Genomic DNA, 53,449 nt, shown 5'->3' with positions numbered 1-53,449 from the left:
CTTCACCGGCACGTGCGGCTTCGATGGTCGCATTCAGCGCCAGCAAGTTGGTCTGGCCGGCGATGGTGTTGATCAACTCGACGACGTCGCCGATGCGAGCGGCGGCCTTGGACAGCTCGCTGACACGCTCGGTGGTGGCGCGGGCCTGGCCGACGGCGTCGCCCGCCATCCGTGCGGACTCTTGCACCTGACGGCTGATCTCGCCCACGGAGGAGGCCATCTCTTCCGTCGCCGAAGCCACCGACTGCACGTTGGTCGAGGCCTCCTCCGACGCACTTGCGACCGTGGTCGCCAGCCGCTGCGAGCGGTCGGCGGTTCCGGTGAGGGTCGTCGCCGATGCCTCGAGCTGTGTCGAGGCCGACGACACGGTCTGGACGATCTCCCCGATCATGGCTTCGAATTCGCGGGTGATGTTGTCGACGCGGCGGCCGCGCTCGATCTTGGCTTCGGCATCCGCGGCCGCAGCTTCGTCTGCGGCCCTCTTGGCGATCAACGCTTCCTTGAAGATCTGGAGCACGTCGGCCATGGCACCGATCTCTGTGTTTTCGCCGCGGTGCGGGACTTCGGCGGAGAGATCGCCCTTGCCCAGCGCCTGCATCGGCTGGATGATCGAATTGATGCCGCTGGAGACGTCGCGGACGAGATAGAAGCTGAGCCCGAGGCCGATCAAGACAGCCGCGCCGAGAATGACTGAAACCAGCATAAAGGCGAAAGCGTAGCTGTCGGCGGCATCCTGAGCCGCCTGTTCGCCGCTCCTGGTATTGAGCTCGATGTCCTTGTTCAGGACCTCATCCGCCTGAAGTCCGATCTTGTTGACCGTCTTGGAGTTGAGCTCCTGCGCCTCGCGCGGGATCTTGCCCGCTTCCTTGCGCGACAAGGCCATCACCTCCTCGGTGCCCTTCTTGTACTCGTCCCAGAGCTTCGACCACTGGGTGTAGAGCGCCCGCTCTTCCGCGGAGCTGATCATGGCCTCGTACTTGCTGCGCGTCTTGGCGAGCGCCTCGGTCACGGTGGCGGCGGTTTTCTCCACCGCCAGCTTGTCGTCCAGAACTTCGGCCAACATGTGCTGACGCACCACGTTTCGATACGTGATCACTGCGGCGCGCAGGTCACCGATCACCCGGACGCTCGGCATCCAATTCGTCGAGATGTCAACGGTGTTGGCGTTCATCGACCGCATCTTCATGACGGCGAGCAGGCCCATTCCGGTCATCGCGATCAGCAGGAACGCCACGACACTGGTGATCTTGGCGCGGATGGAAAGCTTGGCAAGCATAATCGGATCTCGTTGTACTGGCGCGGGCGCGCGTCGGGAGCTCTAAGAATCAACCAAAAGGGAGCAGCGCCGACATCAGACAGCAGACCATCTGTGCAGATGTTAACTACGACTCCGTGCGAGTACGGAAGTCGAAAGAGATGAACAGGAACCTAAAAACGGTCTGCGCTCAGCGCATGAGCCTAAGCGCGGCGGCGAAGAAGTCGGGACCACCGAAATTTCCGGACTTCAACGCGAGCAGCATCCCGCCTGCCTCCGTGCCGACCGCCCGCAGTACCGGGACACCCGCCGCGATCTCCGCGCCAACAAGGAAGCCGGGGATACCAAGGCGGTCGACGACTGCGCCGGAGGTTTCACCGCCGGCCACGACCAGCCGCCGAACCCCTGATTTCACTAGATTTTCCGCGATGTCGGCCATCGCCTGCTCGATCGCGTGACCGGCAGCGTCGCGGCCGTGGCGAGCCTGCAGGGCGGCGACCTGATCTGGTGCCGAGCTCGATGCGATCAGTACCGGACCTTCAGCCAGTCGCGGTCTTGCCCAGTCCAGCGCGTGCTGCACTTCATCTGCTTGCGTGATGATACGGTCCGGATCGAGACGAAGCACCGGCATGATGCGTTCGGCGCTCGCGATCTGCTGAAGGGTCGCCTGCGAGCAGCTCCCGGCAAGGCATACCGCCGCTCCGCCGACCGGCGCGCCTGCATCGCTGGTCGCCGTGGCCTTGACCTTGCCGGTCGAGACCAGCGCCCGCGCGAGCCCGAGGCCGATCCCGGAGGCGCCGACCGACAGCCGATGGCCGGCGGCAACGAGACCGATGGTCTCGAGGTCGCGGTCGAACACGGCGTCGACGATTGCGGCACCGATACCCTGGCCCGCGAGCGCGGCAAGCCGCGCCCGCACCGCCTCCGCGCCGCGCGTGACAATGGCGAGATCGACGAGGCCGATCTGCGTCCTGCTCTGGCACGCCAGCACGCGCACCAGGTTTGAATCGTGCATCGGGTTGAGCGGATGGTCCTTCAGCGGGCTCTCGTTGAGCGGCACAGCGCCGACGAACAGATTGCCTTGGTAGACGGTGCGGCCGGTTTCCGGGAACGCCGGCGTCACCAGAACGACAGTTTCGCCGCAATCGGCGCGCAGGGCGTCCATCACCGGGCCGATATTGCCGGCGTCGGTGGAATCGAAGGTCGAGCAGATCTTGAACAAGACATGGCTGGCGCCGCGGCCGCGCAGCCATTTGTCCGCCGCGCGCGACCGCGAGACGGCAAGGCCGGCCTCGATCGAGCGGCTCTTCAGCGATATCACGACGGCATCGACCTCGGGCAACGCCAGATCGTCGGCGGGCACGCCGATGGTCTGCACGGTGCGCAGGCCCGCGCGCGTCAGCGTGTTGGCGAGATCGGAGGCCCCGGTGTAGTCGTCGGCGATGCAGCCCAACGCAAGTGTCACGGCTTCACTCCAGCGTAAGGCTTGAACCAGCCGAGCCCATCGGTGGTCTTGCCGCGCGGATTGTATTCGCAACCGACGAAGCCGGCATAGCCGAGACGGTCGAGCTCTTCGAACAGGAACGGATAGTTCAGCTCCTCGCCGTCGGGCTCATTGCGCGAGGGAATGCTGGCGATCTGGATGTGGCCGATGATCGGCATCATCTCGCGCAGCCGCATGGTGACGTCGCCATGAATGATCTGGCAGTGATAGATGTCGAACTGGAGCTTGAGGTTGGGAAGCCGCAATTCCTGGATGAGGTCGCGGGCGAAGCCGAAATCATTCAGGAAGTAGCCGGGCACGTTGCGTGCATTGATCGGCTCGATCACGATGTCGATGCCGTGCGGCGCGAAGAACTCGGCAGCCCATGCCACCGATTTATAGAACGCCTCGATTGCGACGCGTTCGCCGCGATTGGCAATGCCGGCCATCAGGTGCAGGCGCTTGACTCCGGTTGCCTTGGCATAAGGCAGCGCCGTCTCCAGGCTCGCCTTAAGGTCATTGAATCGCGAGGGCAGCGCCGCAAAGCCCTTCTCCCCGGCATTCCAGTCGCCCGGCGGCAGGTTGAACAGCGCCTGGGTCAGGCCGTTGCGCCTGAGGCGCTCGCCGACGACCTCGGCCGGATGCTCATAGGGAAATAGAAACTCGACGGCGGTGAAACCGGCTTGCGCAGCGGCGTCGAAGCGATCGAGGAACGGCAGCTCGGTGAACATCATCGAGAGATTGGCGGCAAAGCGGGGCATTGGATCCTCTCCTATTTGTCGCCGGGCAGCTTGACGCCGGTGACCCGCGCATACATCCGCGCCACGGAGGCGTCGTCGTCGCGGCCCATGCCGGCGGCTGATGTCATCAGAAACATCTGCAGCGCGGCGGCGGAGACCGGCACAGGGAATCGGGCGCTGCGTGCCATGTCCTGAATGATGCCGAGGTCCTTGACGAAGATCTCGACCGCGCTGCGCGGCGTGTAATCGCCGTCGAGCACGTGCGGCATGCGGTTCTCGAACATCCAGGAATTACCGGCCGATGCCGTGATCACCTCGTAGACCTTGCGGATGTCAAGGCCCTGCTTGGCGGCGAACGCCATCGCCTCGCTGGCAGCCGCGATGTGCACGCCGGCGAGCAATTGGTTGATCATCTTGAACGCGGCGCCTTGCCCGGCGGCATCGCCGAGCTCGTAGAGCTTGGCGGCCATGGCGTCGAGCGCGGGCCGCGCCTTGGCAAAGGCAGCGGGACTGCCGGAGGCGAGGATCGTCAGCTCGCCTTGCGCGGCGCGCTGCGCCCCGCCGGAGATCGGTGCATCCAGATAGTGCCGGCCGGTTGCCTCGAGCTGCTTGGCCAAGCGCCGCGCCACGTCGGGATCCATGGTAGCCGATGATACGAAGACGCTGTCCTTCGGCATGGTCTCGGCGGCCCCATCCTTGCCGAACAGGATGGTTTCGGTCTGCACGGCATTGACGACGACGCTGACGACGATGTCGGCCTCGCCGGCCGCTTCGGCAGGTGTCTTTGCCCCCGCGCCGCCATCCTTGACGAAGCGCGACACCGCCTCAGCAGAGACGTCGCAGCCGGTCACGGCATGGCCAGCGCGCTTAAGCGAGGTCGCCATGCCAAAGCCCATCGAGCCGAGCCCGACAACGGCGATGCGCTTGGTTTGTGGCGTGGAGGCGGACATGCAACTGACCCTTGCAAAACGTTTCCCGGATGGCCGCCCTTTGCGGCGGCTCGTCGCACCGATATCACGGCTTGGCCGCGCTGCCAAAGCGTGAGACAAGCGGGCATGACGGCCATAAGCAACGATACACGGCTGCGCGAAGATATATGCCGCTTCGGGCGGTCCCTGTTCGAGCGCGGCCTGACGCCCGGCTCGTCCGGCAATATCAGCGTCCGGCTGGACAGCGGCGGCTGGCTGGTGACGCCGACCAACGCCTCGCTCGGCTTTCTTGATCCCGCAAAGCTGTCGCGGCTGGACGATCAGGGCCGGCTGGTGTCGGGCGACGCGCCCACCAAGGAAGTTCCGCTGCACACCGCGCTCTACGACACGCGCGGAAGCGCCCAAGCGATCGTGCACCTGCACTCGACCCATTCGGTCGCGCTCTCGATGCTGCCCGAGATCAACCCGCGCGCCGCGCTGCCACCGATGACAGCCTACTACCTGATGAAATGCGGCGCCACCGCGCTCGTGCCCTATTATCGTCCGGGCGATCCCGCAGTCGCGGATGCGATCAAGGGACTGGCGGGAAAATATTCATCCGTGCTGCTCGCCAATCACGGCCCGGTCGTCGCCGGCGACACGCTGGAAGCGGCAGTGTTCGCGACGGAGGAGCTGGAGGAGACGGCGAAGCTGTACCTGCTGCTGCGCGGGATGGACCCGCGCTATCTGTCACCAGAGCAAGTGTCGGATCTGGTGAAGGTATTTGGGGTGGCGCTGCCGGAGCATGGGCACGGACACTGAGCGCGGGTCCGACCCTGGTCATTGCGAGCGCAGCGAAGCGATCCAGAGTCTTTCCCCGGAGGGCTCCCAGATCGCTTCGCTACGTTCGCAATGGCAGAGAATGGAAGGCTTGTGGCTACAGTCCCAGATACGCCTTCCTCACGTCGGGATTGCCCTTGATCTCGCTTGCTGCGCCCTGCATCAGCACGCGGCCGGTTTGCAGGATGTAGGCGCGATCGGCGATCTCCAGGCACTCGGCCATGCGCTGCTCGACGATCAGCACGGTCATGCCGGCGTCGCGGATGCGCTTCACCGCCTGGAAGATCTCGTCCACCAGCTTCGGCATGATGCCCTGCGAGGGCTCGTCGAGCATCAAGAGGCGCGGACGCGTCATCAGCGCGCGGCCGATCGCGAGCATCTGCTGCTCGCCACCGGAGAGCGTTTCGGCACGCTGCTCCAGGCGTTCGGACAGACGCGGAAACAGCGTGAAGACGAGATCGAGGGGCTCTTCGCGATTGGCCTCGCCACGATAGAGATAACTGCCGAGGCGAAGATTGTCGCGCACCGACAGCCGTGGAAACAGGCGGCGGTTTTCCGGCACATAGGCGATGCCGGCGGCGGTGACGTGGTGCTGCGCCATGCCGTCGATGCGCTTGCCGTCGAACGTCACCGTGCCCGAGCGCGGACGCTCGGCACCCGCGATGGATTTGAGCAGCGTCGACTTGCCCGCGCCGTTGGCGCCTGCGACGCAGACGATCTCGCCTTTCTCGACTTCGATCGAGACCGCGGAGATCGCCACCAGGCCCTGATAGGCCGTCGTGACTTCACGCACCGACAGCATGACGGTCTCCCAGATATGCCTTGATCACCTTGGGATCGCGGACGACGTCGGCGGGCTTGCCCTCGACCAGCACCTTGCCGAGGTCAAGCACGATGGCGCGGTCGACCAGGGGCATGACGATCTCCATGACATGCTCGACCATCAAGACGGTGATGCCGGCATCGCGCACCTTGCGCACAAGCGCGACACCGGTCTGCGCCTCCGTGGGCGTGAGCCCGGTGAGGACTTCGTCGAGCAGCAGCAGCTTCGGCCCGGTCGCGAGCGCACGGGCAACTTCGAGACGGCGCTTCTCGGCCGGCACGAGGTCGCTGGCGAGCACGTCGGCGCGCGCGGCAAGGCCGGTGAATTCCAGCACCTCGCGTGCCTTGCGGCGGGCCTCCTTCATCACCGTGTTGCGGACCAACGCTCCGACGATGACGTTGTCGATGACCGTCATCGTCTCGAAGCTCTTCACGACCTGGAAGGTCCGGCCGATGCCGCGCTGGCAGCGTTGGGCTGCCGGCAAGTTGGTGACATCCTCGCCGTCGAACCAGATCGAGCCTTGCGTCGGCGGCAGCACGCCGGCGATCAGATTGAACAGGGTCGACTTGCCGGCCCCGTTCGGGCCGATCAGGCCGACGATCTCGCCGCGGCCGACCGAGATCGAGACGTCGCTGTTGGCGACGAGGCCGCCGAACCGCTGCCAGACGCCGCGGGTCTCAAGGAGCGCGCTCATCGTACGGCTCCCGTCCTCTTCGGGCGTGAAAACAGGCTCAGCAGCCCGCGCGGCAGGGCCAACGAGATCAGAACGATCAGCGTGCCGTAGACGATGAGGTCGATACCGCGCCCCGAGCCGCCGAATTTGAAGCGGGTCAGCTCAGTCAGCGGAATCAGGATGGCTGCGCCGAGCACCGGCCCCCACAGGGTGCCGATGCCGCCGAGTACGGCGGGCAGCGCCATCAGCAGCGAGAACTGAAAGCCCATAACGCTCTCGGGATCGATATAGGAAACGAACTGTGCGTAGAAGCTGCCGCCGACGGCGACCAGGAAGGCCGAGACGGCGGCCGCACCCATCTTGGAATTGAACACGTCAACACCGAGGCTCTCGGCCGCCTCCGGGTTGTCCTTGACCGCGCGCCACCAAAATCCCCATTTGGAGTTTTCCAGCCACCAGGTCACGAACCAGGCGAGGCAGCACAGCGCCAACGCAAAATAGAAGTACGGCAGCTTGGTGCGCAGGAACTGGAATTTAAGCCAACTGTCGCCGCGGATCGGAATGGTGATACCCATCGCAGCACCAGCCCATTCCCAGTTGTGGAACAGAAGCAGGCCGATCTCGGCGATGACGATGGTGGCGATCACGAAGTAATGGCCACGCAAGCGGAAGAAGGGATAGCCGAGCCCCATCGCGATCAGAGCCGACACCACCCCGCCTGCCAGCATGCCGAACCAGGGCAGCACGCCGAACTTCGTGAACAGCAGCTCGGTGGTGTAGGCACCCAGACCGAAATACAGCGCATGGCCGAGCGAGATCTGCCCGCAATAGCCGGACAGAATGTTCCAGCTCTGCGACAGGCCCGCATACATCAGCGTCAGGATCAGGATGTTCTGGACGACGACGTCCTTCACGAACAATGGGGTCAGCGCCGCGATCAGGGCGAGCAGCGCCGCGATGATGAGGTCGCGGCGGCGCCGCGCTGTAAAATCCTTGTCCATCAGATCGATCCGAACAGGCCGCGCGGCCGGATGAAGACGACGAGCAGATAGACCGAGTAGATGCCGACCGACTTCAGCGACGGCGGCAGCACCAGCGCAGTGACAGCTTCGACGAGACCGACGATGATGCCGCCGGCGAAGGCCCCGAACACGCTGCCGAAGCCGCCGAGCGCCACTGTGACATAGGCGATCAGCGCGAACGACGCGCCGACATCGGGGTAAATGTAGAAGAACACGGCCATGATCGCTCCGGCGAGACCGACCAGCGCGGCGCCGAGGCCCCAGCCGAACGCGAACACCCGGTTCTTGTCGATGCCGACGAGCGCGACCGCGCCGGGATCTTCGCGGGTGGCTTCGATCGCGCGGCCGAAGTCCGTGCGGTGGATGAAGATATAAAGACCCGCGAACGCCGCAATCGAGACCAGCGCGCCGACCAGTTGCGGCTCCGGCAGGAAGATGCCGGCAATCGAGATGGTTTTGCCGCCGAGCCAGGATTGCGGAATGCTGCGATAGTCCGGCGTGAAGAAGTATTGCGCGAGGCCGCGCATGACGATGGCAAGGCCAAAGGTGGTGAAGATCTGCACCATGCCGGCGTTGGCCTTCGCCCGCATGGCGAAGCGTACGAGGAGCAGATAGACGACCGCTCCGAATATGAATAATGCCGCGGCGACCAGCGGCGCCGACAGCAAGGGATCGATCGCGAAGAACGCGAACAGGAAGAAGGACAGGTACATGGCGATCATCAGGAACTCGCCATGGGCGAAGTTCGTGACGTCCATCAGGCCGAAGATCAGCGCGAGGCCGACCGCGATCAATCCGTAGAGCAGGCCCATGAGCAGGCCGCTCGCGAGACTCTGAATAATGGCTTGGGCTGTCAAAGTCTGTCCCCCGTTCGAAACGTCAGCGTTTGCTCCGTCATTGCGAGCGAAGCGAAGCAATCCAGAACGCCTGCGGCGGCAATAGTCTGGATTGCTTCGTCGCTTGCGCTCCTCGCAATGACGAGGCTCGTGCGACGATCTCGATTTGCTCCGCTGCCCCCGCAGCGCTCACTTCATCGGCCAGATCGCCTCGGCGATCGCGGCCTGCGGCGGGAAGATGGTGACGAACTTGCCGCCGACATATTGCAGCAGCACCGGGTCGGCGTCGTTGTTCTGGCCCATCTCGTCGAACTTGACGCGCTTCCACGGCATGATGGTCTGGTCGCCGGGGATGTCGGTTGCCGCCAAGGCATCGCGGATCTTCTCGCCATCGATCGACTTGGCGCGGTTGATGGCGTCGGCGAGGATGATCAGGCCCATGAACTGTCGCGACGTAAGATCGTTGAAATCCTTGCCCGACTTCGCCTTGAACATGTCGTTGATCTTGCCGACCATCGGGCGCTTCTGCGCGAGGTCGAGCGAGAAGGTGCCGCGCGAGATCACGCCTTCGAGCTTGTCGCCGACGGCATCATAAAGAGCTTTCTCGGAGAAGCCGGCGTCCTGCGCCACGATCGCATTCGGCTTGTAGCCGAGCTCGGCCATGGTCTTGACCAGGAGGATGCCGTCCGTGGTGTAGCTCGACGGCATCAGCACGTCGGCATTTGCCGTCTTGAGCTGCTGCACCTCGGCCGAGAGCGAGGGCGAATTGGCGCGATACTTGATGTCGGTGACGATCTTGTAGCCGCGCTCACCGGCGATCTTGGCCTGGGCGTTGCCGGAGTCGGTGCCGAAGATGGTGTCCTCGTGAAACAACGACAGGGTGTCGATCTTGGTGCCTTTCTTCTTCATGGCATCGAAGAAGTCGAACATCGCTGCCGAGTACATCTCGTCATGCGGCGCCGCGCGGAAGTAATACTTCAGGCCGCGGCGATGCAGGCTGGGCGACGAGTTGTCGGCGGAAACGAACGGGACCTGATAGCGTTCGCAGATCTGGCTGACGGTGACGGCGACGGCGCTCTGATAGGTGCCGATGATGGCGCAGACCTTCTCCTGCGTGATCAGGCGCTCGGCCTCGGCGCGGCCCTTCTGCGGATCTGCCTGGTGATCGGCGAACACGAGGCGGACCTTCGCACCGCCGAGGCCCGGCAGACCTTCGCCCTTGGCCAGCGGCAGGTCGAAAGCGGAGTCCTTGTTGATGACTTCGAGCGCGGTCTCATAGGCCTTCTGCGCGTCGACGCCCTGTTGAGCGCTGCCGCCGGAGAACGGATAGATCACGCCGATCACGACCTCCGAGGTCTGTGCGCGCGCTGCCAGCGGCACGAGAGCGGCAGTGGCGGCGGCTCCCAACAACACGTCGCGGCGAGTGATCGTCATGGCAAAGTCCTCTGTTACGGTATTTCGGTTGATCGAATGAAGGGATTGATGGATGCGGTAAAGCCCGAAGAAGCAGCAGACGCTGCCTATCAAATCACGGCCAAGCTTTTGTTCTTCAGATCTGTCACGAGCATCAGGCCAGGCGAATGCGTGATCGCGAACGGCAGTTTCGCGGCGTTGATCACCGATTGCGGCGTGACCCCGCAGGCCCAGAACACCGGAATCTCGTCGTCGGCGACCGGCACCGGATCGCCGTAGTCCGGTTTCGCGATGTCCTTGATGCCGATCAGGTGCGGGTGGCCGAGATGCACAGGCGCGCCGTGCACGGCGGGATAGCGTGAGGTGATCTGCACCGCGCGGATCGCATCCGCCGGCTTGAACGGGCGCATCGACACGACCATGGGACCGGCGAACGGACTGGCCTCGCTGCAAGCGATGTTGGTGCGATACATGGGCACGCGTACATTGCGCTCGATGTGCCGGATCGGCATCCCCTCGTCGAGCAATGCCTCCTCGAACGAGAACGAGCAGCCGAGCACGAAGGTGACGAGGTCATCACGCCAGTACTTGGTCACGTCGGTCGGCTCATCCACCACCTCGCCGTCGCGCCAGACGCGGTAGCGCGGAACGTCGGTGCGGATGTCGAGATCGGCGCCGAGCGCAGGAATGAACGGGCTGCCGACATCGGACATGCCGATGATCGGACACGGTTTCGGGTTGAGCTGGCAGAAGCGATGAAAGGCGCCCGCATAATCGGCCGGCAGGATCGCCAGATTGCCCTGGACGAAGCCCGAAGCGACGCCGGCGGTGGAGGCGACCAGCCCCTCCCGGTAGGCGAGCCGGGCCTTGCGGCTCGGGAGCGTGTCGGGTGTTTCAGTTTGCTGCGCTGCCACCAAAACAGTCATGTGATCGACCTGCCTATAAACTCGACAAGGACAAGCCAACACCACGCGTGCTATAAAGTCTAATCGTCGTTTCTAATCAATCTCGATAAATTCGCTTTATCGATTGGGGCAATCCCTTCCAATGCTGGACTTCAGGTCGATCGAGACGTTCCTTTGGGTTGTGAAGCTGGGCAGCTTTCGCGGCGCCGCTCAAAGGCTCAACACGACCCAGCCGGCGATCTCCCAGCGGATTGCCCAGCTCGAGCGCGAGATGGGCGTGAAGCTCCTCAACCGCGATCATCGCGTGGCCTCACCGACGCCGAGCGGCCGGCAGATGATGGTCTATGCGGAGAAGCTGATCGGGCTGCGTGCCCAGATGATGGCGGAGATCGGCGACCGGTCGGCGATGCGCGGCGTGATGCGGCTCGGCGTCGCCGAGACCATCGTGCACACCTGGTTGCCGCGGCTCGTGAAAAGCGTGAACGAGGTCTATCCGAACCTGTCGCTGGAGATTGAGGTCGACATCACGCCGAACCTCACCGCGCGCCTGCTCGCGCAGGAGATCGAGCTCGCGTTTGTGGTGGGACCGCTGTCCGCTTCCGGCGTGCACAACCGCGTGCTCGCCGATTATCCGATCGGCTTCCTCGCAAGCCCCTCGCTGGGGCTCGGCAAGGGCCCGGTAACACCGACGGACCTCGCACGGTTTCCAATCATCACCTTCCCGCGCAAGACCAAGCCGTACGAGGTCGTGCGCGAAGTGTTCGACCGGCCGGAGTTGCCGCCGATCCGCCTGCATGCCTCCGCTTCGCTTGCCACCGTCATCCATATGGCGGTCGAGGGGCTCGGCATCGCCGTGATCCCCGACGCCATCGTCGAGAACGAGCTCGCCGACGGCCGGCTGCAACTGCTCGACACCGATCTCGCGATCGCGCCGCTGACCTTCACGGCAAGCTGGCTCGCCTCTCCCGACGTCGTCGCCGTGGAGCGCGTTGCCGAGCTCGCAAAGCAGATCGCGCAGAGCAGCCTCGCGGTTGACGCGCCCGCGCAGGCGGGTCATTGAAAAAGCCGCCGGATAGCCGTTCCCGTCATTCCGGGATGGTGCGCAAGCACCAGACCCGGAATCTCGAGATTCCGGGTTCGGCTCTTCGAGCCGCCCTGGGATGACAACTGAGAGACCGACCGCATGAGCCGAGCCGCCACCAATCTACAAATCGATTCCGCCCGCCTGTGGGGCTCCATTCACGAGACCGCGCAATTCGGCGCGACCGCGAAGGGCGGCGTGAGGCGGCTGACCCTCAGCGCCGAAGATAAGCAGGTGCGGGACTGGTTCCGCAAGGCCTGCGAGGACGCTGGGCTCGAAGTTCACGTCGATGCGCTCGGATCGCAGTTCGGCTTGCGCAAGGGACGTGACATGTCGAAGCTGCCCGTCGGCATCGGCTCACATCTCGACACCCAGCCGACCGGCGGCAAATATGATGGCATTCTGGGAACGCTCGGCGCGCTGGAAGTGATCCGCACGCTGAACGACGCTGGCATCGAGACCGAAGCGCCGATCTGCGTCGTCAACTGGACCAACGAGGAAGGCTCGCGCTTTGCGCCCGCGATGATGGCTTCGGCCGCCTATGTCGGCGACTTCACCACCGACGACATTTTGTCGCGCAAGGACGCCGAGGGCACCAGCGTCGGCCAGGCGCTCGACAGCATCGGTTATCGCGGCGACAACCCGGTCGGCTTCCAGAAGCTCGGCTGCTTCGTCGAATTGCACATCGAGCAGGGCCCCATTCTGGAAGCGGAAGGCAAGACCATCGGCGTGGTCGATTCCGGTCAGGGCGTGCTCTGGTACGACGGCAAGATTTCCGGCTTCGAGAGCCATGCAGGCTCGACCCCGATGCCGCTGCGACGCGACGCGCTGGCGACATTGTCGGAAATCGTACTGGCGATGGAAGCGATTGCGAAAAAGCATGGGCCGAACGCCGTCGGCACCATTGGCGAGGCCGTGATCGCAAATCCCTCGCGCAACGTCATTCCCGGAGAGATCGCCTTCACCATGGACTGCCGCAGTGCCGATGGCGCGATCATGGACGCGCTCGACCGCGATCTTCGTGCGGCAATCGCCGAGATCGCCGCGCGCCGCAAGGTCGAAGTCAAGATCGACCTGGTCTGGCGCAAGCCGCCTACGCATTTCGATCCGAAACTGATCGCAGCGGTCGAGAACGCGGCGAAGACGCTCGGCTATTCCTCGCGCCGCATCACCTCCGGCGCCGGCCATGACGCCTGCAACCTCAACACGGTGATGCCGGCGGCGATGGTGTTCGTGCCCTGCAAGGACGGCATCAGCCACAACGAGCTGGAGGACGCCACACAGGCCGACTGCGCGGCGGGCACCAATGTTCTCATGCATACCGTGCTGGCAATCGCCGGCGTCGCATCCTGACCGGAGAAAGCCATGCGTGGAGTTTTCGTCGACGCCAACGAAGCCCTTGCCGTGATCATGGAGCGCCTGGAGAAGCCCGGCGATCCCAAGGTGCGTATCCACAGGGCTCCCGATATCAAGCCCGAGCAATATCCTGAAATCCTCGACGGCGCCGAGATCGCGATCGTGGACCATACCGCACTGCCGACCGATGTCGCGAAGAAGTGCACCGGGCTGAAGCACGTCGTGTTCCTCGGCACCGGCGCGCGGAGCTACATGAATCCGGAGGAGCTCGCCGAGCTCGGCATCTCCGTGCATCTGATCAAGGGCTATGGCGACACGGCAGTCGCTGAATCCGCGATCGCACTGATGTGGGCTTCGGCCCGGGTCATCGCGATGATGGACCGCGAGATGCGCGCCGGCAACTGGCTGCGCGAGGATGGCATGCAGCTGACCGGCAAGACACTCGGCCTGATCGGCTTCGGCGGCATCGCCGCTGAGGTCGCGCGCATTGCCACCGGCAGCGGCATGAAGGTGATCGCCTGGAACCGCTCGCCCAAGAGCTATCCCGGCGTCGAGTTCACCGACCTGGATACCGTGCTGGCAAGGAGCGACGTCGTATCGTTGCATCTGCTGCTCAACGACGAGACGCGCGGCATGATCACCCGCGAGAAGATTCTTGCCATGAAGCGCGGTGTCATCCTCATCAACACGGCGCGCGCCGCCGTTGTCGACGAGGCCGCCATGATCGAGGCACTGAAATCGGGTCACATCCGACATGCCGGCCTCGACGTCTTCAACGTCGAGCCGCTGCCTGCGGATCATCCACTGACGAAGCTCCCGAACGTGACCCTGTCGGCGCATTCGGCGTTCCGCACGCCGGAAGCGAGCGAAAACCTCATTCATGCGGCGTGGGAGCACTGCCGCCGGATCGTGAAAGGATAAGAGCAACAACAATGGCCGACTATCGCACCATCAAGGCAGAGCCGCTCACCAACGCCATCCGCGCCATCGTCAAGGCGGGCGGATCCTCGGATCGCGAGGCCGAACTCGTCTCGACCAATCTTGTCGAGGCCAATCTCAAGGGGCACGACTCGCACGGCGTCGGCATGATCCCGCGCTACGTCCAGAGCGTCACCAACGGCGGCCTCGCCGTGAACCAGCACGTCAAGATCGTGCTCGACACCGGTCCGCTTCTCACCCTCGACGGCCTCACGGGCTACGGCCAGGTGATTGGCCATGAAGCGATGGAGCTGGCGGCCGAGCGCGCCAAGCGCAACGGCGTCTGTCTCGTCGGCCTGTCCAACGCGCACCATATCGGCCGCATCGGCCATTGGGCCGAACAGTGCATCGACCATGGGCTGGTCTCGATCCATTTCGTCAACGTGATCTCGCGGCCGATCGTGGCGCCCTGGGGCGGCAGCGATGCCCGTCACGGTACCAACCCGTTCTGCGTCGGGATCCCGCGCAGGGGCAAGGACCCGATCGTGCTCGATTTCGCGACCAGCCGGATCGCGCAAGGCAAGACGCGGGTCGCCCACAACAAGGGTGTCGAGCTCGAGCCCGGCACCATCATCGACAATGAAGGCAAGCCCACGGTCAATCCGCGCTACACCGTGATCCCGCCGCACGGCGCCATCCTGCCATTCGGCGAGCACAAAGGTTCGGGGCTTGCGCTGGTGTGCGAAATTCTCGGCGGCGCGCTCTCCGGCGGGCAGGTGGTCAAGGGACCGTCCGACGGCAAGTACAACGTCCTCAACGGCATGCTCTCGATCGTCATCGATCCGAACAAGCTCGGCACTGGCGAGAACCTCGCGCGCGAGGTCGAAGGCTTCGTTGCCTGGCACACCGCCTCACCACCCGCACCGGGCGTCGACAAGGTCAGGATCGCCGGCGAGCCCGAGCGCGAGACCAAGAGGAAGCGTCTGGCCGAAGGCATTCCAGTCGATCCGACCACCTGGCAGGAGATTCTCGAGGCCGGGAAGAAGTTCGGGCTGGATCAGGCCGCGATCGAAGGAATCCTGGGCTGATTGACCTGATGCAATGCTGATGTCCTTCTCCCCTTGTGGGAGAAGGTGGCGCGAGGCGCCGGATGAGGGGCTCTCCCGGCGAAGGAACTATCCTCGAATGAGACGCCCCCCACGCGGAAAGAACACCCCTCACCCGCCCTCGATGCGTCGCATCGAAGCCGCCCTCTCCCACAAGGGGGCAGTCAACTAATCCACCATATCCGCGACCGCCTTGCCGCAGGCCGTGGTGTCCGCGTTGCCGCCGAGATCCTTCGTGCGCAGCGTGCGCTCGGCCAGCGTGCGCTCGATTGCGTCCACGATCGACTTTCCGGCTTCCTTCTCGCCGAGATGCTCCAGCATCATCGCGCCCGACCAGATCATGCCGATCGGGTTGGCGATCCCCTGCCCTGCGATATCGGGCGCCGAGCCGTGGACCGGCTCGAACACCGAGGGGAAATTGCCTTCCGGATTGATGTTGCCTGACGGCGCTATGCCGATGGTGCCGGTGCAGGCCGGGCCGAGGTCGGAGAGGATATCGCCGAACAGATTAGAGCCGACCACGACGTCGAACCAGTCCGGATGCAGCACGAAGTTCGCCGTGAGAATGTCGATGTGGTACTTGTCCCACTTCACGCCGGGAAATTTCTTGGCCATCGCCTCCACGCGCTCGTCCCAATAGGGCATGGTGATGGAGATGCCGTTGGACTTGGTCGCCGACGTCAGGTGCTTCTTCGGCCGCGACTGTGCGAGCTCGAAGGCGAATTTCAGGATGCGGTCGACGCCGGTGCGGGTCATCACCGTCTGCTGCGTCACGAACTCGCGGTCGGTGTCGGGGAACATGCGGCCGCCGACGGAGGAATACTCGCCTTCCGTGTTTTCGCGCACCACCCAGAAATCGATGTCGCCGGGCTTGCGGCCCGCCAGCGGGGAAGGCACACCGGGCATCAGGCGCACCGGGCGCAAGTTCACATACTGGTCGAACTCGCGGCGGAATTTGATCAACGAGCCCCACAGCGAGACGTGGTCCGGGATCTTGGCCGGCCAGCCGACCGCCCCGAAATAGATCGCATCGTGCTTGCCGATCTTCTCCTTCCAGTCGTCCGGCATCATCTGACCATGCTTCTCGTAATAGTCCCAGGACGAGAAGTCGAAATGGTCGAAATGCACGGAGACGCCGTGCTTCTTCGCAGCCGCCTCCAGAACGCGAAGGCCCTCGGGCATGACTTCCTTGCCGATGCCGTCGCCGGGAATGACCGCGATCCGGTACTGTTTCTTGCTCATCGAGAACGTCCTTGGTTGGTCTGGTAGCCGCCGCGTTTTGATCGCACTGCAATGGACCAAAGTCGCGGGCGGCGCAACGCTGCACTGCAATGTTGACCATGGCGCGGTCGAGCGCCTACTGATTTGATCCTGTTCCTCTCCTGCGAGTACCCTCATGGATCTGCATCTGCGTGGCAAGCGCGTCCTGATCACCGGCGCGTCCAAGGGCATTGGCGCAGCTGCCGCCGAGGCGTTCGCCGAGGAAGGTGCAAATCTCCTGCTCGCCGCCCGCAGCGGCGATCAGCTCAAGGTGCTGGCCGAGCGCCTGCGCTCCGCACACCAGATCGACGCCGCAACGAGCATCGTCGACCTGCGCAAGGGAGAGGATGTGGAGCGACTGGCGAAGGAAGCCGCCGACATCGACGTGCTCGTCAACAATGCCGGCGACATCCCCGGGGGCTCGATCGACAAATTAGACGAGGCGACCTGGCGGCACGCCTGGGAATTGAAGGTGTTCGGCTACATCAACCTGACGCGGTACATCTACGCGCAGATGAAGGCGAAGGGCGGCGGCGTCATCATCAACGACATCGGCGCGGCTGGCGAAAAGTTCGACGCCAATTACATCTGCGGCAGTGCCGGAAATGCCGCGCTGATGGCCCTCACCCGCGCGCTCGGCAGCAAGAGCCTCGCCGACAACATCCGCGTGGTCGGTATCAATCCGGGACCCGTCGGCACCGATCGCCACGTCACGCGGCTGAAGACGCGGGCCAGGGATCAGTTCGGCGACGAGAGCCGCTACAAGGAATTCCAGAAGAGCCTGCCGCTCGGGCGCCCTGCGCATGCGCGCGAGATCGGCGACCTCATGGCGTTCCTGGGCTCGGATCGCTCTGGCTACACGTCGGGCGTGATCTACACGGTGGACGGTGGCATCAGCGCGGGCTGGGGTTAGTTTTCCGTCATTGCGAGCGCAGCGAACCAACAAGGACCATATCCGCGGCGCCAGCCTGAATTGTTTCGCTGCGCTCGCAATGAGACACAATAAGCACAGGAGTACGATAATTGTCTCAAGACCTGATCCGCGAAACCGCCTGCACCGTCGTCGACAAGCTGCGGTCCGGCGACGTCTCGCCGCTCGAGCTGCTTGATGTGCTGGAGACGCGCATCAAGGAGGTCGACGGCAAGGTCAACGCGCTGCCGATATTATGCTTCGATCGTGCAAGGGATAACGCCAAGGCGCTGATGCGGAAGCCGGCCGGCGCGCGCGGGCTGCTCTCGGGCCTCCCGCTACCGATCAAGGATCTGACCGACGTCGCGGGCGTGCTGAACACGCAGGGCTCACCGATCTTCAAGGACAACGTCCCCGCGAAGTCCGACCTCATGGTCGAGAATCTCGAAGCCAACGGCGCGGTGGTCTACGCCAAATCCAACACGCCCGAATTCGGCGCCGGCGCCAACACTTTCAACGAGGTATTCGGCGCGACGCTCAACCCCTGGGACACGACGAAATCAGCAGCCGGCTCCTCCGGCGGCGCGGCGGTGGCGCTCGCGACCGGCATGGCCTGGCTTGCGCAGGGCTCCGACATGGGCGGCTCCTTGCGCAACCCTGCCGCCTTCTGCGGCGTCGTCGGCATGCGACCGAGCATCGGGCGCGTCGCGCACACTCCTAAGTCGGGTATCGATCGCAATCTCGGCGTCGTCGGCCCGATGGCGCGCAACGTCGATGATCTCGCGCTGCTGCTGGATGCAATGAGCGGCGACTATGCAGATGATCCGCTGTCGCTGCCCGCCCCCGCAACCTCGTTCCTGTCGGCGGCACAGGCGGGCAAGAGGCCGAAGCGCATCGCCTATTCACCCGATCTTGGCATTACGCCGGTCGATCCCGAGGTTAAGGCAATTACGCGCAAGGCCGCGGAGCGCTTCGCGGAAGCCGGAGCGATCGTGGAGGAGGCGCATCCGGACTGGCGCGAGGCGCATGAATGCTTCCACGTACTGCGCGCCTTCGATTTCGCGATCACCAAGGCCAATCTGCTGCGCACCAAGCGCGACCTCCTCAAGCCCGAGGTAATCTGGAACATCGAGGAAGGCCTCAAGCTCACGGTCGAGCAGCTGGGGCGCGCCGAGGCGCAGCGCGTCGACATGACCGCGCGGGCCGTCGAGTTCTTCAAGAACTACGACCTCCTGCTGGTGCCGACGACGATCGTGCCGCCCTTCCCGATCGAGCACCGCTATGTCGCCGAATGCGCCGGCAAGCGCTTCGACAATTACGTCGAGTGGCTCGGCATCGTCTATGCCGTCACGCTCGCCTGCTGCCCCTCGCTGTCACTGCCGTGCGGCTTCACACAGTCGGGCCTGCCGGTCGGCGTTCAGGTGGTCGGCGCCCCCCGCGCCGATGCGCAGGTGATCGCCGGCGCGAAGGTGCTGGAGGACATTTTGGGCCTGCGCGGCACGACGCCGATCGATCCGAAGGTGAAGAATTGACGTCTCCCTCATGACGACGGCTCCTCGCGTCGCCCTCATCCACGCCCTCAAGCATTCCATCGCCCCGATCGAGGCCGCGTTCGCAAAGGCCTGGCCCGAGGCACGGCTGATGAATCTGCTCGACGACAGCCTGTCGGCAGATCTGGCGTGCGAGGGAGCGCTCACCGACGCCATGACCGGGCGCTTCCTCGCGCTTGGTCATTATGCGACGGCCACGGCAGCGGACGCGATCCTGTTCACTTGCTCCGCCTTCGGACCCTGCATCGAGGCCGTCGCACGCGCACATGCGTCGATACCGGTGCTGAAGCCGAACGAGGCCATGATCGAACGCGCCGTGACCATGGGCAAGCGCATCGGCCTGCTCTCGACTTTTCCGCCGACGCTGGCGTCGATGCCGCCCGAGTTTCCCGCCTCGGTCCAAATCGTGCCGAAACTTGCCGAAGGCGCTCTGGCCGCACTCGATTGTGGCGATCGCGCCGCACATGATCGCCTGCTCGCGGAAGCGTCCCGCGATCTCCGCGATTGCGACGTCATCGCGCTCGCGCAATTCAGCATCGCGGCGGCTGCGCCGCTGGTTGCGGAGGCCACCGGCCGCCCGGTCGTGACGACGCCGGACAGTGCGGTCGACAAGCTGATGAGGCTGCTGAAAGCGAAGGCTTAAGCCCCCGCCTTTGTCCGGCGGCGCGCATCCCTAATCGCGACTGTGAGGGCAGCCTTGGTCTCGTTGACGAAATCCTCGACCAGTTCCTCGCGGGTCGCGTGCGCCGCCTCACCGGTGAACAGGCCCTGCTCGGCCAACATCACCACGCCGTGCAATGCCGCCCAGATCTTGAGCGCCTGCCGTTCGCGCAAATAGCCGACGGCGGGGGCTTCCAAGGCTTCGATAACGAGCGCAAAGGTCTCCCGCGTGGCCTCGTGCAGCTCGCTGCCCTTGGCCGCGCACGACACCGTGCGCGAAGCAAACATCAATCGGTAGATACCGTTGCGACGCAGACCGAAATCGAGGGTGGTCAGCGCCAGCCGCAAGAGTTTCGACTGCTTCGACTGCTTTGCCATCGCCTCGCGCAGAAGTGCCGAGAATTGCCGAAACGCCTCCGCAGTGATCGCCGCGATCAAAGCCTCGCGGTCGGCAAAATGCCGGTATGGTGCCGGCTGCGAGACGCCGAGCTTCTTGGCAAGCGCCTTGATGCTGATCGCCTCGGCACCGCCCTGCTCCGCCTCGCGTAGCGCGGCCTTGATCAGCGCATCGCGAAGATCGCCGTGGTGGTAGGTCTTGTCGGGCTTGCGGGCGAGTTGTGAACGCATGTCGCGGCGAAGCCTATAAGTTTGCGCTTGACAGGGGAAGTCCGCCGCGAATGTAATAGGATATAACTTAAGAATAAGACGAGGAAACGCGCTGCCCTTTGGGCCCTGCGCACACGACCAAGGAAGCCGCGATGGCAGAGCGACTGAAGGTTCACGTCAATCCCGACAAATGCCAGGGCCATGCCCGCTGCAAGGCACTCGCGCCGGAGCTTTTCGATCTTGACGAGTACGGCAACGCGCACGAAGCCGGCGACGGCATTGTCCCGCCGGGGCTCGAAGACAAGGCCTGGCTTGCGAAATCCAACTGCCCGGAGATCGCAATCGATGTGATCGAGGAGTAGCGCGACCACTGTCAAGCCGCGTGCTTTCAGCGAATTCGAGCCAAGGGATTTCCCGGCCATGTCCGACGTCAACCAGCCCGCCGCCCATCCGCCCGTGACCGACTGGGTCCATGATTTCGACCACACCGATCCGCAATGGACGGAGGATCCCTTTCCGATCTGGGACCAGCTGCGCGCCACAAGTCCCGTGGTGCACACGAAACGCTTCCTGGGCTGCTATCTGCCGACGACCTATGAAGCCGTGCGCGAGATCGCCAACGACACCGAGCACTTCTCCTCGCGCCGCATCATCGTCCGCGATGTGCGCCCGGAGGTCGCCAGGAATGCAGCCCCGCCGATCACCTCAGATCCGCCCGAGCACAAACCCGCCAAGCAGTTGCTGCTGCCGCCATTTACCCCTGATGCGATGAAGAAGCTCGAGCCGCGGGTCCGCGCGATCTGCAACGAGCTGATCGACGAATTCATTGCCGACGGCAAGGTCGACGCTGCCGCACGCTACAGCAAATACATCCCGGTGCGGGCCATCGCCCACATGCTCGGCATCCCCGAGAGTGACAGCGATCTCTTCATCAAGTGGATCCACATGATCCTGGAACTCGGCATCAAGGACGAGAGCAAGCTGCTCCAGGCCGTGCAGGAGATGACAGCCTATTTCAGCGGCCACATCGAAGCGCGCAAGAACAAGCCCACCGACGACCTCATCTCGTACCTGACGAATGCCAGGGGCAAGGACGGCAATCCGCTCGAGGACTCCCATGTGCTGGGCTCGCTGCGCCTGCTGCTGATTGCCGGCATCGACACCACCTGGAGCGCGATCGGCTCCTCGCTCTGGCATCTGGCGAAGACGCCGTCCGATCGCGAACGTCTGATCGCCGAGCCAGGGCTGATCCCGACCGCGGTTGAGGAGCTGCTGCGCGCCTATTCGCCGGTGACAATGGCGCGCGAGGTGGTCAAGGAGACCACGATCTCGGGTTGCCCGGTCAAGTCGGGCAACATGGTGCTGCTGTCCTTCCCGGCCGCGAACCGGGACCCCAAGATGTTCCCGGATGCTGACAAAGTCGTGATCGACCGACGCGAAAACCGCCACGCCGCCTTTGGCCTCGGCATCCACCGTTGCGTCGGTTCCAACCTGGCGCGCATGGAAATGCAGGTGGCGCTGGAGGAATGGCTAAAGCGGATCCCAGACTTCCGGCTGGATCCGGCAGGCACGGTGACCTGGTCACAAGGCACGGTGAGAGGCCCCCGGCAGTTGCCATTTCTGCTTGGAAAGGCGATGTAGGCCTCTTCAACACGAGACGGAGAAGCTGGACGGCCATGGCTGACGACAAGGCGCCGCCCGACAGCAAGCTGACGCGCACCAAGGAGAAATGGGCCCGCGAGGGCCGGTTTCTCACCGGCAAGGTCACACGTCCGGAAGCCCAGCGCCTGCCGCCCGGCCAGCACCTTACCAAGGACTGGCCGGTGCTCGATCTCGGCATCGTACCGCCGGTCTCACGCGAGCGCTGGCGCCTCGACGTCTACGGCGCGATCGAAACTCCCGTGTTCTGGAGCTTCGACGAGTTCATCGCGCAAAAGCAGGCGCGGTTCACCTCCGATATCCATTGCGTCACGACCTGGTCCCGCTATGACAATGAATGGAAGGGGCTTGCCACGCGCGAGTTGCTGGCGGCCTGCCAGCCGCGCGAGGATGCTCGTTTCGTCGTGCTGCATTCCTATGACGGTTACACCACCAACCTCGCGCTCGAGGATTTCGCTGCAGAGGATGCGCTGCTCGCCCATAGCTGGTCGGGCCAGCCGCTGACGGAGGAACACGGCGGTCCGGTTCGGCTGGTCGTGCCGCACCTCTATTTCTGGAAAAGCGCAAAATGGCTCCAGGCCATCGAATTCCTGACCGAGGACGCGCCGGGCTTCTGGGAAGTCCGCGGCTATCATAACCGCGGCGATCCCTGGACCGAACAGCGCTATTCGAACGACTAGGTTCAAGCGAGGACGGGGGAAGCCCATGCCGACGGAACGCTTTCAATTCACCGGAGAAGGCGGCCATCAGCTTTCGGCCGCGCTTGAGCTGCCCGACGGCGAGCCCGCGGCCTTCGCGCTGTTCGCTCATTGCTTCACCTGCGGCAAGGACACGCTGGCGGCCAAACGGATTTCTGTCGCACTGGCGGCCAAGGGCATCGCAGTGCTGCGCTTCGACTTCACCGGGCTCGGCTCCAGCGAAGGCGACTTCGCCAACTCGACCTTTTCCTCCAACGTCGCCGATCTCCTTCGTGCGGCCGACCATCTGCGCAGCGTCCGCAGGGCTCCGTCGATCCTGGTCGGGCACAGCCTCGGTGGTGCCGCGATCCTGGCCGCAGCAGGACAAATCCCCGAGGCCAAGGCGGTGGTCACCATTGCGGCGCCGTCCGATCCCGCCCACGTCACTGGCCTTTTCAAGGAGCACATCGACAACATCCGCGCGCACGGCGAAGTGGAAGTCTCGCTTGCAGGCCGCCCATTCCGGATCAGGCGTGAATTTCTCGACGACATCGCCGAGCGCGAGTTGATGAAGAACGTCACCAGCCTGCACAAGGCGCTGCTGGTGATGCACTCGCCTGTCGACGACACAGTCGGCATCGACAATGCGACCAAGATCTTCATTGCAGCCAAGCACTCCAAGAGTTTCGTCTCGCTGGACCATGCCGATCATCTCCTGACGAAACCCGCTGACGCTCTCTACACAGCCGACGTGATCGCCGCCTGGGCCAGTCGCTACATCGACACTGCAAAGCCCGCGAAAACCATGGATCTCGCCGAAGTGCCACGCCAGGTCGTGGTGCAGGAGACCCGCAAGAGCAAGTTCAACCAGATCATCACTGTCGGGCCGCATCATCTGGTGGCGGACGAGCCCGTTGCGGCCGGCGGCGCGGATGCCGGGCCCGGTCCCTATGATTTCCTGCTTGCCGGCCTCGGCGCCTGCACCTCCATGACCATGCGGCTCTATGCCGACCGCAAGTCACTGCCGCTCGACCGCGTCACGGTCACGCTGAAGCACTCCAAGATCTACGCCAAGGATTGCGCGGAGTGCGAAACGCGCGATGGCATGCTCGACCAGATCGAGCGTGGCATTACGATGGACGGCGCCCTCGATGCAGAACAACGCAAGAAGCTGATGGAAATCGCCGACAAATGCCCGGTGCACCGCACGCTGACATCGGAGATCCGCATCGTGACGAAGGCGATTGATTGACGCGGCCTTCTAGAAGCACGATGCCATCGTCCGCACGGCCGCGCTGATCTCGCACTCCTGCCAGGCCGCAAAGCCGAGCAGCAGGCCGTGATCGCGGGGCCGGCCAAGCGCCAGGCTGGACAAGGCGCGTGTCTCGACCCCTGCCGCAACCAGCCGCTTCGCCGCCGCCTGATCAGTGCGACCGCGCTTGAGGCGGGCGACGAGTTGGATGCCTCCGGGGGGCACTTCGATCGAGAGCATACCGCCCAGCTGTCGCTCCAGTTCCTCGACGAGGTGATCGCGGCGCGCGTGATAGAGCCGGCGCATCCGGCGCAGATGCGCGAGAAAATGGCCGTCAGCAATGAACTCGGCGAGTGCCTCCTGGATGTGACTTGAAGCGATCAGCCCAATATGCCGCTGCGCGATCTCCAAGGTGTTGGCCAGTGCCGGCGGCGCGACGAGATAGCCAAGCCGGATATCCGACGTCATCGCCTTCGAGAAGGTGCCGACATAGAACACGCGGCCATGGGCATCGAGTCCCTGCAAGGCCGGAACCGGCCTGCTGTCGTAGTGGAATTCGCCGTCGTAATCGTCCTCCACGATCCAGGTCTTGCCGGGCCTGCTCAGGCCGAGAAACTCGGTGCGGCGGGACAGCGACATCAGCCGCCCGGTCGGATGCTGATGGGAGGGTGTCATAAAGATCAGCTTTGGTGCCGCAAGCCCCGGCATCCGTTGCATACCCTGCTCGTCCAGTCTGATACCGCTCACGCGTGCACCGTACGCCCGGAAGGCAGCCGCAGCACCGGGATAACCGGGATCCTCGACCCAGACGTCATCGCCGGGCGTGACAACGGTCGTGGCAATCAAGGTCAACGCAGCCTGTGCGCTCGGCAGGATCATGATCTGGTCTGCGGTGGCCCGGACACCCCGGCTGGTCGCCAGATAATCCGCGAGCACCTCGCGCAGGCGCGTCCGGTTAACCGGGCCGAGCTCGCGCCTGGCAGCACGCACCGCATTGCGGCGCAAGCAACGCGCCCAGACCTCGTCCGGAAACTCTCTGAAATCGCCGTGCCCCGGGCGCAACGGCCTTAGTGATGCCTGATAGGACATCGGCCAGTCGGTCTGCTTGAGACTAGAGGCCCAGGGCGACAGTTGCGGCTTACCGGAGCGTTCGCGCGCCACAGCAGCACCCGCTCCTATCCTACGTCCGCCTCCATCGACCGTGACCACCGGACGGCGGCCGTGCGACGCCTCTATATATCCCTCGGCGGCAAGCTGCTCGTACGCATGAGTGACGGTGTTGCGGGAGACGCCGAGATCGCCCGCGAGCCGACGGCTCGACGGCAGCGCCCGCCCCTTGCCGAGACGGCCGCTCGCGATCAGGTCTCTGAGCTGGCTCGTCAACTGCGTCACCAGCCCCGCGTCGTCCGTCCGTTTCAAGTCGACCAGAGCGGAGATCACGTCTTCCAGAACTGGCATCTTCCTATTCTCAAATCTGGTACTTTTTCAGGTACCAGTACGATGCTATCCGGCGAAGTGAACTGCTTCAAGGACTCCGAGATGAACTCACTCTCATCCCGCGCGGCCGTCGGCCTCTTCCTCATCGTCGTGCTGGCCTGGGGTGTGAACTGGTCGATGACGAAGCAACTCGTGCAATTCGTTCCACCGCTATGGACCGCGGCGATCCGAAGTTGGATCGCGCTGGTCGGCCTCATCACGATCCTCGGATTGAGCAAGAATCTGGTGATCCCGGAACGACGCGATATTCCCGTGATCCTCAGCGTCGCGCTGCTGCACATGACGCTGTTCTCAACCCTCGTCGCCGCGGGCCTGCGCTTCCTGCCCGCAAGCAAGGGCATCGTGCTCGGCTACACCACGCCGCTCTGGGTCGCACTCGCCGCGCCCGTGCTCGGAAAGGAGGCGCTGACCGCGCCCAAGCTTGCCGGCGCTCTGCTCGGACTGATCGGGCTTGCCGTCATCCTGAATCCATCCTCGATTGACTGGACCAATGCAGGCGTCCTGCTCGGCGCCGCGATGGTCATCCTCGCCGCGATCTCCTGGGCCGCGAACATCATCTATATCCGCGCGCATCGCTGGATCGCATCGCCGCTCCAGCTCCTGCTCTGGCAGGTGCTCGTGGCCACGGCCGTGCTATCGGCGCTGGCGATGATCATCGACGGGCTGCCGCACGTCGAGTGGTCATGGAGGCTTGTGTCGCTCTTCCTGTATTCGGGCCTGATCGGGACGGCGTTGGCCTATTGGGCGATGTCAATGGTCAACAAGAGCATCTCGGCCCTGACGACGTCGCTCGGGACCACCGCGACGCCGCTTGTCGGCATCGCCAGTGCCGCGGTCCTGCTGAGTGAGCCGATCGACACCAGCCTTGCCATCGCGGCCGGACTGATCGTCACCGGCATCGGTCTTGCGACGCTGGGCGATCGACTGCTGCGCGGTCAGGCCACTGCGAGGGGGTGAGCCCGCAGTGCACCGCGCAGGCCTGCCGTCGTGCCAAGCAGGATGCCGGCGAACGCGATGAATGACCCCAGCGCGAGCGTCGAAAGGCCGGTGAGGCCCTGCCCGATCGAGCAGCCGAACGCCATCACGCCGCCGATGCCCATCAGCGCCGCGCCGCTCCCCGAGCGCACCATGTGGCGCGGCGAGGAATAGCCTTCGAGCTTGAAGCGGCCCGTTGCGAGCGCCGTCGCGAAGCTACCGCCGAAGACGCCGACAACCGTCGCGACGCCGAAGTTGAGCGTCAGGCCGGTCGAAAGCATGGCGTATTGCAGGGTATCGGCGATCGGCGCGATGAAGGTGAGGGAGGTGACCGGGACGGGGTTGAAATCGTCAGCGCCGAGGTAGCCGGTGACGTACCAGCCGCCGGCGACGAGCAGGCCCACAATGACACCTGCTGCGATCTGCCCTGGCGAGCGTCGAAACGCCGGGTGAGCGAAAGCGAACAGGATCAGCGCGACAACGGTCGCGGCGGCGGCAAGCGCGCGCGAAAGTGATTCCGAGAGACCGAGCATCACCAGCACGGAGGGCAGCGAATTTGCGCTGACGGTCGTTTGCGAGGCTTGCACCAGCGCGATACGCGCCGGCGCGATCAGGCCCTTCAGCGTCATCTGCGCGGCGATGGCGAGAACGATCACGACGACGAAAGAGCGGAGATTGCCGCGGCCGAGCAGGACCAGCGCCCGCGAGCCGCAGCCATTCGACAGCACCATGCCGTAGCCGAACAGCAGGCCGCCCAGGAACAGTACTGCCGGTGAAAACGAAGTCTGCAGGTAGATCGACTTGTTGAGGTCGACCATGCCGCCGCCGGCGAGGAACTGGCTGGCGGCGATCGCAACCGCAATCGCCAGCGCGTAGCTCCGCACAAGCCGCCCATCCCCCTCCGCCAACCATCCCCGCATGCTGCTCATCAGGCAGAAGCCGCTGAGCAGACCGACGGCGCCGTACATCAGGCCTATAACGATGCCGAAGAGGATGACGAGTTGTACGGATTCCATCGGTGGGTTCTCAGGCCTTTCGCCATCTTCCGTCATTGCGAGGAGCGAAACGACGACGCAATCCAGACTGTCTCCCCGGACGCATTTCGGGATTGCTTCGCTGCGCTCGCAATGACGGTGTGTTACGGCTTCAGGATCACACGGTCCCGCGACGAGCCCGCGACTGCAACGTACGCCTCCTTCGCGCTCTCGAGCGGATAGACGGCATTCGCGTTAATCGGGAACGGCTTCAGATGGCCACCCGCAAAGCCGGGGCCGAGGTCGCGCAGCACGGCGCCTGTGGCGGCCGACGACAGCCCCAGCGTGTCGATGCCGACATAGGTGTGCTGGCCGCGATAGAATTCGAGGATGTTGAACTGCACGATGCGGTCGATCGCGGCGATCAGAATCTGGCGGCCACGAAGCCCAAGCGATTTGTGCGCAGCCTGAAAATAGGGATCACCGACGGTGTTGAAGACGATGTCGGCGCCCTTCCCGCCAGTCAATTCGCGCACGCGCGGGGCCACGTCGGTCGTGGAGGCGTCGATCACCTCGACGGCCGCATTGGCATGGCCTTCATAGGCTTCCGCCTTGCGCACCACGCCGATGACGCGCGCACCCTTCCAGGTCGCGATCTGCACTGCGGCCTGGCCGACCTTGCCGTTGACACCCATCACCAGCACGGTCTCGCCGCTGTTCGGCACGCCTGCGCGGCGAAAGCCTTCCATCGCGGTGACAAACGGCACGCCGATCCCGGCGGCCTCTTCCCAGGACACGGACATGGGCTTCTCAACGACCGCATCGGCTTCGACCACGAGATGACTCGCATGCGTGCCGTCACGACGGATGCCGAGATCGCCGGACGAGCCGAACACCTCGCGACCGACTGTTCCGGCCGGCCCGTCGATCACCACGCCGGCATAGTCGCGGCCCGGTGTGCGCGGGAACACGGCATAGGGCATCAGCCCGGTCGCGGCCTTGACGTCGGATGGATTGACGGCTGCGGCTTTGACCTCGATTAGCAGGTCGCACGGGCCGCGCGTGAGCGTCCTGCGCTCGACCACCGGCGAGAGCGCTGCCGCGTTCTCAGCCTTGGCGTTGAGGCGCACACAGCGTGCCTCGACCGTTTTGGTATCAGCTGGTGACATCGAAAACCCGCGATTTCTCGCGGGCCTTGTCGCCTTTGGGCGTCACCAAGTCAATCCGTCCAGTCAATCCTTCGGCCGCTTGTCGTAGAGCCGCTTGGCCTTGCCGAGCGAGCGTTCCAGAGTGGCGGGCGCAACCACCTGCACCTTCGAGCTGATCCCAATCGTGTTCTTGATGTGGGTCGAGATCCGATCGGCATGGTCGAGAAGACCCCGGCCGTCCCAGCTTTCGGGCCGCGCCTCCGCGATGATGGTCAGTTCGTCCATGCGGCCTTCGCGGGTCAGTTCCAGGATGAAGTGCCCACCGCACCAGTCGGTCGCAAGCAACACTTCCTCGATCTGGGTCGGAAACAGGTTGACGCCGCGCAGGATGATCATGTCGTCGGAGCGGCCGGTCACCTTCTCCATCCGCCGCATCCCGGGCCGCGCCGTGCCGGGCAAAAGCCGCGTCAAGTCGCGGGTGCGATAGCGGATCACTGGAAAGGCTTCCTTTGTGAGTGAGGTGAACACCACCTCGCCCTTCTCTCCATCCGGCAGCACCGCGCCGGATTCGGGGTCGATCACCTCCGGGTAGAAATGGTCCTCCCAGATGTGCAGGCCGTCCTTGGTCTCGATGCATTCCTGCGCGACGCCGGGCCCGATCACCTCGGAGAGACCGTAGATGTCGGTCGCGTCCATGTCGAAGGCGTCCTCGATCTCGCCGCGCATCGCATTGGTCCAGGGCTCGGCCCCGAAGATGCCGACCTTGAGCGAGCACTGGCGCGGGTCGAGCTTCTGGCGCTTGAACTCGTCGAGGATCGCAAGCATGTAGCTCGGCGTCACCGTGATGATGTCAGGGCGGAAGTCGTTGATGAGCTGCACCTGTCGCTCGGTCATGCCGCCGGAGATCGGCACCACGGTGCAGCCGAGCTTCTCGGCGCCGTAATGCACCCCCAAGCCGCCGGTGAAGAGCCCGTAGCCGTAGGCGTTGTGGATGATCATCCCGGTGCGCCCGCCGGCGGCGCGGATCGAGCGCGCCATGACTTCCGACCATGTGTCGATATCACGCTGGGTGTAACCCACGACGATCGGCTTGCCCGTCGTGCCTGACGAGGCATGCACGCGCACCAGCTTTTCGCGCGGCACGGCGAACATGTCGAAAGGATAGTTGTCGCGCAGGTCCGTCTTCGCGGTGAACGGAAATTTCGCGAGATCCGACAGTTCGCGGAAGTCGGACGGATGCACACCGGCCTTGTCGAAGGCGTTGCGATAATGCGTGACGTTGTCGTAGGCGTGCTTCAGCGACCAAGCCAGCCGCTGCTTCTGCAGCGCCATGATCTCGTCGCGCGAGGCGCGCTCATATGCATCCATCTCGGCGCTATAGGTAGTGGCACCTTCCTTGAGCCTCGTCAGAGCCATCCTTGTTTCCCCACATTGATTTATTCTCTTCTTTGCTCTTACTGATCTTGCGTCGGCAGCCACGTGCCGGGAACGACGCGCGAATGTCCGCGGAATTCCGCTATGACAGTGTCGCCCACGGTCACGCGCACGTCATAGATGCCGGAGCGGCCGCCGCGGGTGACCTCCCGCGCGTTCGCAATGAGCCGGTCGTCCAGCCTGCCCGGCTTGATGAAAGTGATCTGCCCCTGCGCTGCCACGACGCGCTCATTGTGAGAGTTGCAGGCAAACGCAAAGGCGGAATCGGCGAGCGTGAAGATGAAACCGCCATGGGCGATGCGTTGGCCGTTGACCATATCCGGCCGCACCGTCATCGCGAGCGTTGCAAAGCCCGGGCCGATCTCGACGATCTCCATGCCGAGTCCCTTCGAGGCATCGTCCTCTGCCCACATGGCGTCAGCGCAAGCGCGGGCAATATCCTCGGGTGACAGGGCGGCTTTGACGTTCACGAGCTTCTCCCGGCCAAGTTCTTAAAGATGATGTTCTGCTGGATGGCTGGCACTGTCAAATAATGCGACGCATTTGCATTCATGGGGTCCGATCCGCCCGATCAGACATGATCATAATCGACCACGACCCGCTCGGACGATGGTTTCGCCTGGCAGGTCAGGACGAAGCCGGCCTTCAGCTCCCATGGTTCCAGAGAATAGTTGAGGTCCATCAGCGCCTCCCCCTCCACCAGCTTGGCGCGGCAGGTCGAGCACATCCCGCCCTTGCAGGCGAAGGGCAGGTCGAGACCGGCGCGGAGCGCTGCATCGAGGATGGCTTCGTCCTCGGCAACGGGTACGTCGCGATGCTTGCCGTCGATGATGAGGGAAGCGATCGCCTTCGGCGGCGCATCGGGAGCAACGGCCTTCTTCGGCCGCGGCTTGCCGCCGAATTCCGAGACGAAGCGCTCGACGTGGATGCGTTCATCCGTGATGCCGAGATTGCGGCAGGTCGCCTCGATCTCCTCACTCATGCCAAGGGGGCCGCAAATGAAGACGTGATCGACATCCTCCGCCGGCACCAGCGAACGCAGCAGCACCCTCACCTTTTCCCCGTCGAGCCGGCCATGCAGGATCGGGATGTCCTGCTCCTCGCCGGAGATGACGTGGAAGATCGAGAGACGATCGATGAAGCGGTCCTTCAGCTCCTCGAGCGCTTCGAGGAACATGATGTTATCGGTGGTGCGGTTGCCGTAGAACAGGAAGAATCGGCTGTCCGGCTCGCGCGCCAGCACGCCCTTCACGATCGACAGGATCGGCGTGATGCCGGATCCTGCGGCAAAACCGACATGGATGCGCGCGCGTTCTGCCGGGGGAACCACGCCGAAGCGGCCGGTCGGCGTCATTACGTCGAGCTGGTCGCCGCACTTCAGTTCGTCCGCCGCCCAGCTCGAAAATGCACCCCCATCGACCTTCTTCACCGCGATACGGATCTCACCGTCGTCAGGGCCGGAGCAGATCGAATAGGAGCGACGCACCTCCTCGCCGTCGAGCGAGGTGCGGAGCGTAAGGTACTGGCCGGGCGTGAAGGCGTAGTCGTCGGCAAGTTCGTCCGGGATGGCGAAGGTCATCGAAATGGCGTTCGATGCCTCGCGGCGGAGATCGTTTACGGCCAGACGGTGAAAGCGCGGTGCAGCTGCGGACATTACGGGCGCCCTCGATCAGTCCTTCCGCCGTCATTGCAGGCGCAGCGAAGCAATCCAGAAATTCTCCATGGAAGCAGTCCGGATTGCTTCGCCGCAAGAACTCCTCGCCATGACAATCGGGTTGGCATCGTGCGTCTCTCAATGACACTTGAAATAGTCGAAGGGTTCACGACAGGACTTGCAGCGCCAGAGCGCCTTGCAGGAGGTGGATCCGAATTCGGACAGCAGTTCGGTCTGGTCTGAGCCACACTGCGGGCACGCCACCGCCTGCGCGCCGAACAGCGCACGGCGGGAGCTCGATGCTTGCGGCGGCGCGATGCCGTAGGCGCGCAGCTTGCGGCGGCCGTCCTCGCTCATCCAGTCGGTCGTCCAGGCCGGCGACAGCACGGTGCGCACCTTTGGGTGACGGAAGCCGGCGCGCTCCAGCGCGAGCTCGATTTCGAGCGCAATCATGTTCATGGCCGGGCAGCCCGAATACGTCGGAGTGATCGCGACCTCGACACGATCGCCGTCCAATAACACATCGCGCAGTACGCCAAGATCGGCGATGGTCAGCACCGGAATTTCGGGGTCTACGACGCTTGCCGCAGCGTCCCAAGCCCGCCGGCGCAGCTCGCTGTCGCGCTCCAGCATCGTCACCATGTCAGCCCCGGGAAGGTGCGCTGCATCGATTGCAATTCGGACAGGAGATGGCCGAGATGCTCGCTGTGCCGGCCGGACCGACCACCTTGCTGCATCCAGTCGTTCTGGGGCAGTTCGAGCGTGGCTTCGCCGACGACGTCGGACAGCGCCGCAAACCAGCGACCGCGCAAGCTCGCCGGATCTATGGCGACGCCGGCATCGATCAGGTGCCGCTCGCCGTCGTCGACCGCAAACATCTCGCCGGTGAACGCCCAGAGCTGATCGATCGCGGCTTGTGCCCGTCGATGGCTCTCCTCAGTGCCGTCGCCGAGCCGGATGATCCATTCCGAGGCGTGGCGCAGGTGATATGCGCTCTCTTTCTCCGACTTCGCGGCGATCGCCGCCAGCGTCGCGTCGCCCGAGCCCATCATCGCACGCCAATAGAGGTCGGCAAAGCCGGAGTAGAACAGCTGCCGCACCAGCGTCTGCGCGAAATCGCCATTCGGCTGCTCGACCAGCAGCAGATTGCGATACTGCCGTACGTCGCGCAAGTATGCGAGCTTGTCCTCGTCGTTGTCCTTGCCTTCGACCTTGGCGGCGTAGCTATACAGCTCCCGCGCCTGGCCGATCAGGTCGAGCGCGATGTTGGAGAGCGCCATGTCCTCTTCCAGCATTGGCGCGTGCCCGCACCATTCGGAGAGCCGGTGACCGAGGATCAGCGCATCGTCGGCGCGGCGCAGCACGTAGAGCACCAGCGGCGTTTCGGAGACCTGGATGTTGGCGACCGCCATTACATGTGCCCCACTTCTTCCGGCACCTCGTAGAACGTCGGATGCCGGTAGATCTTCGATTCCGCCGGCTCGAACATCATGCCCTTCTCGGCAGGATCGCTCGCGGTGATCGCGCTCGAAGGCACGACCCAGATCGACAGGCCTTCGCCGCGGCGGGTGTAGATGTCGCGAGCGGCCTGCAGGGCCATGGTGGTGTCGCTGGCATGCAGCGATCCCACATGCTTGTGCGCAAGCCCATTGCGGCTGCGAATGAAGACTTCCCACAGCGGCGTGTTCGGCGTGGCCATATTGATCTCCCTATTCGGCAGCTTGCGCGCTCTGACGCTGCCCACGCTTGGCGGCATAGGCGGCGGCTGCCTCACGCACCCAGGCGCCATCCTCATGCGCCTTGCGGCGCGCGGCCATGCGGTCGCGGTTGCACGGGCCGTTTCCCGCAAGCACCTGCTTGAACTCGGTCCAATCGATCTGGCTGTAGCGCCAGTGCCCGTCGGCATCCTGAATCATGCCCGGATCGGGAATGCTGAGACCGAGATATTGCGCCTGCGGCACGGTGGCATCGACGAACTTCTGGCGCAGCTCGTCGTTGGAGAAGCGCTTGATCTTCCATCTCGTCGAGGTGTCACTGTGCTGGCTCGCGGCATCGGGCGGGCCGAACATCATCAGCACTGGCCACCACCACCGGTTCAGCGCGTCCTGCGCCATCGCCTTCTGCTCGTCCGAGCCGCGGCACAACGTCAGCATGATCTCGTAGCCCTGGCGCTGATGGAAGGACTCCTCCTTGCAAACGCGGATCATGGCGCGCGCATAGGGGCCGTAGGAGCAGCGGCACAGCGGGATCTGGTTCATGATCGCCGCGCCGTCGACAAGCCAGCCGATGGTGCCGATGTCGGCCCAGGTCAGCGTCGGGTAATTGAAGATCGAGGAATACTTGGCCTTGCCCGCAAGCATGGCGTCAACCAGCTCTTCGCGCGAAGCGCCTAGCGTCTCGGCAGCGGCGTAAAGATAAAGCCCGTGGCCACACTCGTCCTGAACCTTGGCGAGCAGCGCGGCCTTGCGGCGCAGCGTCGGCGCACGCGTGATCCAGTTGCCCTCTGGCAGCATGCCTACGATTTCGGAGTGTGCGTGCTGGGAGATCTGCCGGGTGAGGGTTTTGCGATAGGCCGCCGGCATCCAGTCGTTCGGCTCGATGCGTTCCTCGGCGTCGATCCGGGCCTGGAACTGCGCAGCCTTGGCGGCGTCCTCAAGAGCGCGATCGTCGCTCTCGGCCGTGTTGAGCGCCTGGGTATACATGCGCATTCTCCCGATTTATTGGAACGCAATATATAACGAAATTCTTCTCATGCAAGATATTTCTGTAACATATGATCAGGCAAACCTCCGTTCCAGAAGCTTCCGGGCCGCCGGAAGCGGCCCCTTCTCGTTGGTTCCATGACCGTCGAGCCATTGCTCCGATGGAGCAAGGAGCCCGCGATAGATCTCGCCGCAGAGTTCACGGGCGGCCCGGCCCGGCCAATCCGCCGGCAGCAGGCTCTCCGGCAGCAGCGGGTCGCGCAGTACGACTCGGCGATAGTAGTGGATCAGCAGGATCCGCGCCGTAAAGGCGTCGGGCTCCGACAAGTCCGTACCGCGCGCGAGCGCGGCGCGCAGCGGTTTGAACGTCTTCATGAATTTGAGATAGGCGTCCGCGGTGCGTTGCAGCGGCCAGCTTGCGCTCAGCAGGCGGCGGCCGCTGTCATCTTCAGCCGAAACTTCGAGACGGATGGCCCCCGCCGCTTCGTCCGGCACCAGCACACCTGACGGTGCGACCCAGACGCCCGGCAGCGGACTTCCGAACCCGGCGTTGCGGAGTGCCTCGCGCGAGGCGTCGCGATCCTCACCATTGCCGATCAGCAGCAACTCGAAGCGGCCGGTCCACTCAGACGGCGGCGGATCATAGATGTGACGCGTCGCCGCCTCGAACGTCTGGCGGCCTTTCTCGGCGAGACGGTAAAAACTGTTGCGACCGACCTTTTCGCGCGTCAGCCAGCCATCGGCCGCGAGGCGCGACATCGCGGTACGCACGACACCGCTGTCGATGTCGAGACCCTCGAAGAACTCCAGCAGCGTGCCGAGCCACACCGAACCACCGCGCGGCACGATGGCATCCCCGAACACGGTGATGACGATGGATCCGGTGCGCGACGGCTCGCGCTTGAGCTGGTCGATGATGCGGGAGAGCGGATGCGCCATGCGCGAGGCATAGCGCGTTTGGTGCGGGCGCGACAATGGATGGGAGCGACAATGCGAACGCCGGGCTGCATCCTTCAAGACGGCGCCTCTCGCCTCCTCGGGATGAGGTCCAATCCCCGTGGGGGCGTCACCACGCTTAACCCTCATGGTCAGGAGCGCGGCAACGCCGCGCGTCTCGAACCATGCAGGGTTCGGCTATCTGTGCGGGTCAGGATAGGCGAGGCTGCGCCAGCCGCTGCGATCGAACGGCCGCCACTGGCCTTCCTTCTGTGCGAGCCGGTCGGCCACGGCGTAGACGACGGCGGGATGATGGCCCATGCCGCAATGGCTGCTCTCGACCTCGATGCTCTCGGTCTGCGCCCCCGCCTTCTCCATGCAGCCCTGCCAAGCGCAGACGCCGTCAGTGCGGCTGAAGATGGCGGTGGTCGGCACCGGCGGCGGCACGGCGAGCTCGCCGCCGAACTGCGGATCGACCTCGTCGGACTTCCGTCCGCTCGCCCATTCGTAGACGCGCCAGGCATTTGTCGAGCGCGGATGACCGGCAAAGGGGCTCCCGAGCGTGATGACCTGGCGCACGCGATCGGGCGCCATCTTCGCGAGCTGGCGAGCATAGAGGCCGCCGAGGCTCCAGCCGACCAGGCTGATCTTGCGGCCATGCGTGTCGCTGAGCTCGTGCACCAGATCGACCATCGCGTCCTGAACGCCCGGACGGAGGCCGTAGTTGCGGCCCTGTCCCCAACCGCTCACCGCGTATCCCTTGCTGGTCAGAAACGTGCGCAGCGCGCGCGTGGACCCATCGGAGGCGACGAGGCCCGGCAGCACCAGCACGGGGTGCCCATCGCCGCTCGGCGCAAGACTCAGCAGCGGCAGCGCGCTGAGGAAGGCACCGAACTCGTGGATCGCGCGCCCTTCCAGAAACATCAGGGTACGGGACGGCGGACGCAGCGGCTGGGCGGAAGCGGTCATCAATGGTCCCTTGAAAGAATTGCTGGAAGGATCACCGGGTGGAAAAACCGGAAAAGGCGAATGAATTCCAACTCCCCGGCTTCTTGATCGTTCCGCAGCGCAACATGAATCAGCTAGGCGGCCGGTTCCGGCATTCAAGCCGGAGAGACGCGGGGCGACAATAGCTCCGCGCGTCAATGCTAACGGCCGTGACGCAAAAGTCACAACCATCGAAGCAGGGATTCTACGGAGTACAGCGCAAGCCCTGCGAGGCCGCCGATCAGCGAACCGTTGAAGCGGATGTACTGCAGATCGCGGCCGATATTGATTTCGATCAGCGAAATCAGCTGCTTCATGTTCCAAGCCTTGACCTGATCGGAGATGAAGCTGGAGACACCCCTCTTCTGGTCGGCGACAAAGCTGCGCAGCACCGTCACCAGGCCCTTGTTGATCTCGCCGCGCAGTTCGGCGTCGCCGGCGAGCGCCTCACCCGCCGCGACGAACATGCCGGCGAGATGATGTTGCAGCACCTGCGTCTCGCCGCTTGCGCTACGCTCGATGAACGAACGCGTGTTGGCCCAGATGGTGCGGGCGAGATCGGCAAGCTCGGGACGTGCGAGCAGATCGCGCTTTAAGCCGTCGATGCGGTCGATATAGGCCTGATCGGTACCGAGCCGGTCGACGAAGCCTAGCACCATGCGATCAAACTCACCGCGAAACGGATGCTCGGGATCGCTGCGCACCTCATTGAAGAACGCCGTCGCGGACGCCACGATCTTGTTCACCAGAAACTTGTCGGCGCGATACAGCCGCAGCAAGGTCGGCAGTTCCGCGCGCACTTTCTCGCGGATCATCGCCATCGTGTCTTTCTGATTCAGCGTCTCGTGCATCACGCGCAGGAGATCATCGAACAGGATCTGATGTCGTCTCTCTGCGACGAAGCCGCGTAGCGTGCCGGCGGCGAGCGGCGCAAGATCGATGGCCTGCAGCTGCGATGACATGCGGCGGATGATGAATGTCATCAGGCCGGAGCTTTCGGTCGCGGAGAAGGCCTCCGGCAGTAGGCGCAACGCGAAACGCGCCAGATCATCGCTGCGCTTGCGGTCGCGTAGCCAGTCCGCGACGAAGGAGCCGAAATCGATTTCTTTCAGTTTGGCTTCAACCGGTCCGGCTTCCAGGAAATGCACCTCGATGAATTCGCCGAGCTTGTCGGCGATACGGGCCTGATTACTCTGAATGATCGCAGTGTGGGGGATAGGCAGTCCGAGCGGTCGCTTGAACAGCGCGACCACGGCATACCAGTCGGCGAGGCCGCCGATGGTCGCGGCTTCCGCGAAGGCTGCGATGAAGCCGAACACGGGATGCACGGGCAGCAGCCACTTTGCGACCACGAACAATGCCAACGTCGAGACCAGCACCAGCGTCGCCAGCGCTTTCACACGGCGAAGCTCGGCTGCACGTTCGGCATCGCCGGGAGTGACGAAGGAAGAGGTGGCAGGTTGTATCATGATCGCACCACCCTACTCATCATTGCGAGCGAAGCGAAGCAATCCAGAATCTTTCCCTGACACTCTGGATTGCCTCGGCGCAAGGTTCCTCGCGCTGACGGCTGCGGCGCAAACAAAAGGCCCGCCGAAGCGGGCCTCAACCTCAGTTTATCGTCAGCGCCGGATCAGGCGGTCTTGTTGTAGACCTTGGCGAAATTGTCCTGAGCGGACTTCGCACCGTTGGCAGCGAGCTGGCCGAAATAGTCGGCGGTCGCCTTGGCGCGCGAGACGAACGCTTCGCCGCGGGCGCGGAGCAGACCCGACTGGATCTCGACGGCCTCGCTGAACGACTTGGCAGACGCGAGCTTGTCGATGCCCGAGAAGAATGCCTCTGCGTCCTCGTAGATCGCCTGCTGGATGTTGCGGCTGATCTTGCCGGCTTCAGTGACGGACTCGGTTACCGCGTTCTCGACGGCAGCGGTCACGCGCTCGGAGCCTGCGAACACCTCGGCGGCACGGTCCTTCGCAGTGTTGGCGGTCTTCTTGACGAACTCGCGGGCGGCCTCGGGAACTTCCAGGTTCTGGATGTTCTTGAAAGCGTCCTTGAAGCTGTCGAAAGCGGCGTTGGTTTCGGTGGTCATGGGGTTCTCTCCATCCTCAATCGTCTGAGCTATGGCTCACCCCGTCCGGATTGGCCCGGGGCATGCCCTATATGGCATAGTTAATTGTGCGATGCAACATTAATGCTGCACCGCGGTATCACGAAAGTGTGAGAAGCCTTAATGAAAGGCAGCGCGATGCCTCCGGCGCCAATGTCGGCTCGCCGGCGGCGGGAAGGCGCGCCCGGCGGCAGACACTTTCCGTGCGCAACCGCGCCTCGCTATTGCTGGACAGCGCCTGGCAGCCCGTAGGCCTCCAGTTGAGCCTGGACCTGTGCGATGTTGTGGCCCAGCACGACGATGTCGTGGGTCTTGCCGCCGACATCTCGGACATGATCGCGCAGCAACGCCTCGGCCTTGAAGCCGAGACTTTCGAAGAGAGCGATCGCCGCCTGTTGGTCGACCGTCATCTGGACCGACAACTTTTCCAGGCCAGCCCCAAAAGCGAGCGCAAATGTCTCCTGCGATAGCGCCTTCCCCACCCCTTTCCCGCGGACCTCGGGCGAAACCACCATGCGGATCTCACCGACGTGGGGCGACCAGGAGTGGGGATCGCGCACCAGTGTGCCGCAACCGACGACCCTGCCCTCTCTCACCGCGAGCAGGCTTTGAATCGCGCCGCGCTCGATCTCCTTGACCCAGGCCGACAGCACCTTGGGCTCGCTGATGTTGCGCGGCAGGAACAGCAAATCGTGGGTCGGCAGGCTCTTGCCGAAAGCGAGCACCGCGGCCTCGTCTGCAGGCGACATCAGGCGGATCTCGACATCGCCGGCATCGGTCTTGACGTGACGCGGATAGGAACGCTGTTCACTCATGTCGATCTCTTCCCCAGCCAGGAATCCAGTTTCGGCCACAGCCGCTTCACTGCGTTGGCGCCCGCCACCAGAGAGACGTGACCGCCCTTCAGGATCACCTCTTCCTTGTCCGTCGAGCCGATCTTGGCGATCAGGTGCTTTGCGGCTTCATACGGCACGATGTGATCGTGCTCCGCGACCGCGTGCAGGATCGGCACCTTGATGTCCTCCAGCTTCGCCGCGCGGCCGCCGACCGACATGGTGTCGTTGAACAGCTTGTTGTCCCACATCAGGTCCTTGGTGATCGCGCGGAAATACTCCCCGGCGAGCGGCAGCGTGTCGGTCGCCCAGCGGTCGAACATACGGTACGACTTGACGAACTCGTCGTTCCAGATGTTCTCCCACAGCTGAATCTGACTCGCGGTGCGCGACGCCGGGCGCAGCATCTCGAACGAGGACAGGATCATTTCCGGCGGCACGTTGCCGACGCTGTCAACGAGACGGTCGACGTCGAAATAGCGGCGGTCGGAGAAGTTCGAGAACAGCTTCATCTCGCGGAAGTCGATCGGCGTGGTGAAGCAGATGAGGTTCTTCATCGGCCCGCCCTTGTGGATCGAGCCGTAGAGCAGCGACAGTACGCCGCCGAAGCAATAGCCGATGACGGAGACGTCCTGCTCGCCGGAATCGGCCTGCACGCGGCGGACGCAATCCGGGATGAAGTCGAGGACATAGTCGTCCATGCGCAGGCTCTTCTCCTCCGGCCGCGGGGCGCTCCAGTCCAGCATGTAGACGTCGTAGCCGCGCCTGAGCAGGAACTCGATGAAGCTTTGCCCTGGCACGAGGTCGAGAATGTAACCTCGATTGGTGGTGGCCATCACAATCAGGACCGGCACGCGGTAAATTTCGTCCGACATCGGCCGGTAGTGATACAGGCTCATTGTGCCGCGCGAATGCAGCACGTCCTTTGGCGTCGAGCCGAGCGTAGGGCCGGACGTCGAGAAGTATTCGACGCCTTTGATACTGCGCATGATTGCGCGCTGCACTTCAGACTGGATGCGCTCGGGTATCGCGGCGAAATCAAGTCCTGCTGTCGCATTCATTCCCGCCCTCCGCCTTCGGACGGCGGACGTTTGGTGCGCGGCGGCCGTGGCGCGGCGCCTGGTTGCTGCGCGCCCGAATTGGCCGACATCTGGCTTATCATCGACTTGATCTCGCCGAGTTGGCCTTCGATCGACTGGAGCCGCTCCGCGATGCCGGTCATCTGCTCGCGGCTCGGCAGGTTCATGGAGAGCAGGTACTTCTCCATGAGATCGCCGAACTGCTTCTGAGCACCTGCAGCAACCCCGCCGGCGCGGTTCACGGTTTGCGAGAATTCTGGCGTCTCCATCGCCTTGGTGGCGAAGGAGTTGAAACCCTTCTCCATCTCGCCAACCATCTTCTGCCACAAGGCGACTGGATCGGTGATCTTGTCGGTCATCAGCATCCTCCCGATGTGGAGGGCTTTGCACCCTTCTTATCTCACCATACCACACCGTTGCGCGGGGCCGGTCAACCGGCAAGCAGTGGCGCAGCGTCGCGAGGCCGCTTCTTCGCGGGACGAAACCGTGCGATACAGCATCGATCAGCAGGAGGGACCCGTGACCGCTCATCAGCCGCCCCAGACCGTCCGCGCCAACGGAATCGACATCTGCTACGAGATTTTCGGCAACGACAATGCCGAGCCATTGCTGCTGATCATGGGGCTCGGGGCGCAGATGATCCACTGGGACGATGCGTTCTGCGAGCAGCTTGCCGCGCGCGGCTTCCGCGTGATCCGCTTCGACAATCGCGACATCGGCAAGTCGAGCCATCTCACGGGCGGCAAACGGCTGACGCCGCTCGAACTGCTGAAGCTGCGCCTCTTCAGGATACCCGTGGCCGCGACATACAAGCTGATCGACATGGCGAAGGACACAATCGGATTGATGGACGCGCTCGGCATCAAGTCGGCGCACCTCGTCGGGGCCTCCATGGGCGGCATGATCGCGCAGGAGGTGACACTGTCGTTTCCGCACCGCGTACGCTCGCTGACCTCGATCATGTCGACCACGGGTAATCCGCGCGTGCCGCCGCCGACACGCGAGGCCGCCGCGATGCTGATGGCGCCGCCGCCGCGCAGCAAGGAGGAGTTCATTGTCCGCTTCGGCCAGACCTGGAAAGTGCTGCGCGCCGGGCATTTTCCGGAAGAGGAAGCGCTAGACCCGGGCCGCGCCGAGCGCGTGTTCGCGCGTGGACTCAATCCGGCCGGCGTCGGCCGCCAGCTCCGCGCCGTGCTGGCGTCCGGGAGCCGGAAGGAGCGGCTGCACGCGGTGAAGGCACCGACATTGGTCATTCACGGCACCGTCGATCCACTGGTCCGCCCCGAAGGCGGCAAGGACACCGCAGCGTCAATCCCGAACGCGAAGCTGCTGATGATCGAAGGCATGGGCCATGCCTTGCCGATGCGGTTCTGGCCTCAGATCATCGACGCCATCGACGAGCACGCGCATAGCGCTGCGGCCCAGGCTGCCTAGCTCTTCTTTGCGATCCAGATCACGTGGCGCGCACCGCCGCCTCGTCCGGTGGCGCGGACATTGACCTCGTTCACCGCAAAGCCGGCAGTCCGAAGACGCCTGGTGAACGCCGGGTTGGGTCCCGAAGACCAGACAGCGAGCACACCGCCCGGCCGCAACGCATTCTTTGCCGTCCCCAACCCGCTCGCACTGTAGAGCGCGTCGTTACCCTTCCGGGTCAACCCTTCCGGCCCGTTGTCGACGTCGAGGAGAATGGCATCGAAGGCAGACCGCTTCGCCCGGATGATCTCGGCCACGTCGATCTCGCGGATGGTCACCCTGGGATCATCGAGGCTGTCGCCGAAGACTTCCGCCATCGGGCCTCGCGCCCAGCTCACCACCGCCGGCACGAGCTCGGAGACCACGATCCTGGCCTTTGATCCGAGCACGGCAAGCGCCGCGCGCAGCGTAAAGCCCATGCCGAGGCCCCCGATGAGAACGACAGGCTTCGCTGTGTGCTCTATCTGCTTCGCCGCAAGCGTCGCAAGCGCAGCTTCGGAGCCCGAAAGGCGATTGTTCATCAGCTCGTTGGTGCCGAGCTTGATCGAAAATTCCTTGCCTCGCCGCATCAGGCGGAGCTCTTCGTCCGAGCCGGGGATTTTGGCGGTATCGATCTTTTCCCAGGGAATCATGGGAGTGCTTTAGCACGATTAGTTCGTCGCTCGGATGGATCGAAGCGCAATCCGGGGAACGCTCATCTCGGAAAGACACCCGGATTTCGCTACGTTCCGTCCAGGCTACGGCACTGGGGCCGCGGCTACCCTCCTGCCCAGACGTCGAGCACATACCGGTTCTTCGCGCCCATCTCGTCGATCCAGCGTGCACCGGCAGCGGCGTCGCTGCCGCTTTTCTCGCGATGGATGGCGACCAGCGCCGCCTTCACGCCGGGCTCCATCTTGCCGCCGTCGCCACAGACATAGATGATCGCACCTTGCTGGATCAGCGACCAGACCTTCTCCTTCTGCGTAGCGAGCACATGCTGCACATAGCTCTTCGGTCCGTCCGCGCGCGAGAACGCCGTGAACAGCTCGGTGATGCCGGCCGCCGCGAGCGCCTTCAGCTCCTCGGCGTAGAGAAAATCCTGATCGGGATGGCGGCAGCCGAAGAACAGCATGGCCGGCCCGAGGACATCCCCCCTTGCCTTGCGCGCGGCGCGCTCCTGTAGGAAGCCGCGGAACGGCGCAAGGCCAGTGCCCGGTCCGATCATGATGATCGGCACGGACGAATCGTCCGGCAGCCGGAAGCCCGCCTTGGTCTCGCGTACGGTCGCGTAGATCACATCGCCCGCACGGCGGTTGGCGAGATAATTCGAGCAGATGCCCTTGTAGATACCGCGCCCCGACGCGGCCGGCCCTTCGACCACACCGACCGTGACGCTGCAACGCGCGGGATCGACCGACGGCGAGGAGGAGATGGAGTAGTACCGCGGCGCCAGCAGCGAGAGCATTTCCAGATAGACGTGAAACGGCAATTCGCAGGCTGGATATTCGAGCAGGAGGTCGAACACCGATTTGCGCCTGGCCAGAACTTCGCTGCGGTAGCGCTCCAGCGGCTCGGCTTCCTCGCCAACAAAGGCCAACAGCTTCGGCTTGGTGACGGGGCATCGGGTGTGCTCCGCCATGATCTGGATCTGCTTGCGCGTCGCGACCTGCTGTAGCTCGACGAACTCGCTGAGCAGACGACCGACCGACACGGCCTCGCCGACCGGCAGTTGCGCACGGCGGCCTTCCGCGACATGCAACCTGATCTGGTCCGCCGGCAGGAAGCCGAAGCGGCGGGCAATCGAGTCCACCAAGGTCGGATCGTTGCGCGGAACGACGCTCAGATGGTCTCCGACGCGGTAGGTGACAGTGGATGGCAATTCCACCTCGATGTGGCGCGTCGAGCGTTCCGACGGATTGGGCCCGCTCTTGTTCTGAAGCTCGTCGTTGACCAGCACCTTCATCGCCACCGCGCCGCCCTGAGCGACGATGGTGTTGACGGCGGTCACTGCAACGGGCTCGATCGCGTAGAGCGGATCGTCCTCGGCGGTGCGGGTGAAATTCCAGTCGATGCCGAATTCCTTGGTTGCGACCTCGGCCGCCGCCGGAAACCATTTCTGGAACTGCCCGTCGAGATCGCTGCGTGCGTCGCCCTCGCCGCGCGGATACACCGCGCGCGCACCATGGGCCGACAATTGCCCATCGATGAAGCGCGGTACCGACTGATAGGTGGCAGCCCAGTCGCTGTTGCCGCAACCGAAGACGGCGTAGCGCACGCCAGCAAAGGCATCCTTCGACAAGTCGCTGCCAAGCCACTTGACGAATTGTGTCGCATTATCGGGCGGCGCGCCGTTATAGGAGGCGCAGATGATCAGCACGCCGCCCTCTTGCGGCAGCTTGCCGACGTAATCATCGAGAGGCCCGAGATGCACGGCAAAGCCGTTGATCTCGGCGAGGTCTGCCATGCGCGTCGCGAGTTCCTCGGCAGTGCCGAGATTGGAGCCGTAGAGCACCAGCATCGGCGTGTTGTGGCCAGGCCGCGTGGTGGCTTGGCGCTGCGCTTTTGGCGTCGACGACGCAACCGCGGCGGGCCCCCCATAGGCGCCGCGCTCGCGATCGGCGCGCGGACGCACCTTGATCTTGAAGCCTTCCGGCTTGATCGTCAGCGTCTCTTTCAGGTGCATCTGGTAGCGCTGATGATCAATCAGCTTGAAGCGCTGAAGGATCATGCCGAGTGCGAGTGCAGCTTCATGCATAGCAAAGCCACGCCCAATGCAGGCGCGCTGGCCGTTGCCGAACGGCTTCCAGGCATTGATCGGCCGCTTGGCTTCCGCCTCGCGGCTGAAGTTTTCGGGATCGAACGCATCCGGGTTCGGTCCCCATACCGGGGGATCGCGGTGCAGCGCAGTCACCAGAATGGTGGTGAACGTGCCTTTCCTGAGCTTGTACTTGCCGCCGCCGATAGTCTCGTCCTGGAGCGGCGAGATGCCGTAGGCCGGCGCCGGGGGCCACAGCCGCAGCGCCTCTTTCAGGATCTGCGTGATGTAGGTGAGCTGCGTTACCTGCTGGTAGGAGGGCTTCGCATTGACATCCGGGCCAAAGACGCGATCGACCTCGTCATAGGCCTTCTTGAGAATGTCCGGATGCTTGAGCAGTGCATAGAGCGTGTAGGACAGCAGGCCGCTGGTGGTCTCGTGCCCCGCGATCAGGAACGTATTGATCTGGTAGCGGATGTTGACGTCGTCGAGCTGCTCGCCGGTCGCACGGTCGACGCCGGTCATCATCGCAGCCAGCATGTCCTTCTTGTCGTCGATCCCGTCCGAGCTCTTGCGGCGCTCGGCGATGATCTCGTCGACCATCTTGTTCATGAAGGCGACGTCTTCGGCGAGCGTCTTGCGGCGCTTCTGCATCCAGAGCTGCTCGAACGGCAGGCCGCGCGTCATCATGATGGTTTCGAGCGAGCGCACCAACGATTCGACGAAGGGATGGTAGTCGCGCCGATAGAACGAGTTGAAACGGTAGTCGAAGCCGCACAGGCCGATCGTATCAAGCGTCAGCGCCGTCATGTCGTGGACCACGTCGATCTCGTCGTCGGCGTTGAGCCGTGCCCACTTGTTGACGAGCTGCTCGGCAATGTCGACCATGCTTCCGTGGTAGGACTGCATGGCGCGGTTGCCGAAGGGCTGGAGCAGGATGTTGTGCGCCTTGCTCCAGTTCGGCTCCTTGGTATCGGCCGTGAACAGGCCGTCGCCCCCGACCGCGCGCACGCGCCGCAACGCGCCGCGCACTGTCTTGTCGAAGCGCTTTTCGTCGGAGAGCTCATCGACGAGGTCGTGGCCGGAGACGACCACGATCGGCGAGCCCATCATGTCGAGCCAGAAGATCGGGCCGAGCTCCTTGGCGAGCCGCGTCAGGTGCTGCACGGGAGCAGCCGAATCCAGCGACAGCATGTTGCCGACCACCGGCTTGGTCGGCGGATGCGGAATAGGGTCCAGACGGTTCGTGGATGACATTTGACTGCGCTTCCCCCTGCCTCGATCATTCACCGCGTCATTGCGAGCGAAGCGATCCAGAATGTATCCGCGGTTGCATATCTGGATTGCCTCGCCGCTCCGCTCCTCGCGATGACGGAACTAGCCAAATCGCCTTCTACGCCATTCGATCAACTTGGCGCTGACCTCCTCCGGCTTCTCCTGCTGCGTCCAATGGCCGCTGTCCTTCACCAGATACTTTTCGAGATCGCCGATCAGATTCTCCATGCCGTCGGCCGCAGAGGGCGGCAGCACCGCATCGTTTTCGGCCATGATCATCAGTGAGGGCACGTGGATGTGATGGTCCAGCCCCTTCGACCGCTCCCAGTTGCGGGTGAAATTGCGATACCAGTTGATGCCGCCGGTGAAGCCGGTCTTCGTGAAGGTGTCGACGAACACCTTCTTCTCCTCCGCCGACAGGATCGGCGTGCGCGGATCAACCTTGGCATCGTAGGCGGCGATCATCTGGGGAAACGCCAGGTTGGTCTTCGACGAAGCTCCGACCCCGGCGACCGGCGGCTCGTCCGGCTTGGCCGCCGGTCGCGGCAGCGGCTTGCGCATGAACGCGTCGAAGGTCTGCTCGACCCGGCTGCCGAAGATCCTGTCCGGCTCGCGCGCCGGGTCCTGGAACTGGACGATGTACATCTGGTCACCGAAGCGCTGGCGAAACAGCGCGATGGGGTCCATCGGCGCGCGATCCCAGTGCGGGGTATTGACGCCGACAACGCCGGCCACCCGCGTGGGATGCCGCAGCGGCATCTGCCAGACGACAAAGCCGCCCCAGTCGTGGCCGACGAAGATCGCCTTTTCGATTTCGAGATGATCGAGCAGCCCGACGAGATCGCCGGTCAGATGCTCCATGTCATAGGCTTCGACCGGCTCGGGGCGGTCGGTGGCGCCATAGCCGCGCTGGTCCGGTGCGATCACACGGAGGCCTGCCTCACTCAGTGCCTTGATCTGGTGACGCCAGGAAAAGGCGAGCTCAGGCCAACCATGGCACAGCACGATCGGCGGCTTGTCGTCGGCTGGCCCTGCCTCGTAATAGCCCATGCGGATTCCGTTCGTCTGCGCGAACTTGAGCGGCGGCATTTCAATCATCATAGATTCCCTATTCGGCGGCGCCCTTGATCTCCGCCGCCGGTGGCGCGTAGGCCGTCTCCAGGGCGGCGAACTCTTCCGGCAGCATATCGCACATCACTTGTACATGCGGAATGATGTTGGCCCCGACGATGAAGCCGAAGTCAAGTTGGTCGCGATAGCTCTGCACGGTGATGTTGAGCGCCTGCCCGTGCGTCGAGATCGACACCGGGAAGATGTGCAGCAGCTCGGCGCCCGCGGCATAGAGCGTCTGCCGCGGCCCCGGCACGTTGGATACGGTGATGTTGGCGGCCGGCGGCAGCACGTCCGACAGATTCGAGCGGCTGTAGAGCAAGGCCAGGATCTGCACCATGATCGGCGCGCCCAGCATCGAGATGTTGGAGACCTGCGGCATCAGCGCACGCAAGGGATGCGACATCTCCTTGGACTTCGTCGATTGCGCGATGATCGCCTCCAACCGCGCCTTGGGATCCTCGATGTTGGTCGCAATCGAGCAGATCATGCCGAACACCTGGTTGTTGGCCTCGGTGTTGCCCTCCTCACGCAGCGAGATCGGGACCGCTGCCGTCAGCGATTTCGCCGGCAGCGTGCCGTGTTGCAGGAGGTAGCGGCGGACGACGCCGGAGGCGAGCGCCAGCACGACGTCATTGAGCTTGCCGCCCGCGAGCTTCGCCAGCGCCTTGGAGCGAGATAGCGAGATCGACACACCGGCGAAGCTTCGTTCCGACGAGATGGTCTTGTTGAGCATGGTCGGGGGCGACACCATGCTGGCGAGACTCTCGCGCGACTTGGGATCGGCGACCTTGCCCAGCACGTCGGACATGCTCTTGAGCACGGTCGGGATGTTGCCGGCGAAGCGCACCGCGCTCTCGATCTGGTACATCGCGTTGTCGAACAGGATCGAGCCGATGTCGCTCTTGCCGGTTCGCGGCAGCTGCAGGTTCTTCGCCGCTTGCGAGGCATCGAGCGGCTGGCTGAACAGCTGCTGATATGAATCCAGGAGGTTCGCGGCGATGTCGCGCGGCTCCTGTCCCGGCTTGCTGCCGGCCGACGGCGGAGCGACCTTGCGCGGGATCGGCGAGATATCGTAGATCATGTTGGTCAGCGCCGCGCCGGCGCCGCCGTCGATGGCGGCATGGTGCATCTTGGAATAGAGCCCGACCTCGTTGTCCTTCATGCCCTCGAACACGTAGAACTCCCAGAGCGGGCGGGCGCGGTTCAACAGCTTGGCATGCATCCAGCCGACGATGCGCTCCAGCGTGGCGCGGTCGCGCGGCTGCGGCAGGCTGGCGCGGAAGATGTGACGGTCGATGTCGAACTGATCGTCCTCGACCCAGGAGGGATGATCGATGTCGAGCGGCGCCTTCTCCAGCCGCGCCTTGAGGATCGGCGCGATATGCAGGCGTGAGACGATCATCGCCTTGAAATCTTCGAAGAAGTCACCTTTGTAGTCGTCTGGCAGACGAAAGATCGCCATGCTGCCGACATGCATCGGCATCTCAGGGGTTTCCAGATAGAGAAACGACGCGTCCAGCGACGACAGCTTCTTCCCGTCAGCCATGATACCCTCCCCGCAAACACTTGACGGGCGCCTTGGCAGCGCTTCTCGTCAGGCCAATACTGCCTGTTCCGGCGGGGCATATGCAATGGCAAACGGCCCCGCCCGGTCGAATGGCCGGAATTGCCCTTCCGGCTGCGCCAGCCGGTCCGCGACGGCCCAGAGCGCTGCGGGGTTCACACCGAGCCCGATATGGCTCGCCCAGTGCACCTCGATGTTCTCCGCACGCTCGGAGGCACGAAGCAGGCAGGTCCGCCAGTTCACGACACCGTCGGCGCGCGAATAGATCGACGTTGTGGGCACCGGCAGATCGCCCGCGATCGCTTCGCGCGCTTCCGCAAAATCCTCTACGCGCTCGCCGGACAGTAGCTCGTAGAGCCAGGTGGCGTTCGTTGCCCTCACGTCGTTGGCAAAGGGGCTGCCAAGTGTAATGACGTAGCGGACCATGTCGGGGGCCCAAAGCGCGAGGTCGCGGGCAAAGACGCCGCCGAGGCTCCACCCGACCAGGCTGACCTTGCGCCCGCTCGCGGCATGGGTCTGGGTGAGAAGCGCGCGCAGCGAATCCCGCATCCGCGCCAAACCACCGAGGTTGCGGCCCATCCGCCAGGCATGTGCCTCATAGCCGAGCTCTCGGAGATAACGTCGCATCGGCGCCATCGAGAGATCGCTGGCGAGGAAGCCCGGCAGCGCCAGCACAGGATGGCCGTCCCCTCGGGGGGCTCGCATCAGGAGCGGCGAAAGCAAGAGGCTCGCGTTCAGCTCGAACAGTCCACGGGCTTCGGCCAGCAGCAGGCCGAGGCCCGGCGCACGAAGCCGGCCAGACTCCGGCGCCCCGTTCCGTCCGGAAGACACTATTTTTTCTTGTCGGCGCTGCGTGTGCCGCCGAGGCCGGCCATCGCGGCGAACATGTCCTGAAATCTCTCGGTCATTTTCGGATCGAAGGTGAACCAGCTCTGGAGCAGCGACTCCGGCGAGACCTTCTCGATGTTAGTCAGAACCTGCTGCTGCAGCTTGTCCATCACCGCCGTCTGCATCGGCGCCACGTCAGGCAAGCCGAAGAACTGGCGAGCTTCGAGGGGGGTGCAGTCGATTTCGATATTTACCTTCATGTCCCCTCCAATGAGATTCGAGCCGCCCACCGCAGTATCGCCGCGACTTATAGTGCAACGCAAGCGACCTGATGCCGGCGAGATATCCTCCGCCCGGCAATCAGCCAGTATGGTCAACCAAAGTCGGAAGATGCCGCCCAATGCCAGGCCACGCGGTGAACATTGCTGCACAGCGGCGCAACTTTGGCGCGTTCCTTGCTGGAATGGCGCTTGCACGTGTCGAGAACTCTGGGCAACATGCATTGAAAAGCCGGCCGAACAAACCAAAAATCACCGGCACGGCAGTGTGGAGAGGGTCAAGAATGTCGGTAGGTCGAACTCTGTATGCGGCGACGTTCGCCGGAGCGCTTGCGTTTTTGTCGGCCGCGCCTGCGTTGAGCCAGACGCTGCGCTATGCCAACCAGGGCGACCTGAAGTCGCTCGATCCCTATACCCTTAACGAAAGCACCACCCACGCCCATCTCGGTCACGTCTACCAAGGCCTTACTGCGCGCGACAAGGACCTCAAGATCATTCCGGCGCTGGCGGAGCGCTGGGAAACACCGGAACCAACCCGCTGGCGCTTCTATTTGCGCAAGGGTGTGAAATTCCACAACGGCAATCCCTTCACTGCAGACGACGTGCTGTTCTCCGCCGACCGCGTCCGCAAGAAGGGCTCCAATATGCAGACCCGCCTTGCGGCCGACGTCAAGGTCGTCAAGGTCGACGACTACACGGTCGATTTCGTCCTCCCCTCGCCCAATCCCATCCTGCATAGCTCGTGGGATGTCTGGTACATCATGAACAAGAAATGGGCCGAGGAAAACAACGTCGTCGATCCGACGCCGGTTGCGGCGACTACCCCAAGCTACGCCTCGCTCCACGAGAATGGCACCGGTCCGTTCATCGTCGAAAGCCATCAGCCCGGCGTGAAGACCGTCTTCAAGGCCAATCCCAACTATTGGGGCAAGGTCGAAGGAAACTTGAAGGAGATCATCTTCACCCCGATCGCTTCGGACGCAACCCGCGTCGCCGCGCTGCTCTCGGGCGAAGTCGACGTCATCGAGCCGGTACCGGTCCAGGACATCGCCCGGATCGACAGCAGTCCGAATGCCCAGGTCCTGAAGGGGCCGGAGCTGCGCACCATCTTCATCGGGTTCGACCAGACCCGCGACGAACTGCTCTATTCCAATATCAAGGGCAAGAACCCGTTCAAGGACGTCCGCGTCCGCGAGGCCTTCTACAAGGCGATCGATATCGAGCTGATCAAGACGCGCGTGATGCGCGGACTGTCGACGCCGTCCGCCCTGATGATCGCGCCGGAATTGTTCGCGCTGTCCAAGGAGTTCACGCGTCCGAAGTTCGATCCCGACGGCGCCAAGAAGCTCCTGACCGAGGCCGGTTATCCCGACGGCTTCGAGGTCACGATGGACTGCCCGAACGATCGCTACGTCAACGACGCCGCGATCTGCCAGGCCGTGGTCGGCATGCTTGCCCGCATCGGCGTCAAGATCAGTCTTCTGGCGCAGCCGAAGGCACAGTATTTCGCCAAGGTCCTGAAGCAAGGCAACTACCAGACCTCGTTCTACCTCTTGGGCTGGACGCCCAGCACCATGGATTCACACAACGTGCTCTATGACATCATGGGCTGCCGGGACGATGCGAAGTCCTCACGAGGCGAGGCCAACCTAGGCGGCTACTGCAACAAGGATTTCGATGCGATCACCGACAAGGTGCTGGTCGAACCGGACACGGCCAAGCGCAATCAGCTCATCAAGCAGGCCTACGAGATCGGCAACAAGGACTGGTCCTACATCCCGCTGCACCAGCAGGCGCTGGCCTGGGGTGTATCGAAGAAGGTGAAGCTGCCGCAGCGCGCAGACAATCAGGTCCTGCTCTACTGGGCAACCAAGCAGGAATAGCGGCCAACTGCACGGAAGGTCCCGGCAGCGTCAGGCTTCCGGAGACTTTCCGTTTCCGGCTGACAAAGACGTCAGCCTCGACACACTCTCAAGGACAGTGGAAGGAATGCTCGCTTTCACTCTGCGCCGCGCCATTCAGGCCATCGGCGTCATGTTCGCCGTTGGCATCATCGCGTTCTCGATGTTCCGCTTCGCCGGCGATCCCGTCAACCAGATCGTGTCCATCGACACGCCTGCGGCCGAGCGCGAAGCCGTGCGCAAGTCGCTCGGCCTCGACGACCCCGTGCCGGTGCAGTTCGTTCGCTATTTTGCCGATGCCGCGCAGTTCAAGTTCGGCGTCTCCTACCAGTTCCGCCAACCGGTCTCGGCGCTGCTGATGGAGCGCATGCCCGCGACGCTGGAACTTGCGATCTGCGCGACCGTCTTTGCGATGGTCCTCGGCATTCTCATGGGCGTCTATTCCGCGCTCAGGCGCGATACCTTCCTGGCCAAGCTATTCCAGGCGGTGTCACTGATCGGCATCTCGCTGCCGACCTTCCTTATCGGCATTCTCCTGATCTACCTGTTCGCCGTGACGTTGGGCTGGTTGCCCTCGTTCGGCCGCGGTGAGGTGGTCAGGCTCGGCTGGTGGACGACGGGCCTGCTCACGCTGTCGGGGCTGAAGGCGCTGATCATGCCTTCGATCACGCTCGGCTTGTTCCAGATGACCCTGATCATGCGGCTGGTGCGCGCGGAGATGCTCGAAGTGCTGCGAACTGACTACATCCGCTTCGCTCGCGCGAGGGGGCTGACCACCCGTGCCATCCATTTCGGCCATGCGCTGAAGAACACGCTGATTCCGGTGATCACGGTCGCAGGACTCCAGTTTGGCTCGGTTATTGCATTTTCCATCATCACCGAAACCGTGTTCCAGTGGCCGGGCATGGGACTTCTCTTCGTGCAGGCCGTGCAGAACGTCGATATTCCGATCATGGCCGCCTACCTGCTGATGGTTTCGCTGATTTTCGTCACCATCAATCTGGTGGTCGATATCCTCTACACCGTGGTCGATCCACGTCTGCGCTCGACCGTCGGTCGCGCCGCATAGGGCATCGCTCCATGTCCGACGCAGTCGTCTCCAAGTCCGACAGGCAGGGCACGCAGCCCGCGCGCACCCACGGCTGGTTCGGTCGCGCGCTCGACAGCGACCTCTTCTATTCGTTCCGCCGCTCCAAGCTCACGATGGTGGCAGCAGCCATCACGGTTCTGTTCTTCCTGCTTGCGATCTTTGCATCCGCGCTCGCGGTGCAGAACCCGTTCGACCCGGCGCAGCTGCAATTGATGAATTCGCGGATTTCCCCGCTCTGGACCGCCGACGGCCAGAGCCCCTTCCTGCTCGGCACCGACGAACAGGGCCGCGACGTGTTCTCCGCCATTCTCTACGGCATGCGCATCTCGCTCGCAGTCGGCGTAGCCGGCGTGATCTTTGCCGGTGTGCTCGGCATCGCGCTTGGCCTGATCGCCGGATATTTCGGCGGCGCGGTCGACGGCGTGATCATGCGGATCGCCGACGTGCAGCTTACCTTTCCGGCCATCCTGATCGCGCTGCTGGTCAACGGCATCGCCAAGTCGATTCTCGGCAACCGGCTGGACGCCACCAGCATGCTGACGGTGCTGGTCATCTCGATCGGCCTCAGCTTCTGGGTTGGGTATGCCCGAACGGTGCGCAGTTCCGTCATGGTCGAGAAGAACAAGGACTATGTGGCTGCCGCGCAGCTGATCGGCCTGCCAGCGCCCAAGATCATGCTTCGGCATGTGCTGCCGAACACGATGGGGCCAATCCTGGTCATCGCCACGATCAATCTCGCACTTGCCATCATCACCGAGGCGACGCTGTCCTTCCTTGGCGTCGGCCTGCCCGACACCATGCCTTCGCTCGGCACGCTGATCCGGATCGGCAACAACTACCTGTTCGCGGGCGAATGGTGGATCGTCGCCTTCCCCGGGCTCGCCCTGGCCGCGCTGATCCTGTCAATCAACCTGCTCGGCGACTGGTTGCG

The 53,449-nt window shown here is 63.9% G+C and carries 52 protein-coding genes (1 of these 52 only partly in view); 17 read left to right on the top strand and 35 right to left on the bottom strand.

Going from position 1 to position 53,449, the window contains the following annotated elements; all coding sequences use genetic code 11:
* The 4 genes from ASG57_RS07710 to ltnD form a co-directional block, all read right to left on the bottom strand.
* Positions 1-1,276: methyl-accepting chemotaxis protein (locus ASG57_RS07710; RefSeq protein ID WP_057195977.1), on the bottom strand; the 1,276-nt coding region annotated here is incomplete at its 3' end.
* A gap of 169 nt (positions 1,277-1,445) precedes the next feature.
* Positions 1,446-2,720, bottom strand: a complete 1,275-nt coding sequence (gene otnK, locus ASG57_RS07705) for a 3-oxo-tetronate kinase (RefSeq protein ID WP_024340008.1) — start codon at positions 2,718-2,720, stop codon at positions 1,446-1,448.
* The gene (gene otnI, locus ASG57_RS07700) at positions 2,717-3,499 is read right to left on the bottom strand and encodes a 2-oxo-tetronate isomerase (RefSeq protein ID WP_024340009.1); all 783 of its coding nucleotides are present in this window, start codon (positions 3,497-3,499) and stop codon (positions 2,717-2,719) included. Before otnI ends, otnK begins: the two co-directional genes overlap by 4 nt.
* Positions 3,500-3,510: 11 nt before the next feature.
* Positions 3,511-4,428, bottom strand: a complete 918-nt coding sequence (gene ltnD / locus ASG57_RS07695) for an L-threonate dehydrogenase (protein ID WP_024340010.1) — start codon at positions 4,426-4,428, stop codon at positions 3,511-3,513.
* 105 nt (positions 4,429-4,533) lie between these two features.
* Between ltnD and otnC the strand changes: the two genes are divergently transcribed.
* The gene (otnC, locus tag ASG57_RS07690) at positions 4,534-5,208 is read left to right on the top strand and encodes a 3-oxo-tetronate 4-phosphate decarboxylase (RefSeq protein WP_057195976.1); all 675 of its coding nucleotides are present in this window, start codon (positions 4,534-4,536) and stop codon (positions 5,206-5,208) included.
* A gap of 115 nt (positions 5,209-5,323) precedes the next feature.
* Here otnC and ASG57_RS07685 read toward each other — a convergent pair whose 3' ends face one another.
* The 6 genes from ASG57_RS07685 to ASG57_RS07660 form a co-directional block, all read right to left on the bottom strand.
* A complete protein-coding gene (locus ASG57_RS07685) occupies positions 5,324-6,028 on the bottom strand; it encodes an ABC transporter ATP-binding protein (protein WP_024340012.1) in 705 nt (234 codons plus the stop codon).
* Positions 6,012-6,743 (bottom strand): ABC transporter ATP-binding protein, encoded by a 732-nt coding sequence (locus ASG57_RS07680; protein ID WP_024340013.1) that lies wholly within the window; start codon positions 6,741-6,743, stop codon positions 6,012-6,014. Before ASG57_RS07680 ends, ASG57_RS07685 begins: the two co-directional genes overlap by 17 nt.
* Positions 6,740-7,723, bottom strand: coding sequence for a branched-chain amino acid ABC transporter permease (locus ASG57_RS07675; RefSeq protein WP_024340014.1), 984 nt, complete (start codon positions 7,721-7,723; stop codon positions 6,740-6,742). Before ASG57_RS07675 ends, ASG57_RS07680 begins: the two co-directional genes overlap by 4 nt.
* Positions 7,723-8,601, bottom strand: a complete 879-nt coding sequence (locus ASG57_RS07670; RefSeq protein ID WP_057195975.1) for a branched-chain amino acid ABC transporter permease — start codon at positions 8,599-8,601, stop codon at positions 7,723-7,725. Before ASG57_RS07670 ends, ASG57_RS07675 begins: the two co-directional genes overlap by 1 nt.
* Positions 8,602-8,769: 168 nt before the next feature.
* On the bottom strand, positions 8,770-10,014 hold the full coding sequence (locus ASG57_RS07665) for an ABC transporter substrate-binding protein (RefSeq protein WP_024340016.1): 1,245 nt from the start codon (positions 10,012-10,014) through the stop codon (positions 8,770-8,772).
* A gap of 89 nt (positions 10,015-10,103) precedes the next feature.
* On the bottom strand, positions 10,104-10,919 hold the full coding sequence (locus tag ASG57_RS07660; protein ID WP_024340017.1) for a putative hydro-lyase: 816 nt from the start codon (positions 10,917-10,919) through the stop codon (positions 10,104-10,106).
* Positions 10,920-11,040: 121 nt separating this feature from the next.
* On the opposite strand from ASG57_RS07660, the gene ASG57_RS07655 reads away from it, so the two are divergent.
* From ASG57_RS07655 to ASG57_RS07640, 4 genes are all read left to right on the top strand, one after another.
* On the top strand, positions 11,041-11,958 hold the full coding sequence (locus ASG57_RS07655) for a LysR family transcriptional regulator (RefSeq protein ID WP_024340018.1): 918 nt from the start codon (positions 11,041-11,043) through the stop codon (positions 11,956-11,958).
* 123 nt (positions 11,959-12,081) lie between these two features.
* Positions 12,082-13,332 carry a Zn-dependent hydrolase gene (locus ASG57_RS07650; protein ID WP_024340019.1) on the top strand — a complete coding sequence of 417 codons (1,251 nt, stop codon included), beginning with the start codon at positions 12,082-12,084 and terminating at the stop codon, positions 13,330-13,332.
* 12 nt (positions 13,333-13,344) lie between these two features.
* Positions 13,345-14,256, top strand: a complete 912-nt coding sequence (locus tag ASG57_RS07645) for an NAD(P)-dependent oxidoreductase (RefSeq protein WP_024340020.1) — start codon at positions 13,345-13,347, stop codon at positions 14,254-14,256.
* A gap of 11 nt (positions 14,257-14,267) precedes the next feature.
* Positions 14,268-15,341, top strand: coding sequence for a malate/lactate/ureidoglycolate dehydrogenase (locus tag ASG57_RS07640; protein ID WP_024340021.1), 1,074 nt, complete (start codon positions 14,268-14,270; stop codon positions 15,339-15,341).
* Positions 15,342-15,527: 186 nt separating this feature from the next.
* Here the strand turns inward: ASG57_RS07640 and ASG57_RS07635 are convergent, their stop codons facing one another.
* Positions 15,528-16,601, bottom strand: a complete 1,074-nt coding sequence (locus ASG57_RS07635) for a tartrate dehydrogenase (RefSeq protein WP_024340022.1) — start codon at positions 16,599-16,601, stop codon at positions 15,528-15,530.
* 154 nt (positions 16,602-16,755) lie between these two features.
* On the opposite strand from ASG57_RS07635, the gene ASG57_RS07630 reads away from it, so the two are divergent.
* The 3 genes from ASG57_RS07630 (at position 16,756) to ASG57_RS07620 (ending at position 19,722) form a co-directional block, all read left to right on the top strand.
* A complete protein-coding gene (locus tag ASG57_RS07630) occupies positions 16,756-17,532 on the top strand; it encodes an SDR family oxidoreductase (RefSeq protein ID WP_024340023.1) in 777 nt (258 codons plus the stop codon).
* A 110-nt stretch (positions 17,533-17,642) separates the two neighbouring features.
* Complete coding sequence (locus tag ASG57_RS07625) at positions 17,643-19,061, top strand: amidase (protein WP_024340024.1); 1,419 nt, start codon at positions 17,643-17,645, stop codon at positions 19,059-19,061.
* 10 nt (positions 19,062-19,071) lie between these two features.
* Positions 19,072-19,722 carry an arylsulfatase gene (locus tag ASG57_RS07620; protein ID WP_024340025.1) on the top strand — a complete coding sequence of 217 codons (651 nt, stop codon included), beginning with the start codon at positions 19,072-19,074 and terminating at the stop codon, positions 19,720-19,722.
* Here ASG57_RS07620 and ASG57_RS07615 read toward each other — a convergent pair.
* The gene (locus tag ASG57_RS07615) at positions 19,719-20,366 is read right to left on the bottom strand and encodes a TetR/AcrR family transcriptional regulator (protein ID WP_024340026.1); all 648 of its coding nucleotides are present in this window, start codon (positions 20,364-20,366) and stop codon (positions 19,719-19,721) included. The genes ASG57_RS07620 and ASG57_RS07615 overlap by 4 nt on opposite strands.
* A gap of 131 nt (positions 20,367-20,497) precedes the next feature.
* On the opposite strand from ASG57_RS07615, the gene ASG57_RS07610 reads away from it, so the two are divergent.
* Genes ASG57_RS07610 through ASG57_RS07595 form a run of 4 tightly spaced genes read left to right on the top strand, consistent with a single transcriptional unit; the run spans position 20,498 to position 23,933 of the window.
* Positions 20,498-20,707 carry a ferredoxin gene (locus ASG57_RS07610; protein ID WP_024340027.1) on the top strand — a complete coding sequence of 70 codons (210 nt, stop codon included), beginning with the start codon at positions 20,498-20,500 and terminating at the stop codon, positions 20,705-20,707.
* Between the two features lie 58 nt (positions 20,708-20,765).
* Complete coding sequence (locus tag ASG57_RS07605; protein ID WP_024340028.1) at positions 20,766-21,986, top strand: cytochrome P450; 1,221 nt, start codon at positions 20,766-20,768, stop codon at positions 21,984-21,986.
* A 35-nt stretch (positions 21,987-22,021) separates the two neighbouring features.
* A complete protein-coding gene (locus ASG57_RS07600) occupies positions 22,022-22,684 on the top strand; it encodes a sulfite oxidase-like oxidoreductase (RefSeq protein WP_024340029.1) in 663 nt (220 codons plus the stop codon).
* A 25-nt stretch (positions 22,685-22,709) separates the two neighbouring features.
* Complete coding sequence (locus tag ASG57_RS07595) at positions 22,710-23,933, top strand: bifunctional alpha/beta hydrolase/OsmC family protein (protein ID WP_024340030.1); 1,224 nt, start codon at positions 22,710-22,712, stop codon at positions 23,931-23,933.
* 9 nt (positions 23,934-23,942) lie between these two features.
* On the opposite strand, the gene pdxR is transcribed toward ASG57_RS07595, so the two are convergent.
* Positions 23,943-25,391: a MocR-like pyridoxine biosynthesis transcription factor PdxR gene (pdxR, locus tag ASG57_RS07590; protein ID WP_029674129.1), complete on the bottom strand. Its 1,449-nt coding sequence runs from the start codon at positions 25,389-25,391 to the stop codon at positions 23,943-23,945.
* An 81-nt stretch (positions 25,392-25,472) separates the two neighbouring features.
* Between pdxR and ASG57_RS07585 the strand changes: the two genes are divergently transcribed.
* Positions 25,473-26,387 carry a DMT family transporter gene (locus ASG57_RS07585; protein WP_057195979.1) on the top strand — a complete coding sequence of 305 codons (915 nt, stop codon included), beginning with the start codon at positions 25,473-25,475 and terminating at the stop codon, positions 26,385-26,387.
* On the opposite strand, the gene ASG57_RS07580 is transcribed toward ASG57_RS07585, so the two are convergent.
* The 16 genes from ASG57_RS07580 to ASG57_RS07505 form a co-directional block, all read right to left on the bottom strand.
* Positions 26,366-27,421 (bottom strand): YeeE/YedE family protein, encoded by a 1,056-nt coding sequence (locus ASG57_RS07580; protein ID WP_024340033.1) that lies wholly within the window; start codon positions 27,419-27,421, stop codon positions 26,366-26,368. The genes ASG57_RS07585 and ASG57_RS07580 overlap by 22 nt on opposite strands.
* A 122-nt stretch (positions 27,422-27,543) precedes the next feature.
* On the bottom strand, positions 27,544-28,548 hold the full coding sequence (locus ASG57_RS07575) for a quinone oxidoreductase family protein (protein ID WP_024340034.1): 1,005 nt from the start codon (positions 28,546-28,548) through the stop codon (positions 27,544-27,546).
* Positions 28,549-28,611: 63 nt separating this feature from the next.
* Positions 28,612-29,943, bottom strand: coding sequence for a phenylacetate--CoA ligase PaaK (gene paaK / locus ASG57_RS07570; protein ID WP_024340035.1), 1,332 nt, complete (start codon positions 29,941-29,943; stop codon positions 28,612-28,614).
* Positions 29,944-29,981: 38 nt separating this feature from the next.
* A complete protein-coding gene (gene paaI / locus ASG57_RS07565; RefSeq protein ID WP_024340036.1) occupies positions 29,982-30,431 on the bottom strand; it encodes a hydroxyphenylacetyl-CoA thioesterase PaaI in 450 nt (149 codons plus the stop codon).
* Between the two features lie 101 nt (positions 30,432-30,532).
* The gene (paaE, locus tag ASG57_RS07560) at positions 30,533-31,615 is read right to left on the bottom strand and encodes a 1,2-phenylacetyl-CoA epoxidase subunit PaaE (RefSeq protein ID WP_024340037.1); all 1,083 of its coding nucleotides are present in this window, start codon (positions 31,613-31,615) and stop codon (positions 30,533-30,535) included.
* Positions 31,616-31,753: 138 nt separating this feature from the next.
* Positions 31,754-32,257 carry a 1,2-phenylacetyl-CoA epoxidase subunit PaaD gene (paaD, locus tag ASG57_RS07555; protein WP_024340038.1) on the bottom strand — a complete coding sequence of 168 codons (504 nt, stop codon included), beginning with the start codon at positions 32,255-32,257 and terminating at the stop codon, positions 31,754-31,756.
* A complete protein-coding gene (gene paaC, locus ASG57_RS07550) occupies positions 32,251-33,027 on the bottom strand; it encodes a 1,2-phenylacetyl-CoA epoxidase subunit PaaC (RefSeq protein ID WP_024340039.1) in 777 nt (258 codons plus the stop codon). The genes paaD and paaC overlap by 7 nt, the downstream gene beginning before the upstream one ends.
* Positions 33,027-33,314 carry a 1,2-phenylacetyl-CoA epoxidase subunit PaaB gene (gene paaB, locus ASG57_RS07545; RefSeq protein ID WP_024340040.1) on the bottom strand — a complete coding sequence of 96 codons (288 nt, stop codon included), beginning with the start codon at positions 33,312-33,314 and terminating at the stop codon, positions 33,027-33,029. Before paaB ends, paaC begins: the two co-directional genes overlap by 1 nt.
* A 10-nt stretch (positions 33,315-33,324) precedes the next feature.
* Positions 33,325-34,317: a 1,2-phenylacetyl-CoA epoxidase subunit PaaA gene (gene paaA, locus ASG57_RS07540; RefSeq protein WP_024340041.1), complete on the bottom strand. Its 993-nt coding sequence runs from the start codon at positions 34,315-34,317 to the stop codon at positions 33,325-33,327.
* 75 nt (positions 34,318-34,392) lie between these two features.
* Positions 34,393-35,256: a phenylacetic acid degradation operon negative regulatory protein PaaX gene (gene paaX / locus ASG57_RS07535; RefSeq protein WP_024340042.1), complete on the bottom strand. Its 864-nt coding sequence runs from the start codon at positions 35,254-35,256 to the stop codon at positions 34,393-34,395.
* Between the two features lie 195 nt (positions 35,257-35,451).
* Positions 35,452-36,222 (bottom strand): esterase/lipase family protein, encoded by a 771-nt coding sequence (locus ASG57_RS07530; RefSeq protein WP_024340043.1) that lies wholly within the window; start codon positions 36,220-36,222, stop codon positions 35,452-35,454.
* Positions 36,223-36,422: 200 nt separating this feature from the next.
* A complete protein-coding gene (locus ASG57_RS07525) occupies positions 36,423-37,709 on the bottom strand; it encodes a DUF445 domain-containing protein (RefSeq protein WP_024340044.1) in 1,287 nt (428 codons plus the stop codon).
* A 164-nt stretch (positions 37,710-37,873) separates the two neighbouring features.
* Positions 37,874-38,329, bottom strand: a complete 456-nt coding sequence (locus tag ASG57_RS07520; RefSeq protein ID WP_024340045.1) for a phasin — start codon at positions 38,327-38,329, stop codon at positions 37,874-37,876.
* Positions 38,330-38,568: 239 nt separating this feature from the next.
* Entirely contained in the window at positions 38,569-39,162 is a 594-nt protein-coding gene (locus ASG57_RS07515) for a GNAT family N-acetyltransferase (protein WP_024340046.1), read from the bottom strand.
* A complete protein-coding gene (locus ASG57_RS07510) occupies positions 39,159-40,241 on the bottom strand; it encodes a PHA/PHB synthase family protein (RefSeq protein ID WP_024340047.1) in 1,083 nt (360 codons plus the stop codon). Before ASG57_RS07510 ends, ASG57_RS07515 begins: the two co-directional genes overlap by 4 nt.
* On the bottom strand, positions 40,238-40,618 hold the full coding sequence (locus tag ASG57_RS07505; protein WP_024340048.1) for a hypothetical protein: 381 nt from the start codon (positions 40,616-40,618) through the stop codon (positions 40,238-40,240). Before ASG57_RS07505 ends, ASG57_RS07510 begins: the two co-directional genes overlap by 4 nt.
* A 160-nt stretch (positions 40,619-40,778) precedes the next feature.
* On the opposite strand from ASG57_RS07505, the gene ASG57_RS07500 reads away from it, so the two are divergent.
* Positions 40,779-41,693: an alpha/beta fold hydrolase gene (locus tag ASG57_RS07500; RefSeq protein ID WP_024340049.1), complete on the top strand. Its 915-nt coding sequence runs from the start codon at positions 40,779-40,781 to the stop codon at positions 41,691-41,693.
* Here ASG57_RS07500 and ASG57_RS07495 read toward each other — a convergent pair.
* The 6 genes from ASG57_RS07495 to ASG57_RS07470 form a co-directional block, all read right to left on the bottom strand.
* On the bottom strand, positions 41,690-42,364 hold the full coding sequence (locus ASG57_RS07495; RefSeq protein WP_024340050.1) for a spermine/spermidine synthase domain-containing protein: 675 nt from the start codon (positions 42,362-42,364) through the stop codon (positions 41,690-41,692). The genes ASG57_RS07500 and ASG57_RS07495 overlap by 4 nt on opposite strands.
* Positions 42,365-42,489: 125 nt before the next feature.
* Entirely contained in the window at positions 42,490-45,726 is a 3,237-nt protein-coding gene (locus ASG57_RS07490; RefSeq protein WP_024340051.1) for a bifunctional cytochrome P450/NADPH--P450 reductase, read from the bottom strand.
* Positions 45,727-45,846: 120 nt separating this feature from the next.
* A complete protein-coding gene (locus ASG57_RS07485; RefSeq protein WP_024340052.1) occupies positions 45,847-46,842 on the bottom strand; it encodes an alpha/beta fold hydrolase in 996 nt (331 codons plus the stop codon).
* A gap of 10 nt (positions 46,843-46,852) precedes the next feature.
* On the bottom strand, positions 46,853-48,403 hold the full coding sequence (locus ASG57_RS07480) for a WS/DGAT/MGAT family O-acyltransferase (RefSeq protein ID WP_024340053.1): 1,551 nt from the start codon (positions 48,401-48,403) through the stop codon (positions 46,853-46,855).
* 48 nt (positions 48,404-48,451) lie between these two features.
* Positions 48,452-49,252: an esterase/lipase family protein gene (locus ASG57_RS07475; RefSeq protein ID WP_024340054.1), complete on the bottom strand. Its 801-nt coding sequence runs from the start codon at positions 49,250-49,252 to the stop codon at positions 48,452-48,454.
* On the bottom strand, positions 49,252-49,509 hold the full coding sequence (locus tag ASG57_RS07470) for a DUF6489 family protein (RefSeq protein ID WP_024340055.1): 258 nt from the start codon (positions 49,507-49,509) through the stop codon (positions 49,252-49,254). The genes ASG57_RS07475 and ASG57_RS07470 overlap by 1 nt, the downstream gene beginning before the upstream one ends.
* 302 nt (positions 49,510-49,811) lie before the next feature.
* Here ASG57_RS07470 and ASG57_RS07465 point away from each other — a divergent pair, with 302 nt between their 5' ends.
* The 3 genes from ASG57_RS07465 to ASG57_RS07455 all read left to right on the top strand — a co-directional run.
* Complete coding sequence (locus tag ASG57_RS07465; RefSeq protein ID WP_024340056.1) at positions 49,812-51,410, top strand: ABC transporter substrate-binding protein; 1,599 nt, start codon at positions 49,812-49,814, stop codon at positions 51,408-51,410.
* Positions 51,411-51,516: 106 nt separating this feature from the next.
* Positions 51,517-52,497, top strand: a complete 981-nt coding sequence (locus ASG57_RS07460) for an ABC transporter permease (protein ID WP_024340057.1) — start codon at positions 51,517-51,519, stop codon at positions 52,495-52,497.
* A gap of 11 nt (positions 52,498-52,508) precedes the next feature.
* Positions 52,509-53,449 carry the 5' portion of an ABC transporter permease gene (locus ASG57_RS07455; protein ID WP_024340058.1) on the top strand. It continues 28 nt past the right edge of the window, so the window shows 941 of its 969 coding nt (coding positions 1-941); its start codon is at positions 52,509-52,511; the stop codon falls past the right edge of the window.

It is taken from the genome of Bradyrhizobium sp. Leaf396, from assembly GCF_001424605.1.
Classification (GTDB): domain Bacteria; phylum Pseudomonadota; class Alphaproteobacteria; order Rhizobiales; family Xanthobacteraceae; genus Bradyrhizobium; species Bradyrhizobium japonicum_C.
This window is presented reverse-complemented; position numbering and strand designations above follow the sequence as displayed.

Bases quoted from the DNA above. Each gene is read 5' to 3' on its own strand.
- ASG57_RS07650 (WP_024340019.1), top strand. From the start codon at position 12,082: ATGAGCCGAGCCGCCACCAATCTACAAATCGATTCCGCCCGCCTGTGG.
- ASG57_RS07610 (WP_024340027.1), top strand. From the start codon at position 20,498: ATGGCAGAGCGACTGAAGGTTCACGTCAATCCCGACAAATGCCAGGGC.
- ASG57_RS07680 (WP_024340013.1), bottom strand. From the start codon at position 6,743: ATGAGCGCGCTCCTTGAGACCCGCGGCGTCTGGCAGCGGTTCGGCGGC.
- ASG57_RS07505 (WP_024340048.1), bottom strand. From the start codon at position 40,618: ATGACCGACAAGATCACCGATCCAGTCGCCTTGTGGCAGAAGATGGTT.
- paaX (WP_024340042.1), bottom strand. From the start codon at position 35,256: ATGGCGCATCCGCTCTCCCGCATCATCGACCAGCTCAAGCGCGAGCCG.
- ASG57_RS07630 (WP_024340023.1), top strand. From the start codon at position 16,756: ATGGATCTGCATCTGCGTGGCAAGCGCGTCCTGATCACCGGCGCGTCC.
- ASG57_RS07635 (WP_024340022.1), bottom strand. From the start codon at position 16,601: ATGAGCAAGAAACAGTACCGGATCGCGGTCATTCCCGGCGACGGCATC.
- ASG57_RS07615 (WP_024340026.1), bottom strand. From the start codon at position 20,366: ATGCGTTCACAACTCGCCCGCAAGCCCGACAAGACCTACCACCACGGC.
- paaB (WP_024340040.1), bottom strand. From the start codon at position 33,314: ATGGCCACGCCGAACACGCCGCTGTGGGAAGTCTTCATTCGCAGCCGC.
- ASG57_RS07685 (WP_024340012.1), bottom strand. From the start codon at position 6,028: ATGCTGTCGGTGCGTGAAGTCACGACGGCCTATCAGGGCCTGGTGGCG.
- ASG57_RS07470 (WP_024340055.1), bottom strand. From the start codon at position 49,509: ATGAAGGTAAATATCGAAATCGACTGCACCCCCCTCGAAGCTCGCCAG.
- ASG57_RS07490 (WP_024340051.1), bottom strand. From the start codon at position 45,726: ATGTCATCCACGAACCGTCTGGACCCTATTCCGCATCCGCCGACCAAG.
- otnC (WP_057195976.1), top strand. From the start codon at position 4,534: ATGACGGCCATAAGCAACGATACACGGCTGCGCGAAGATATATGCCGC.
- ASG57_RS07640 (WP_024340021.1), top strand. From the start codon at position 14,268: ATGGCCGACTATCGCACCATCAAGGCAGAGCCGCTCACCAACGCCATC.
- ASG57_RS07600 (WP_024340029.1), top strand. From the start codon at position 22,022: ATGGCTGACGACAAGGCGCCGCCCGACAGCAAGCTGACGCGCACCAAG.
- ASG57_RS07525 (WP_024340044.1), bottom strand. From the start codon at position 37,709: ATGATACAACCTGCCACCTCTTCCTTCGTCACTCCCGGCGATGCCGAA.
- ASG57_RS07465 (WP_024340056.1), top strand. From the start codon at position 49,812: ATGTCGGTAGGTCGAACTCTGTATGCGGCGACGTTCGCCGGAGCGCTT.
- ASG57_RS07660 (WP_024340017.1), bottom strand. From the start codon at position 10,919: ATGACTGTTTTGGTGGCAGCGCAGCAAACTGAAACACCCGACACGCTC.
- pdxR (WP_029674129.1), bottom strand. From the start codon at position 25,391: ATGCCAGTTCTGGAAGACGTGATCTCCGCTCTGGTCGACTTGAAACGG.
- ASG57_RS07595 (WP_024340030.1), top strand. From the start codon at position 22,710: ATGCCGACGGAACGCTTTCAATTCACCGGAGAAGGCGGCCATCAGCTT.
- ASG57_RS07620 (WP_024340025.1), top strand. From the start codon at position 19,072: ATGACGACGGCTCCTCGCGTCGCCCTCATCCACGCCCTCAAGCATTCC.
- ASG57_RS07575 (WP_024340034.1), bottom strand. From the start codon at position 28,548: ATGTCACCAGCTGATACCAAAACGGTCGAGGCACGCTGTGTGCGCCTC.
- ASG57_RS07480 (WP_024340053.1), bottom strand. From the start codon at position 48,403: ATGGCTGACGGGAAGAAGCTGTCGTCGCTGGACGCGTCGTTTCTCTAT.
- paaD (WP_024340038.1), bottom strand. From the start codon at position 32,257: ATGGTGACGATGCTGGAGCGCGACAGCGAGCTGCGCCGGCGGGCTTGG.
- ASG57_RS07520 (WP_024340045.1), bottom strand. From the start codon at position 38,329: ATGACCACCGAAACCAACGCCGCTTTCGACAGCTTCAAGGACGCTTTC.
- ASG57_RS07495 (WP_024340050.1), bottom strand. From the start codon at position 42,364: ATGATTCCCTGGGAAAAGATCGATACCGCCAAAATCCCCGGCTCGGAC.
- ASG57_RS07645 (WP_024340020.1), top strand. From the start codon at position 13,345: ATGCGTGGAGTTTTCGTCGACGCCAACGAAGCCCTTGCCGTGATCATG.
- paaE (WP_024340037.1), bottom strand. From the start codon at position 31,615: ATGTCCGCAGCTGCACCGCGCTTTCACCGTCTGGCCGTAAACGATCTC.
- ASG57_RS07510 (WP_024340047.1), bottom strand. From the start codon at position 40,241: ATGAATGCGACAGCAGGACTTGATTTCGCCGCGATACCCGAGCGCATC.
- ASG57_RS07675 (WP_024340014.1), bottom strand. From the start codon at position 7,723: ATGGACAAGGATTTTACAGCGCGGCGCCGCCGCGACCTCATCATCGCG.
- ASG57_RS07485 (WP_024340052.1), bottom strand. From the start codon at position 46,842: ATGATTGAAATGCCGCCGCTCAAGTTCGCGCAGACGAACGGAATCCGC.
- ASG57_RS07530 (WP_024340043.1), bottom strand. From the start codon at position 36,222: ATGACCGCTTCCGCCCAGCCGCTGCGTCCGCCGTCCCGTACCCTGATG.
- ASG57_RS07515 (WP_024340046.1), bottom strand. From the start codon at position 39,162: ATGAGTGAACAGCGTTCCTATCCGCGTCACGTCAAGACCGATGCCGGC.
- paaK (WP_024340035.1), bottom strand. From the start codon at position 29,943: ATGGCTCTGACGAGGCTCAAGGAAGGTGCCACTACCTATAGCGCCGAG.
- ASG57_RS07585 (WP_057195979.1), top strand. From the start codon at position 25,473: ATGAACTCACTCTCATCCCGCGCGGCCGTCGGCCTCTTCCTCATCGTC.
- otnI (WP_024340009.1), bottom strand. From the start codon at position 3,499: ATGCCCCGCTTTGCCGCCAATCTCTCGATGATGTTCACCGAGCTGCCG.
- ASG57_RS07605 (WP_024340028.1), top strand. From the start codon at position 20,766: ATGTCCGACGTCAACCAGCCCGCCGCCCATCCGCCCGTGACCGACTGG.
- paaA (WP_024340041.1), bottom strand. From the start codon at position 34,317: ATGTATACCCAGGCGCTCAACACGGCCGAGAGCGACGATCGCGCTCTT.
- ASG57_RS07665 (WP_024340016.1), bottom strand. From the start codon at position 10,014: ATGACGATCACTCGCCGCGACGTGTTGTTGGGAGCCGCCGCCACTGCC.
- paaC (WP_024340039.1), bottom strand. From the start codon at position 33,027: ATGGCGGTCGCCAACATCCAGGTCTCCGAAACGCCGCTGGTGCTCTAC.
- ASG57_RS07580 (WP_024340033.1), bottom strand. From the start codon at position 27,421: ATGGAATCCGTACAACTCGTCATCCTCTTCGGCATCGTTATAGGCCTG.
- ltnD (WP_024340010.1), bottom strand. From the start codon at position 4,428: ATGTCCGCCTCCACGCCACAAACCAAGCGCATCGCCGTTGTCGGGCTC.
- ASG57_RS07655 (WP_024340018.1), top strand. From the start codon at position 11,041: ATGCTGGACTTCAGGTCGATCGAGACGTTCCTTTGGGTTGTGAAGCTG.
- ASG57_RS07460 (WP_024340057.1), top strand. From the start codon at position 51,517: ATGCTCGCTTTCACTCTGCGCCGCGCCATTCAGGCCATCGGCGTCATG.